We start from the raw sequence: 56915 nt of genomic DNA, 5'->3' as shown, positions 1-56915 counted from the left end.
CTTTCACGCTGGCCGGACAGGAAATCAGCGTCACGGTGAGTGTCGGTGTGACCCTCTTTCCCGATGATGGCGACGACGAGCAGACCCTGATGAAGAGCGCCGACGTGGCGATGTATCACGCCAAGGAGCAGGGCAAGAACAACTTCCGGTTCTTCTCCCAGGCGCTGAGTACCGACTCGCTGGAGCGCCTCACGCTGGAAGCCAGTCTGCGCAACGCCCTGGAGCGCGGCGAATTCCGGCTCTGCTATCAGGCCAGACGCAGCATGAGCGACGGCAGGATCACGGGCATGGAGGCTCTGGTGCACTGGCAGCATCCTGAACTCGGCCTGCTGCCACCGTGCAAATTCGTGCCGCTGGCGGAGGAACTCGGCTTGATCCTCGCGCTCGGGCGCTGGGCGCTCACCAGCGCGTGCCGACAGAACGTGGCCTGGCAGCGGGAAGGATTTCCCCCGCTGGGGATGGCCGTGAAACTGTCCGAGCGACAGTTCATTGATGAAAGCCTGGTCAAGAACATGGCCAGCGCCCTCAACGACAGCGGCATGGACCCGCAGCTGCTTGAAGTGGAGATCACCGAAGGTGTCGTCATACGCGACATCCAGCAGACCATCCGGACCCTGACAGACCTGAAACGGTTGGGGGTACGGGTGGCGATCAATGATTTCGGCGCCGGCTATTCGTCTCTGTCCAACCTGCAGCAGTATCCGATCGACATGATCAGGATCCATCGCTCCTTCATTCGTGATCGGGGGCGCAACCCGGACCCTTCGGGGCTGGCGGCTGCGCTCATCAAGCTGGGCCGCAGCTTGAGCCTCACGGTGATCGCCGAGGTGGAGCCCGAGGCGCAGGCCGACTTTCTGCGTACACAGCTCCGCGATGAGTTCCAGGGCTACTACACCCATCAGCCGATGTCGGCGGAGGATTTCGCGCAGCTGATGCGTCAGCAGTTGGCCGCAGAAGACCGCCCGCGAACGGATTGAACGGGTTTGCCCGGACTGTCGCCGCGCCGGGTCAGCGCGGCTGGCGCAGGCCGGGCCCTTGATCCCTGCGTGTGGCGATACCAGATCGGTGCGCTGGCGAGCATATGCCGGCGGGTCGATTGCCGCAGTCGGCGCGGTGTCGCGCGACGGCTGCCGTCAGGCCTGCTCGGCGTCACTGGCGTTGTGCCGGTTCGCCGGCAGCCACCGCAGCGCCGCCAGGCCCGCGGCTGCGGACGCCACCGACGCCATGAAAATGCCCAGCTTGGCACTGTTGATCAGCTCGCCCGTGAAGGCCTGATCGGCGATGAACAGCGCCATGGTGAAGCCGATCCCGGCGAGCAGCCCGCCACCGAGCACAAATCCCCAGCCCAGCTCGGCCGGACGGATTGCGATGCCGCTGCGCACCGCCAGCCAGGCGAATGCGACGACGCCGATCGGCTTGCCCAAGGCGAACCCTGCGAACACTGCCCAGGTGACGGAATGCCCGAGGTCGCTCCACGACAGCGGCAGCCCGGCGTTGGCGAACGCGAACAGCGGCATGATGGCAAAGCCGACCCATGGGTGCAGCCCGATCTCCAGGCGTTCCACCGGGGACAGGTTTTCGCGCGTCGCGACTTCGGCAGTCTGCAAGGTCTTCCGATCCGGGGTGTCGCCGCTTCCGCCCTCGCCGGTAGTGGGATGCGCGACGACCCGGTCGAGAATGGCATACAGGCGCCTGTCGCTGACCCAGCGGCGTGCCGGGGTCATCAAGCCGAGAATCACACCGGTGACGGTGGCATGGATGCCGGACGCATCAACGGCGATCCAGATCAGGCCGCCGACCAGAAAGTAGCTCGGAAAGCCACGGATGCCGATCAGCGCCATGCCGCGCACGACCGCAACGCCCAGCGCGGCCAGACCCAACGCGCGCCAGTCGAGCGACTCGCTGTAGCCGATCGCGACGACGAGGATGGCGCCGAGGTCGTCGACGATCGCCAGCGATAGCATGAACACGCGCAGACTCGGCGGGATGCGTGATCCCAGCAGGGCCAGGCAGCCGACGACAAACGCCGTGTCGGTGGCCATCACCGTGCCCCAGCCATGCCCGCCGGGCTGGCCTGACAGCAGCGCGAGATACAAACCGGCAGGCAGCAACATGCCACCGATCGCCGCCGCGATCGACAGCGCGGCCATCCGCGGATTGCTCAGCTCGCCCAGCACCAGCTCGCGCTTGAGCTCCAGGGCGACCAGGAAGAAGAACAGCGTCATCAGACCGTCGTTGATCCAGTCCCTCAACGAGCGGCCGAAATCCATGGAGCCGAACTGCAGTGCGATCCGCGTTTCCCAGAAGTCCAGGAACTGATGCGACCAGGGCGAGTTGGACAGCGTGAGTGCGGCGATCGTGAAGGCCAGCAGGATGGTGCCGCCGGCTGTCTCGATCCGCAGGAATCGCGCGAATGGCTGGGTCCAGCGGTCGGCTGGTTCGCGCGGCAGCCGGCCGAGTTCGGCCCCGGCGGACCGGCGCCTAATCATGGCGATGTTGCGCCGGCGACGGCATCGTCGCCGCGCTCAGCGGCGCCAAACTGCGGTGAGCGACAAGGTGGCGACTACGTCTTCCTCGGCACCACCAGCAGGACCATGCCCAGAACGAGTACGCCGACGCCGATCCAGATCGGTACATTGACGCGCTGCTTCTCGTCGACCGACATGTGCAAGGGGCCCAGATCGGCCTTGTGAGTCTGCTTGGTGTAGCTGAAGCCGCCATATGCGAGCCCCATCGCGCCAGCGACAATCAACAGGATTGCCACCATTCTTTGTGCGTTCATCGTATTTGCTCCTGGCGGGATGTGGCTGGGGGCTTCACATTCCTCGGCCTCTGAGTATGCGGAGCAGCACCACCACGATCGCCACGACCAGCAGGATGTGGATCAATCCGCCCATGGTGTAAGACGACACCAGCCCCAGCACCCACAGGATCAACAAGACGACGGCGATGGTTTCGAGCATGGCTGTGCCTCGGTGTTCGGTGGCCGGATGTGAACTGCGTGGCGACACAGTGCGCGCTGCGGGCGACCGCTTCCGTGCGGTGGCGTACAGATGCTTTTGTGTCGAGCGTACGCCGGCTTCCTGCATCGTCGACACTACGCTTGGATGGGTCGTCAACGCGACTGCGAACGGGAAGTGGCCGCGATGTCCTATCCGCCAGCGATGCCGGCGCCGTAGTTGAATCGCCTTCTGGCTGCTTTGCCGGCAGATGTATTGGGACGTCTGGTACCTCATCTGGAATCGGTGGATTCACCGATCGGCAAGGTGCTTTACGAACCTGGAGACACCCTGCGACACGTCTATTTTCCAACCGATGCGATCGTCTCTCTGCTGTATGTCATGGAAAGCGGCGCGTCGGCGGAGATCGCGGTGGTTGGCAACGACGGTCTGATTGGCGTTTCCCTGTTCATGGGCGGCCAGAGAACGCCGAGACGGGCGATCGTGCAGAGTGCGGGTTCCGCCTTGCGGCTTCCAGGGCGGAGGTTGGTCGATGAGTTCAACCGCCACGGCGATCTGTTGGTGCTGCTGCTGCGTTACACCCAGTCGTTGATCACACAGATGGCACAGACGGCGGTATGCAATCGGCATCACTCGGTAGATCAGCAGTTGTGCTGGTGGTTGCTGCTGTCCATGGACCGACTGTCGGGCGGCCACTTGGCGATGACCCAGGAGCTGATTGCCAACATGCTGGGTGTGCGTCGCGAGGGTGTCACTGAAGCTGCGGCACGCCCGGCGCCCGGACTCCGCTGTCCGGAAAAGACCTGGCAGGTGCGACCTCGTGCCGCTCCGCTTCGCGAACTGACCGCACCGCTGCGGGGTTCTCGCCGATGAGCGCCTCTGGCTACGGATACAAAAAAACCCACGCTGGGTGGGTTCATTGTGTGGCGCTCCCACGGGGACTCGAACCCCGGTTTTCGCCGTGAGAGGGCGACGTCCTAGGCCACTAGACGATGGGAGCAAACACAATCAGCTGGCTACCTGCCGGGCTGAAGGCCGCGTATTATACGCAGCCAATGAACTGGCTCAAGGCGTTTCGTTCCAAAAAACGGTCAAAGAAAGTCGAACCCCAACGCATTCCACGTGCCGAACACATTGTTTCGCGCACCCAGTTCACGCAGGGCACCTTACGCACGCTCTACGGTCTGAAGGATGCAGGTTTCGAGGCTTATGTCGTCGGTGGCGGTGTCCGTGACCTGCTTGCAGGGGGCACCCCGAAAGATTTCGACATTGCGACCAATGCCCACCCCGACGAAATTCGGCAGGTGTTCCGTAACTGCCGCCTGGTCGGTCGTCGCTTCATGATCGCGCACGTGCGCTGGGGGCGCGAGATCCTGGAGGTCACGACCTTCCGCGGTGCGATCACCGACTCGCATGAACGCGACGATACCGGGCGCATCCTGTCGGACAACGAATACGGCACGCTGGAGACCGACGCGTTCCGGCGCGATTTCACGGTCAATGCGCTGTATTACGACATTCGCGACTTCTCGATCGTCGACTACGTCGGCGGCCTGGAAGACATGCAGAAGAAGGTCATCCGGCTGATTGGTGATCCGGAACTGCGTTATCGCGAAGACCCGGTGCGGATGCTGCGGGCCGTGCGCATCGCCAGCAAGCTGGGTTTTTCGATCGAAGCCAAGACGGCGGCGCCGATTCCGGTGCTGGCGTCGCTGCTGCGGGAAATTCCGCCCGCGCGCCTGTTCGACGAGATCGTCAAACTGTTGCAGTCGCGTGATGGCCTGGCCAATCTGGAAGGGCTGCGCCATTACGGATTGCTCAAGCATCTGCTGCCGATGACCGATCGCGCGATGGCTGACGCGCGTTCGATGGAGTTCATCCGCCTGGCGCTGACCAATACCGCGGATCGCCTGGGTAACGAGCAGACGGTCAGCCCGGCCTTTTTGTACGCCGCGTTGCTGTGGCCGGCAGTTGACCAGGGCTATCGCAAGCTTTCTGCACGTGAGGGGCATCATCCGAACGTCGCGTTGAATCAGGCGGCTGAGGCGGTGCTGGCGCAGGCGCTGGCGCATGTTTCGATTCCCAAGCGCTTCTCGCTGCCGATGCGTGAGATCTGGCAGTTGCAACCGCGTTTCGAGCAGCGCAGCGGCGCGCGTGCGAAGCGGCTGATGACGCATCCCCGGTTTCGTGCAGCCTATGACTTCCTGTTGCTGCGTGCCTCGGTGGGTGAAGTGCCGCAGGCATTGGCCGATTGGTGGACCAAGGCGCAGGACGGAGTGACGTTGCCGCCGGTGACGGCGCTGGATGTGGAGATCGAAGCGACTGATGGAGAGTCGCTGCCGGCTGCACCGAAAAAGAAGCGTCGCCGCAGGGGTGGCCGGCGCCGCGGCGCCGGCAGCGCGCCTGCCGGTGGTCCGTCTTCTGGCGAATGAATCGCGCCCACATCGGGCTCGGAGCCAATCTTGGCGATCCGCCCGCGCAGATACGTGTGGCGTTGACCGCGCTTGGCGCCTTGGGACGCGTGCTGGCGGTCTCGCCGTTTTATCGCACGCCGCCCATGGGGCCGGCCGATCAGCCCGATTTCTGCAATGCAGTGGCCATCGTGCAGTCCGAGCTGTCCCCGCAAGCGCTGATGCAGGCCTTGCTGGACATCGAGCGCGCCGCCGGGCGTGTGCGTGGTGCCAAATGGGGGCCGCGCGTGCTGGATCTGGACTTGCTGCATGTTGACGGTGTTGAGCTGATGACGCCGGAATTGACCCTGCCGCATCCGGGCATTGCCGATCGGAGTTTTGTGCTCAAACCCTGGGCCGACATCGCGCCGACCGCAGTGGTTCCGGGGGTTGGGTGTATCGGTGATCTTGCGTCGAAATTGGGTGCGGTGGACATCACCCTCTGGTGAGCGTGAGCCGCGTAGCCGCTGATTGAATTGACCCTCGCGGCAAATGGGCTAGACTCGCATCGACCCGGTGAATGCATCACTGACGAGGGCGTATGTCTTAGTGGGCCGCCCCCTTATTCAACACCTGATTCTGCGTTGTGCGTATGTCTTGGTGGGCCGCCGACGCTTCCTGATCCGACAATGACAGCTGCGGCAGGCGAGAGCCGGTCGGCAGTGCATTGCGGGAGGTTCCCATGACACAAGACAAGACTGTCCCCAGTGCTCCGGTCAACATTGCCGGTCTGCGCCGCATGCGCGAAGCGGGCGAGAAAATCGCCTGCCTGACCGCCTATGACGCCAGCTTTGCGATGATCGAGGACCGCGCAGGCGTCGACGTCATCCTGATCGGTGATTCACTCGGCATGGTCCTGCACGGTGGCACCACGACTACCCCGGTCACCGTTGACGACATCGTTTACCACTGCAAGTGCGTTGCCCCGCATGTTTCGCGCAGCTTCGTGATGGCCGATTTGCCGTTTCTGTCTTACGCCACGCTGGATCGTGCGCTTGATGCGTCGCAGCGCGTGATGCAGGAAGGTGGGGCCAAGATGGTCAAGCTCGAAGGAGGGCGCGAGCAGGCAGCGATCGTTGAATACCTGGCGGTACGGGGTGTGCCGGTGTGCGCACATCTCGGACTGCAGCCGCAGTTCGTTCACAAGATGGGGGCGTTCAAGGTGCAGGGCCGCGACGAGGCAGCGGCGGAAGCGATGCTGCACGATGCGCATGTGCTGGCCGAGGCCGGCGCCGATCTGCTGTTGCTGGAATGCATTCCAGCGGCACTGGGTCAGCGTATTACCGAAGCGTCGCCGGTGCCGGTGATCGGCATTGGTGCGGGCCACGAGGTTGACGGCCAGATTTTGGTGTTGCACGACATATTGAACATTTCGCCGATGGTGACGCTGGGGCGGCGGCCTCGCTTCGTCAAGAATTACATGGTGGACGGCCGGGATATCGAATCTGCCGTGGGTGCCTATGTCGCCGAGGTCAAGTCGGGCGTGTACCCGGCGTCGGAACACTGTTTCGCAGCATGATGCGGACCGTTCATACGATCGCCGAGCTGCGCGAGCAGATCGGACAATGGCGGCGCGCTGGCGAGCGCATCGCGCTGGTGCCGACGATGGGCAATCTGCATCGCGGGCATCTGCGTCTGGTCGAACACGCGCGCCAGCAGGCGCAGCGGGTTGTTGCCAGCGTGTTCGTCAACCCGCTGCAGTTCGGTCCGAACGAGGATTTCGGGCGCTATCCACGCACGCTGGCGCAGGATCAGGCACAGCTGACCGCCGCGGGATGCGATCTATTGTTTGCGCCAGACGAACGTGAGGTCTATCCGCGCGGCCGCGACGCGCTGTGCTCGGTGGTGGTGCCGGCGTCGCTCGACATCCTTGAGGGAGAGTGTCGTCCGGGGCACTTCAATGGCGTGGCAACGGTGGTCAGTATCCTCTTTCACCTTACCCAGCCGGATGTCGCGCTGTTCGGGCAAAAGGACTATCAGCAGCTGCTGGTGATTCGCCGGATGGTGGCGGATCTGCATTTGCCCATCGAGATTGTCGGGGTTGCAACTGAGCGTGAGGCCGATGGTCTGGCGATGTCGTCACGCAATCAGTACCTGACGACAGAGCAGCGCACGCGCGCCGCAAGTTTGCATGCTGCCTTGAGTTTGGTTGCTGCTGGGTTGCGGAGTGGCCGACGCGATTTTGAAAAAATAGCAGAAGATGGCGTCAAGATGCTGGTAGATAGCGAGTTCAAGCCGCAGTATCTGGAAATTCGACGTCCCGATCTGGCGCAGCCCACCGCAACCGACGGGCAGTTTGTCGTGCTCGCCGCCGCGGTGCTGGGGCAGACCCGTCTGATCGACAATTTGTCAGTCGAGTGTGTCGATTCGGCCAATGTGACGGGAGTTTGATGCACTGCGGAATTCTGGCTACACTCCGCCTCCGCTTTGTGACTTCGGTCTCGGGCGTGTACGGGCGTATGTCTTAGTGGGCCGCCCGCCGTTTTGACGACCCGTAGGGATTCGGTGCATGTCTTAGTGGGCCACCGAGTTTCCAAGACCCCAGAGAGGCCTCCGCCATGCAACTGCACATGCTGAAATGCAAGCTGCACCGCGCCTGTGTGACCCACGCCGAACTCGACTACGACGGCTCCTGCGCGATTGATTCGAAGCTGCTTGAACTCGCGGGAATCCTCGAGTTTGAACAGATCGACATTTACGACATCACCAATGGCGAACGCTTTACCACCTACGCAATCAAGGCCGAGCCGGGTTCGGGCATCATTTCGGTCAATGGCGCTGCGGCACATCGTGCCCACGTTGGCGATCGCGTGATCATTTGCGCTTACGGCACGATGGATGCCGGCGCTGCGCGGACCCACCAGCCGCGGCTGGTTTATCTGGACGAACAGAACCGTGTTGTGCGCACCGCCAACACCATCCCGGTCCAGGCCGCTTCCAACGCGTGACCGCAGTCAAGGCGTGGTTTCCCACGCTGATCTATAGCGACCGCCTGCAAGCCAAGGGCGGGCAGGCGTTTGTACGCGAGCTGTTCGACGATTGCGTCCGCATCCGCGAGCACGATGCTCCTGGTCGCAACTGGTCGGCGTCGAACTATCCGCTGGGCTACACCAGTTACGGCTCGCTGGATCAGCTGCATCGTTTTTCGTCCTCATTCGATCAGTTACGGGCGCGAATTGATACGCATGTCGAGCGCTATGCGCGCGCATTGAACTGGGATCTGCGCGGTGGCCGTCTTTTGATGACGGACTGCTGGGTCAATATGATGCCGCGTGGCTGCGCTCACAGCTTCCACCTGCACCCGCAGGCAGTCATCAGCGGAACGTTCTATGTCCGTACGCCGCGTGGCTGCAGTGGCCTGAAATTCGAAGATCCTCGACTGAGCAGCCTGATGGCGGCGCCGCCTCGGCGTGCGCGGGGTGCCGAGGCCCAACGTGCGCACATCACCTACGCAGCCCGGGCTGGTGATGTGATCCTGTTTGAGAGTTGGTTGCGCCATGAGGTGCCCGCCAATCCATCCGACGAGGAGCGCGTGAGCATCAGTTTCAACTATCACTGGTGCTGAATAGGCGCGTTCTGGCGCGTTGCATGTCGGAAACACTCGATCGTTGTGGCGATGGGAGTTTTCGCGGGCAGGACATTGGAGGTAGGCTGGGAGGGTATCCAATTGTTGCTGCCGTAAATGCCCTCGATTACTGATTCCCGCGCCTGGACCGATTTGCAGGCGCATGCAGCAGTCATGCGCGAAGTGCGCACGCTCAATCTGTTCGATGCCGATGCAACGCGTGCAACCCGTCTGAGTTGCGACGCAGCCGGGCTCTATCTCGATTACTCAAAGCAGCGGGTTGACGACACCGCGTTGCAGCTATTGTTTGCCTTGGCTCGGCAGCAGGATCTGCAGGGCTGGATCGAACGACTTTTTGCCGGTGCGCATGTCAATGTCACCGAAGATCGCGCGGCACTGCACATGGCGCTGCGCGCTGATGCCAGGGATGTGTTCAACGACAGGGGTGTCAATGTCGTGCCGCAGGTGCACGCCGTGCTTGAGCGCATGGCGGTTTTTGCGGATTCGCTGCGCTACGGGCAGTGGCGTGGAGCGACGGGCAAGCCGATCGGTGACATTGTGAACATCGGGATTGGCGGTTCGGATTTCGGGCCGCGCATGGTCTGCGGTGCGCTGGCTCCGATGATCGATGGTCCGCGGCCACATTTTGTTTCCAATATCGATGGCTCTGAGCTGCACGCACTGCTGCAGCGATTGAATCCTGAAACGACGCTGTTCGTCGTGGCCAGCAAGACCTTTACGACCCAGGAAACGCTGTCCAACGCAATGCATGCACGGGCGTGGCTGGTTTCCTCGCTGGGCGAGGAGGCTGTGCCGCGTCATTTCGCTGCGGTTTCGAGCCATGTTGAACGTGCGGGCAAGTTCGGAATTCCGGCATACAACGTGTTTGAGTTCTGGGACTGGGTTGGCGGCCGCTATTCGTTGTGGAGTGCCGTGGGTTTGCCGATCATGGTGTCCTTGGGGCCGATCCGTTTCGCCGAATTGATGCACGGTGCGCGGGTGATGGATCAGCATTTCCGGACGGCGTCGCCGGAGCAGAACATGCCCGTGCTGATGGGATTGCTGTCGGTCTGGAATCGGAACTTTCTTGGCTGCGAGAGTCAGGTGCTGGCGCCGTATTCGCAGCGACTGGCGCTGCTGACGGGTTGGGCGCAGCAGCTCGAAATGGAGTCCAACGGCAAGGGAGTGACGCGTGCAGGCGAGTCGCTGGATGTGGCAACGACCCCGGTACTCTGGGGCAGTGTCGGTACCAACGCTCAGCATGCGTATTTCCAGATGCTGCATCAGGGCACGGCAATGCATGCGGTGGATTTCATCCTGCCGGTGGTTGGTGACCATCCGTACCACGACATGCACCGCAAGCTGATGGCGAACTGTTTTGCGCAGAGCTCGGCGTTGCTACGCGGCAAGACCGCTGACGAAGTGCGTGCTGAGCTGATCGAGAAAGGTCTCAGTGGCGACGCGCTGGAAGCCGCGATTCCGCATCGCGTGTTTCCAGGCAATCGACCCAGCAATACCTTGTTGTTCCCGCGCATCGATCCGTTCCATCTGGGTGCGCTGCTGGCCCTGTACGAGCACCGCACTTTTGTTGAAAGCGTGATGTGGCAGATCAATCCCTTTGATCAATGGGGTGTTGAGCTGGGCAAGCAGCTGGCGCATCAGATTCTCGATCCTGACCACCCCGTGCCTGTGGATCCCTCGACAGCGGAGCTGATGCGTCGCTCCTTCATGCATCGTAACGACTAGGCGCCGTGCTGTTGCAGTGCCCAGGCGACATGTTCCTGCACGATCGGGTCCGGGTGGTCGGCGCGAGTGCGCAAAGAGGTGATGACCGCATCCGAACTTGGCGCATTGCCTAGCGCCACTGCCAGATTGCGCAACCAGCGGGCGTAACCGGTGCGGCGCAGTGCCATGCCTTCGGTTCGTTGCAGCCACAGTGATTCGCTCCAGGCGAATAGATCGATCAATCGAGCGGTATCCAGTTCGTGGCGCGGGGCGAAATCGGGTTCCGTGCTCAGGCTGGCATAACGATTCCATGGACACACCAGCTGGCAGTCGTCACATCCGAAGATGCGATTGCCCATCATCGGGCGCAGTTCCAGCGGGATCGAGCCGTGATGTTCGATCGTCAGGTACGAAATGCAGCGGCGCGCATCCAGCTGATGTGGGGCAACGATGGCCTGCGTCGGGCAGACCTTGATGCAGGCGCTGCAGCGGCCGCATTCATCTCTGACGGGGGCGGCCGCTGTCGGCGTCAGCAACAGATCGGTGTAGATTTCTCCAAGGAAAAACCATGAACCGGCATCGCGGTTCAGCAGCAGCGTGTGCTTGCCGATCCAGCCGAGGCCGGCATTACGGGCCAGCGCTTTTTCCAATACCGGAGCACTGTCGCTGAAGACACGATAGCCGTGCGGGCCGACGGCCTGTTCGATACGTTGGCCGAGTTTCTGCAGCCGTCCCCGCATCAGCCGGTGATAGTCGCGACCCAGTGCGTATCGTGAGACGTAGCCCAGATTGCCGTCGCGCAGGATGCTCATTGCGTCAGTGGTCGCGGTCCGATAGTTCATTCGCACGCTGATGACGCTGAGCGTGCCTTCCCGGAGTGCCTCAGGGTGCTGACGCATCTGCGTGTTCCGCGCCATGTAGGCCATTTCGCCATGGCGCCCTTGTGCCAGCCACTGCTGCAGATGCGCGTGGTCCTGGTCCAGTTCGAGCGTCGCGATGGCGGCGGTGTCGAAGCCGAGTTCACGTGCCCAGGCCGGAATCAGCGCGGGCAGGCGGTGGAGGTCGTCAGGAGTCATCGCGGATCGGGCCCATCGCTTCTTATACTGTCGCCATGCCACAGTTCGATTCGCGATTGTATGTTGCCGCCCAGGTTCGTGAACTCGATCGCCGCGCGATCGAGGGTCACGGCATCGAGGGCTATCTCCTGATGCAGCGTGCGGCGGCCGCATGCTGGTCAGTCCTGCGCGAACGATTTGGTCGCCCGCGGCGGATCACGATTGTCTGCGGTGGCGGCAATAACGGGGGGGACGGTTACGAAATTGCGCGGTTGGCTCGTGCCGCCGGGTGCGAACTGCGGGTTCTGCAGGTCGGTGACATGCCGCTGCGCGGCGACGCGCAGCGCGCCGCGGCCGCATGGACCGACGATGGTGGGCTGACCGAGACGTTTGTACAGGACGTGCCCGCTTCCGACTGCGTGGTCGACGCCGTTTTTGGTACCGGACTTTCGCGCGCTCCAACCGATCTTGCCGAACGCGCAATTATGGCGATCAAGGCCGCCCGGCGCGCCGGAGCCAGGGTGCTGGCGGTCGACGTGCCGTCCGGCCTCGATGCCAGCACTGGCGCGATTCCCGGAATCTGCGTCGATGCCGACGTGACGGTCAGTTTCATTGGCAACAAGCTGGGCTTGTGGACCGGGCGTGGACCGGCGGTGGCTGGCGAGCGCTGTTTTGATGATCTGGGGGTGCCGGCGGATGTTCACGATGGCTTGGTGCCGATTGCGCAACTCCAGCAGGCGACAGAAGTGTTGTCGCTGGGGCGGCGTGCGCGCGATGCTCACAAAGGGGCCTCGGGTCATGTCCTGATTATTGGGGGCAATTGCGGCATGGCTGGCGCCGCGCTGCTGGCGGGTCGCGCGGCGCTGCGTGCGGGTGCGGGACTGGTCAGTCTTGCGACCCGTCCCGAGCATGCTGCGGCGCTGACCGCAATGCAGCCGGAGCTGATGGTGCATGGGGTTGCTGAGCCATCGGCGCTGGATCCGTTGCTGCAGCGTACCAGCGTGGTCGCGCTCGGTCCTGGGCTTGGTCAGGACGAATGGGCGCGGGCGCTGTACGCGCATGTTGTTGCAGATGCACGCGCCCTGGTGGTTGATGCTGACGCGCTGAATCTGCTCGCGCGGCTGCCGCGACGCCGCGACGACTGGGTATTGACGCCGCACCCTGGCGAGGCGGCTCGATTGCTTCAGTGCTCGGTGGCGGACGTGCAGCGTGACCGCGTTGCCAGCGTGAAGGCTCTTCAGCAGCGCTACGGCGGTGCTGTGCTGCTGAAGGGCGCGGGAAGTCTGGTATCCGGCGAGTGTCCGGTCGTGTGTCCTTACGGCAATCCGGGCATGGCCGTCGCGGGTATGGGCGATACGTTGACGGGCATTGTCGCTGCGCTACGGGCGCAGGGTCTGGATGCCGCGGCGGCGGCGCGTCTGGGCATGCTGGTCCATGCACGAGCTGGAGATATGGCAGCAGCCGACGGTGAGCGAGGCTTGTTGCCGACGGATTTGCTGCCGGCAATCCGAATGCTGGTGAATCCATGACGGCGGCGGCAGTTCTGCCCATGGCGCTGGCGGATGCCGCTGAGACCGAACGTCTGGGTGCGGTGGTTGCTGCCGCGCTGAGGGCGGCGCCGGTTGGCGTGATTGAACTGAGGGGGCCGCTGGGGGCTGGCAAGACCACCTTTGCGCGCGGATTGCTGCATGCGCTTGGGGTCGAGGGCATCGTTCGCAGTCCGACCTATACCTTGATGGAGCCCTACGTGCTGGCGGCGGGCACCGTGCTGCATATGGATCTGTATCGGCTGGTTGATCCGGAAGAGTGGTGGCAGCTCGGTACCGACAGCTATCCGCCGGAGCAGACCTTGTGGCTGGTCGAGTGGCCTGAGCAGGCGGGCGGACTGCTGCCAGCGGCGCGCCTGAGTATTGAACTGGCCCATCGCGGTGGTGCGCGAGGGGCGGAGCTGCGCGGGGAGCCGGCATTGCTGAAGGCAATCGCTGAAATTGCGGAGCTACCTCTCCAGTTCGTTTAAGAACGTCTCCTATCCCCATGTTTGTTATGGGGAATGCCTCTTGCATTTGATGCGCTGTAGCGCTACTGTTCCGCTCGCAGAAGTCTTTTGGATTGCCGAGGGAGTGCGCAAATGCGGTGGGGTCTGGTCGTTGCAGTGCTGATGATGGCGCCCAGCGTGTGGGCGGCGCAGCTGCGCGACCTGAGATTGTGGGACGGTCCCGAGTCCACCCGTATCGTGTTCGATCTCAGCGACGACGTGCGTTACACCGTTTTCACCTTGGCAAATCCCGACCGCGTGGTTGTCGATCTCGATGGTCTTTCGCCCAAGGAAGTCGCTCGAATCGAGGGGATCGAAGGCAAGGGGCTGGTGCAGCGCCTGCGCAGTGGCCCGCGTGGCGATGGTGTCCGCGTCGTGTTCGATGTTGCCTCCACTGTGTTCGTCAACAATTTCGAGTTGCCGCCGAGCGACGAGTACGGGCATCGCCTGGTCGTCGATCTGGCGCGTCCAGGTCTGCAGCCCGATGTCATGGCGGCCCCGGATTCAACAGCTGTTGCCGCGACCGAAGTGCAGGTGCCTGCACCTGCTCCGGTCGTCGAATCCAAGCCGGACCTCGTGGCTGAAACGGCACAGCCGCCGGCCGTGGTTGCGCGAGTGAAGGACAAGCCGATTATCGTCGCGGTCGATGCGGGCCACGGTGGCGAGGACCCTGGCGCGCGAGGCAAGAGCGGTCTTCAGGAAAAGGATGTCGCTCTGGCGATCGCACGCAATCTTGCCGACATGATCAACAAGACGCCGAACATGCGTGCGGTCCTGACGCGCAAGGGCGATTACTACGTGGGTCTGCGGGAACGCGTCAACATCGCACGCAAGAACCAGGCTGATCTGTTCGTATCGGTGCATTGCAATGCCTTCACGCGGCGTGATCTTGAGGGCACGGCGGTGTATGTGCTTTCAGATCGCGGGGCGACCAGCGAGCATGCACGCTGGCTGGCACACAAGGAGAACGCGGCCGATCTGGTGGGCGGTGTTGAATTGCATGGCAAAGATAACGAACTGGCAGCGGTTCTGATCGATCTGTCGCAGGGTGCCACGATGGAGGCCAGCTTCGACGTTGGCAGCCGCATTCTGAATTCGATGTCCAAGGTCAATCGGTTGCAGAAGTCCGAAATCCAGCAGGCTGGTTTTGCTGTGCTGAAGGCGCCGGACATTCCATCGGTACTGGTGGAAACTGCGTTCATCACCAATCCGCGCGAGGAGAAGCTGCTGGCCTCCAAGGACTATCAGGCCAAGTTTGCGCGTCAGATCTTTGATGGCGTTTCCGGCTATTTCCAGAGCTATCGGCCCAAGCAGCAGATGGTGGAAAACGAGCCGGGTCTGCAATACGTCAGCCTCGCGGACAATCGCGACACTGCAGCGGTTACCCAAGGCGTCTCCCGCTGATTCGGTGGGGAGTGCATTTGGCCCGGGCGAGCCTGCTCTCGTCCGGGCCGATTTCTTTCCGGATTGCAATGCGCCTGATCCACGGCACATGTCCGTGACCTGTCCGCGTCGCCGGTTGCCGGCGCGGGCCTGTAAACTTTCGCGATGATAAGAATTCTTTCTGATCAGCTGATCAATCAGATTGCTGCCGGCGAAGTCGTGGAACGCCCCGCAGCTGTGGTCAAGGAGCTGGTCGAAAACGCGCTGGATGCCGGCGCGCGTCATATCGAGGTTGAACTCGAACGTGGCGGCGTCGGGCTGATCCGCATTCGTGACGATGGGAGCGGAATCGAACCTGATCAGCTGACCCTCGCGTTACAGCGGCACGCGACCAGCAAGATCGCGAGTTTCGAGGATCTGGAACAGGTCGGCAGCCTGGGATTTCGCGGCGAGGCCCTGCCCAGCATTCTGTCCGTATCACGGCTGCGACTGGTGTCGCGCGTGGCCGGAGCCGAGCATGCCTGGGCGGTTGAAGGTGAGGGGCAGCTGGCTTCGGGCGAGCCGATACCAGCGGCCCATCCACTGGGCACGCAGATCGAGGTGCGTGACCTGTTCTTCAATACGCCAGCACGCCGCAAGTTTCTGAAGACCGAAGCCACCGAATATCGTCAGGCGCATCAGGCGATGCAGCGGATTGCGCTATCGCGCTTTGATGTCGGATTTGCGCTGAAGCACAATCAGCGACGGATCTGGGAGTTCGCACCGGCAGCCAGCGCCAGTGGGCGCGAAGCCCGACTTGCCGAGATTTGTGGGCGGGAATTCGTGGATCATGCGGTGCCGCTGGATGAGCAACGCCTCGGCATGCGTCTGCATGGATGGGTGGGATTGCCCAGCTTTGCGCGCTCGCAGGCGGACCTGCAGTTCTTTTATGTCAATGGCCGCCTGGTACGTGATCGTCTGCCGAGCGCGGCTTTGCGCCGTGCATTCGCCGACGTCATGCATTCGACGCATCATCCGGCATATGTGCTGTATCTCGAGCTCGATCCGGCCAGCGTCGATGTCAATGTGCATCCGCAGAAGACCGAAGTTCGATTCCGCGACGGCGGTAGCGTGCACGACATGCTATTCGCCGCAGTACACCAGCTCTTGCGACGAGTGCGTCCCCAGGATGGCGCGACACACGACGTCGCATTGCCTTCGCCCTTGACAGCGGCGCCTGCTGTTCGCTCGGCGTCGTCGACTCCCGCCTGGGCCGCGCGTCCACAACAGCAGGGTTTTCGCTACGGCGCTGCCGCGTCAGGTGCGTGGTCGACGCAGTTGGCTGAATCACGTGCGGAATTCGGTGCAGGGGCTGGGCGGGCGACAGCCGCAGTGGGTGTTGCAGAGTCGGCCTCGGATTCGGTCCGCGAGACGCCCGAGTCAGACGAATTCCCGCTGGGACATGCGCTGGCGCAACTGCAAGGTGTGTATGTATTGGCGCAGAACCGCCATGGCTTGGTTCTGGTCGATGCGCATGCCGCTCACGAACGAATTCTTTATGAGCGGCTGAAGGGCGAGCTGGATCGCGGCGGCATCGCCGCGCAGAGCCTGCTGGTTCCACAGCGTCTGCAGCTGCAGGAAGACGAGATTGAAATACTCGAGGCGCGGCGCGAGGAACTTGCGCGGTACGGCATCGTATTCGACCGCAGCGGGCCCGAGACAGTGTTGCTGCGTGCGGTTCCTCCGCTGCTGACCGAGGCGGCCGTGATCGAGCTGTTGCGGGAGTTGGCGGGCGACGATCAGCGCCGTGAGAGCGCGAGTCACTTTGGTGAGTTGCTGGAAGCGCAGCAACGCATCCTTGCCGATGTCGCATGCAAGGCTGCGATCAAGGCGAACCGCAAGCTGAGCCTGGCGGAGATGGAATCACTGTTGCGCGACATGGAACGTACCGAAATGGCAGGGCAATGTAACCATGGTCGCCCGACCTGGATCCAGGTCGGTATGGGCGAGCTGGACCGATTGTTCCTGCGGGGTCGCTGAGTGATGGATCCGACGGCGCTGCCAGCCGTATTGCTGATGGGGCCTACGGCATCCGGCAAGTCGGGGCTGGCGCTTCGCCTAGCGCAACACTTCCCGATTGAAATCATCAGTGTCGATTCGGCACAAGTCTACCGTGGCATGGACATCGGTACGGCCAAGCCCGACGCTGCGGAGCAGGCGGCGGTACCGCACCACCTGATCGACATACTTGATCCGCTTGAGGCCTATTCCGCTGCACGATTTGTCGGCGACGCGGTGCGGCTGGTCGATGAGATTCGTGGTCGTGGACGCTTGCCGCTGCTGGTCGGCGGAACCATGTTGTACTTCCGCGCGCTGAGATTCGGTCTGAGTGACCTGCCATCGGCGGATCCTGCGGTGCGCGCCAGGATCGAGGCTGAGGCGCGGCGGGACGGCTGGCCGGCGCTACATCGGCGTCTGCAGCGGCTCGACCCGTTGACGGCGCAGCGGCTGCACCCGAACGATCAGCAGCGGATCCAAAGAGCGCTGGAGATCATCGAGCTCAGCGGGGTATCGGCCAGTGCGGCGTTTGCTCAGCCAATATCTGGAGCAGGCAGTCTCAAGCTGCTGCCGCTTGCATTGAGCCCGCCGCTGCGATCGGTGCTGCATGCCCGGATCGAGCGGCGTTTCGAGACGATGATGCGACAGGGTTTTCTGGATGAGGTCCGCGCGTTGTATCGTCGGGGCGATCTGGGGCCGGAACTTCCTTCAATCCGTTCGGTCGGATACCGGCAGCTGTGGGCTCATCTGGCCGGCGAATGCACGCTGGATGAGGCGGTGGCCCGCGCCGTCGCCGCTACCCGGCAGTTCGCCAAACGCCAGTTGACCTGGTTGCGTTCCGACCCCGACGCTGAAGTTTTCGATCCGGAGGCGCCGGATTTGCTGTCGTCGGTGGTGGCCCGTATCGTGCGTGCCGAAAGACAGGCGTGATTTACTGCATGCTACACTCAACAGCCGTCGACTCTTGCCAAGATTCAAAGACGGCTCGCTCGCTGCTGAACATAAAATACAGGGATAATTCGATGTCCAAAGGTCATACTCTACAAGAACCGTTTCTGAACGCCCTGCGCAAGGAGCGTATTCCCGTCTCGATCTATCTGGTCAATGGCATCAAGCTGCAGGGCCAGATCGAATCATTCGACTCATTTGTCGTATTGCTGCGCAACAGCGTCAGCCAGATGGTCTACAAGCACGCGATTTCCACGGTCGTGCCAGCGCGTGCCGTGCGCATTTACGATCCGGAAGCGCCGGGTGCCGAAGGCGCTGATGGAGACGAAGCGACCTCTTGAACGCGGACGCGCTTGACCGTCGCCGCCTCGCGCGGCGATTCAATCTGACGGGGCGCTGATGTTCGAGCGCCCCGAGGCCGGCCAGAAGGCGGTCCTGGTTCATCTGGAGTTCCCCGGCGTCGATTTCGAGTCCGACCGCCAGGAATTCATCGAGCTTGCGCGTTCTGCGGGCGCCGAGGTGCTGGCTGTCATCGGCGGCAGCCGACGGCATCCCGATCCGGGCCTGTTCGTCGGAAGCGGCAAGGCGGACGAGATTGCCGAGGCTGTGGCGAGCACCTGTGCCGAGCTGGTGATCTTCAATCACGAACTCAGCCCCAGCCAGGAACGCAATCTGGAACGTCTGCTCAAGGCGCGGGTGCTGGGGCGTGCTGGATTGATTCTGGATATCTTCGCTGCGCGCGCTCGTTCTCACGAAGGCAAGTTGCAGGTCGAGCTGGCACAGTTGCAGCATCTTGTCACACGGCTGGTGCGCGGCTGGACCCATCTCGAGCGTCAGCGCGGCGGCATCGGCATGCGCGGGCCCGGTGAAAGTCAGCTCGAGACCGATCGGCGATTGATCCGTGATCGCATCGCATCCCTCAAACGACAGCTGGAAACGGTGCGACAGCGCCGCGCGCGCTCGCGCGCTGCGCGCGACAAGCGCGAGGTGCCGACGATTTCTCTGGTGGGGTACACCAATGCGGGAAAGTCGACGCTGTTCAATGCGATGACTGGAAATCAGACGTTTGCATCGAGCCAATTGTTCGCCACGTTGGATACCACGGTGCGACGGCTGGAACTCCCGGGGGGCGATCCGGTGGTCGTGGCAGACACAGTCGGATTCATCCGTGACCTTCCGCATGATCTGATCGCGGCATTCCGGGCCACGCTGGAGGAGGCTCGCGACGCCACGCTGCTGTTGCACGTGGTTGATGCGGCGGACCCCGAGCGCGCGACCCGGATCGAGCAGGTGCGCGCAGTGCTGGAAGAGATCGGCGCGGCAGAGGTTCCGGTCCTGCAGGTATTCAACAAGATCGACCTGCGCGAAGATGAGATCCCGCACATCGAACGTGAAGAGTTTGGTGTGGCCCAGCGGGTATTTGTCTCGGCGCGAACCGGGGATGGCGTCGAATTGTTGAAAGACGCCGTTGCCGAGCGCGTACGAGAATCCGTGCAGCGCTACGAACTGGTCGTGCCGCCCCGGGCTGCGCGACTGCGCTCACAGCTGTTCGAGCGTCACGCCGTGATTGCGGAGTCGCTGGACGAAGAAGGCCGATTTCACCTGTCGGTGTCGATGCCCCTGCGCCAGCTGTGTCGCCTGTGCCGTGAGGCCGGTGTTGCCGAGCCGATCGAAGCGCGCCTGCCGGAGGAATGGGAGCGCACGCCCTAAGCGGCCGCAGGCTGCTAAAATTCAACGCTGCATCCGACAACGGCGTATCGTAGTCACCCGTGTGACACCTCTCGATTCCGATCTGTGGGCCGGACTGGCCCGCATCGCGAGCGGCGAGCGTCACAATCTCAGACGAGCAAATACAGAATTCTCATGAGTGCTGGAGTAATCAATGGCTTGGAATGAGCCCGGCCCCGGTCGCGATCCGTGGAACCAGGGACCGAAGCGTGGTGACGGTCCGCCCGACCTTGACGCCATGCTGAAACGCCTGCGCGCACGCTTCGGTGGGCGCGGTGGCAGCGGTGGGCGCCCCGCCGGCAACCTGCCGGCCGGCATGTTCGGTTTGGTGGCGGCAGCGTTGGTATTGCTGTGGGTCGCCTCGGGGTTCTATGTGGTCGACGAGCAGGAACGTGCGGTGGTCTTGCGTTTCGGCAACTACGTCGGCACCACCGATCCGGGATTGCGTTGGCGCATGCCGTGGCCGATCGAGAAGGAAGAGGTGGTCAACGTGACCGGGGTGCGCGCAACGCGCGACCGCGCGACGATGCTGACGCAGGATGAGAACATCGTCGATCTGGAACTGACGGTGCAGTACCGCGTCTCCAAGGTCGAGGACTACGTCTTCAACGTGGCTGACCCCGATCTGACCATGCGGCAGGCGACCAAGTCGTCGGTGCGCGAGATCGTCGGCCAGTCGAAGATGGACTTCATCCTGACCGATGGCCGTCAGGAGATCGCAGACCGGACCAAGACGCTGCTGCAGGAACGCATGGACGAATACAAGTCCGGACTGTTCGTGACCGAGGTCAATCTTCAGCAGGCGCAGCCGCCGGAGCCGGTTCAAGCGGCATTTGCCGACGCGATCAAGGCGCGTGAGGATCAGCAGCGCCTAAAGAACGAGGCAGAGGCTTACGCCAACGATCGCCTGCCACGAGCCCGCGGTGCCGCCGCGCGTCAGGTCGAGGAAGCCACCGGCTACCGCGATCAGGTTGTCGCCAAGGCCGAGGGTGACGTGGCGCGTTTCAATCAGCTGCTCACCGAGTACCGCAAGGCGCCCAAGATTACGCGTGAGCGCATGTATCTGGACACGATGAATACGGTTTATGGCAATTCCAGCAAGATTCTGATCGACGTCGACAAGGGCGGCCAGATGCTCTACCTGCCGCTGGATCAGATTCTGAAGAATTCGGTGCCGCGCCAGGATTCGGCTGCTGACTACGTCACCGCACCGTCAACGCCACAACGCAGCGGTGCCGTTGCGCCGGGTGGTAACGATACGGCCACTGCGCGTTCGCGCGATCGGGGGCGCTAAATGAAAACCTCCAGTCCAATGATTCTGGCGGCAATTGCAGTCTTTGCCGTGCTTGTGATCAGCAATACCTTCTTTATCGTCGATCAGCGTGAAACGGCGGTGATGTTCCAGGTTGGTCAGCTCAAGCAGGCTGGGTTTGAACCGGGCTTGCATACCAAGATTCCGTTCTACCAGACCGTGCGCAAGTTCGATTCGCGCATCCTGACGCTGGACAATCAGACAGAGAACTTTTTGACGGGTGAGAAGAAGAACGTCGAAGTCGACTTCTTCGTCAAGTGGCGAATTGCCGATCCGGCGTCTTACTACCGTTCGACCGGTGGTCAGGAACTGGTCGCACTGGATCGCCTGTCCGCGATCGTCAACCGCGGTCTGCGTGACGAGTTCGGTTCGCGCACGATTCAGCAGGCAGTTTCCGATGAGCGCGACGTGATCATGCAGGAGCTTGAACGCAAGGTCGCCAATAACGTCAAGGAACTCGGTATCGAGATCGTCGACGTGCGGCTGAAGTCGATCAATCTTCCGCAGTCAGTCAGCGAGTCGGTCTACGATCGCATGCGCGCTGAACGCGCGCGGGTAGCGTCGGATCTGCGCGCGCGTGGTGCCGAAGAGGCGGAGAAGATTCGCGCCGAGGCTGATCGTGAGGCGCAGGTCACGCTGGCGAACGCGTACAAGTCGGCCGAAGAACTGCGTGGCGAAGGTGATGCCAAAGCCGCGGATATCTACGCCAGGGTCTACGGACAGGATACGGAGTTCTACAGCTTCTACCGCTCACTGAATGTCTACCGCAGCAGTTTTGGCGGTGGTCAGGACGTGCTGGTGCTGCAGCCTGACGGCCCGTTCTTCAAGTATTTCCGCGGCAGCGGGCAGTGAATCTGGACTGGTCCGGGCTGCTGCACGCGCTCGGTCTGGTCATGGTGATCGAAGGATTGTTGCCATTCGCCGCACCGTCACAATGGCGTCGCATGCTGTTCACTGTCGCGCAGATGGAAGCGCGTAGTCTGCGTGTCCTGGGATTTCTTAGCATGGCGGCGGGCCTTGCCCTGCTGCACTTTTCGTGACTATGTCTATACGTAAGTGGATGCTGCCCGAAGGGGTGGAAGAGGCGTTGCCGCCGTTGTCGTGGCAGATGGAAGATCTGCGGCGCAAGTTGCTCGACTGCTATCGCAAGCAGAAGTACGAGTTGATCGTGCCGCCGCTGATCGAGCATCTCGATGCTTTGTTGACCGGGACCGCGCAGGGACTGGAACAGCAGACGTTCAAGCTCACCGATCCTGCCAGCGGTCGTCTGCTCGGACTGCGTGCCGACATGACGCCGCAGGCGGCTCGTATCGCAGCGCGACACTATGCCGATCAGCCGGTGGTCCGGCTGTGCTATCTGGGCACGGTGCTGCGTACTGCGGCGGACGCTCTGGGCGGAGCCCGCGCACCGCGCCAGGTCGGCTGCGAGATCTTCGGCATGCCGGGTCTCGACGGGGATCTGGAAGTACTGCAGCTGATGCTCAAGACGCTGAAGCTGGCCGGAGTGCGCAAGCCGCATCTCGATCTTGGTCATGTCGGCATCTATCGCGCACTGGTCGGACGTCTGCGCTTGGGTGCCGATGATGAAGCGGCCCTGTTCGACATCCTGCAGCGCAAGTCGCATCCGGATCTTGATGAATTCGCGTCGCAGCGTGGGCTGAAGCCGAAGACGGTCGCGGCGGTCGCAGAGTTGATGGATCTCAATGGAGATCCGTCCGTGCTGGCGCGGGCGCGTTCGGCGCTGGCCCAGGGTGGGACGGCGGTCGAGGCGGCTTTGGCGGATCTGGAGCGCGTCGTCGTCGAGCTGCAGAAAGTTTCTCCGCGGTTGCCGATCCATATCGATCTGGCTGAACTGCGCGGCTATCGCTATCACACCGGCATGGTCTACGCCGTATTCGTTCCGGGGTACGGTCGCGAGATCGCTCGGGGCGGGCGCTACGACGGTGTCGGTGCCGAATTTGGCGCGGCGCGGCCGGCAACCGGATTTTCAGCTGACCTGAATGATCTGCTGCGTCTGGGTGAGGAGGCGCGCACATGATCAGGCAAATTTTCAGTGGACCTGCTCGTCAGGAACAGCGCAGCGCGTGGCAGTGCCCCAATGGGCGCCAGGAGCATCAGCATGGGTAAGAGCGTCGTCATTATTGGCGCCCAATGGGGCGACGAAGGCAAGGGCAAGATCGTCGATCTGCTGACGGATCGGGTGCACGCCGTGGTGCGGTTCCAGGGTGGCCACAATGCCGGTCACACGCTGGTGATCAATGGTGTCAAAACGGCGCTGAATCTGATTCCGTCGGGCATCATGCGTCCGGGTGTGCAGTGCCTGATCGGCAATGGCGTCGTGCTGTCGTTGCCCGCGTTGATTGCCGAAATCGAAAAAGTTGAAGCCACCGGCGCGTCGGTGCGCGATCGTCTGCACATTTCCGAAGCGGCGCCGCTGGTGCTGCCGGTGCACGCGCAGCTGGATCAGGCGCGTGAGCGTGCTCGCGGCGATGCCAAGATTGGCACAACGGGCAAGGGCATCGGTCCGGCCTATGAGGACAAGGTGGCGCGCCGCGCAGTGCGCGTCGGCGATCTGTTCCATCGCGAGCAGCTGGCGGCCAAGCTGGGCGAATTGCTTGGCTATCACAACTTTGTGCTGCAGAACTACTACAAGGAAGATCCGGTCGACTTCCAGCAGACGCTGGACGCGCTGCTGGGCTACGCCGAAGTGATCCGGCCGATGGTTGCGGACGTGACCGAGCTGCTACGGCTGCATTTGCGCCGGGGCGACAATGTGCTGTTCGAGGGCGCCCAAGGCGCCTTGCTCGACGTTGATCACGGCACCTATCCGTTCGTGACGTCCAGCAACACGACCGCGGGCGGTGCCGCGACGGGTACCGGCGTGGGGCCGCGCGAGCTCGACTACGTGCTGGGCATTGTCAAGGCCTACGCCACACGGGTGGGTTCAGGGCCATTCCCGACCGAGCAGGAAAACGAAACCGGGCAGCACATCCGCGACAAGGGGGCCGAGTACGGCACCGTGACGCAGCGGCCGCGCCGCTGTGGCTGGTTCGATGCGGTTGCGGCGCGTCGCTCGATTTTCAATAACAGCGTGACCGGGCTGTGCGTCACCAAGCTCGACGTGCTCGACGAACTCGACACGATTCGCCTGTGCGTGGGCTACAAGGTCAATGGCGAGCCGGTCGAGGTGCCGCCGATCGGTGCCGAGGGCTATGCCAGGATCGAACCGATCTACGAAGAAATGCCAGGCTGGAAGTCGAACACCTTTGGCGTTACCCGCTACGAAGAATTACCAGAAAATGCGCGGCTTTACCTCAAGCGCATCGAGGAAGTGACGGCAGCGGAAGTGGCCGTGATTTCCACCGGGCCGGATCGCGATCACACGATCGTATTGCGCAATCCGTTTGATTGAGTCCACTGCGCTGCAGGGCTCGCCCCCGCGTTCGCCAGTAGGCGTCGCGGCTCGGGCGAGCCTGCGCGACAGCGCTGAGGTCTCAGCGCTATGCTTGGACTTTGTGATACCCACAAAAAACCCGGCCAGGGCCGGGCTTTTTGTTCATTTGGTGCCGAGGAGAGGACTCGAACCTCCACGGTGTTACCCGCCAGTACCTGAAACTGGTGCGTCTACCAATTCCGCCACCTCGGCTGAGGGCGCGCATTTTGGCGACGCATTGGACCTTTGTCAATGAAAAAGAAAACAACTACAGAACACACACGAAAGAAGCCTTCAAAGGCTTCCAAGCCGACCGGCTGGCAGCAGCAGGATCCTGACTACAAACAGCAGCTTTCAAATTACGACGAGCCGGTGCCCAGCCGGCAGTTGATCACCGAAGTCCTGGTTGCCGAAGGTGGCCCGATGACGCTCGATGATCTGATCGGTCATTTCGAGCTGACGAAGCTGTCCGAACAAGAAGCCTTTGGCAGACGTCTGCAGGCGATGGTTCGCGATGGTCAGCTGGCGCAGAACCGCCGCGGCGCTTACGGCCCGGTGACCCAGATGAATCTGATCGCCGGCAGTATCCAGGCGCATCGGGATGGTTTCGGCTTTCTGATTCCGGAAGCGGGTGGCAAGGACATCTTCCTGCCGCCACGGCAGATGCGCTCGCTGATGAATGGCGATCGCGCGCTGGTCCGCGTTGTCGGGACCGATTTCAAGGGGCGGCCGGAGGGCGTGCTGGTTGACGTGATCGAGCGGGTCAGCCGCAGCATTGTCGGACGCCTGCACGTCGATCAGGGCGTCAGCTACGTGATTCCCGATAACCCGCGGGTGCAGCAGGATCTGCTGATTCCGCCCGAGCACATGGGCGGCGCCCGCCACGGCCAGATGGTGGTCGCGGAAATCGTCACGCCGCCGGGCAGTCGCACCTTGCCGGTCGGCAAGGTTGCGGAGATTCTCGGTGAACATCTGGCGCCGGGGATGGAGATCGAGGCGGCGATTCGTGCGCACAGCCTGCCGAATACCTGGCCGGTCGAAGTCGAGCGTGAAGTCGGGGTGCTGGAAGACACCGTCATGCCGCATCAGATCGTCGGCCGGGAGGATCTGCGTGAGCTGCCGCTGGTGACGATCGATGGTGCCGACGCGCGCGATTTCGATGATGCCGTGCATGCGCGTGCCGAGCGCAAGGGCTGGACCCTGTGGGTCGCCATTGCCGACGTCTCGTCGTACGTCGTGGTGGATTCTCCGCTGGACAAGGAGGCGTTCCGCCGCGCGACCTCGGTCTATTTTCCGCAGCAGGTGATTCCGATGCTGCCGGAGAAGCTGTCGAACGGACTCTGCTCGCTCAATCCTGACGTCGATCGCCTGTGCATGGTCTGCGAGATGCGGGTGATGCCGGACGGCGAAGTGGCCAAGTCGCGCTTCTACGAGGCGGTGATGCGGTCGAAAGCGCGGCTGATCTACGACGATGTCGCCGCCATGCTGGCCGAGCCGCAGGGGGAGGCGGCGAAGAAGCGTCCGGGCCTGCTCAAGCACCTGCAGACACTCAACGACGTCTTCGACGCGCTGTTCGCCGCGCGTTCCAAACGGGGAGCGATCGAGTTCGAGTCGACCGAGACCCGGATCGTGTTTTCCGACACTCGCAAGATCGAGCGCATCGTCCCGGTTCAGCGCAATCTGGCCCACCGTCTGATCGAGGAATGCATGGTGGCCGCCAATGTCGAGGCGGCCAAGTTCGTCGACAAGCAGAAGGTGCCGAACCTGTACCGCGTGCATGAGTCGCCGGATCTGCTCAAGCTCAGCGCAGTGCGCGAGTTTCTGGCGCTGCGCGGCCTGCGCCTGGGCGGCGGTGACAAGCCGACCGCCAAGGATTACAGCAAGACACTTGACGCCGCGCGCGCGCGCCCGGATGCGGGTCTGATCCAGACGGTGATGCTGCGTTCGATGATGCAGGCGCGGTACAGCCCGGACAACATCGGGCATTTCGGCCTGGCTTTGACGCATTACGCGCATTTCACCTCGCCGATCCGGCGCTACCCAGATCTGATGCTGCATCGCGGAATCAAGCATGCGCTGGCCAAGCGCAAGCCCAAAACCTTTGTCTACGACCACGAAAAGCTTGTCACGCTTGGCGCACATTGCTCGATGGCCGAGCGCCGCGCGGACGAGGCGACGCGCGATGTCACGACCTGGCTCAAGTGCGAGTTCATGAGCGACCGCGTCGGGGAAGAGTTTGACGGAACAATCAGTGCCGTTGTGCCGTTCGGCCTGTTTGTGGAGCTCGACGGACTGTTCATCGAAGGATTGGCGCACGTTTCGTCATTGCGCAACGACTATTACGAGCACGATGCCCGCTCGCACCGTCTGGTCGGCAGCCGCAGCAAGACGGTCTATTCGCTGGGCGACCGAGTTCGCATTCGACTTGTCCGGGTCAATCTGGACGAGCGTAAAATCGATCTCGAGCTGGTGCAGGTCACCGCGCATTCATCGACAATTCAGCGCAAGCCGTCAGAATCCAGACGTAATCGAAACCGGAACAAGGGGAAACGAACATGAAGGCATTTCGCGTGGCAGTGTGTGCGGCGGTGATTGGCGGACTCAGCGCCTGTGCTACCGATGACCCGAACCAGCGCGCCAAGACCGGCGCGGTGATCGGCGCCATCGCCGGCGGTGTACTGGGCAATCAGGTCAGTCATGCCAAGGGCGCGCCGATCGTCGGGGCCGTGGTCGGCGCGATCGCCGGTGGCGCGGTTGGCAATTACATGGACAAGCAGAAGGCTGAACTCAATCAGCAGCTGGCTGCCGAAGCGGCACGCAACGAGCTGCAGATCACGCAGATCGCGGGTGACGCGCTGAAGATCGGCATCGCTAGCGACGTCAGCTTCGACGTCGACAGCGCGCAGATCCGTCCGGAGGCGATGAATACCTATGCCAAGATCGCCAACGTGCTCAAGACCTACGACAAGACCGTGATTCACGTCGTCGGCCACACCGATACCACTGGCAGCGACGCGCACAACCAGAGCTTGTCCGAGCGCCGCGCGGCATCGGTTGCCAGCTACATGAGCTCCCAGGGCTTGCCAGGCACGCGTATCCGCCAGGAAGGCCGTGGCGAGCGCGAATTGCTGGTGCGGACCGGTGACGGCGTTGCCGAATCCCGCAACCGTCGCGTCGACATCATCATCAAACCGGTGATTGAAGGTCAGGAACAGCAGGCCTGGGCGCCGCCGCCGTATCTGGGCTCATAAGCGCCTGAATTGCGCCCATCTGTGATCAGTCGCCCCCGCCAGCGCGGGGGCGAACTTTTTGTGAGCCGCCGAAAGCGGCACAATCGGCGCCCCATCCGGAGTAGTCAGCAGTGGCAAAAACCACGGTCATTGGCGGTTTTCATGCGGTACAGGCAGCGCTGGAAGACGCGCATGACAAGCCCTTCGAAATCCTGCTGGCGGATACCCGCCAGGATGAGCGCAGCCGCACGATCCAGCGACTGGCGAAGGCGCTATCGGTGCATGTGCGTGTGGTGCCGCGCTCGGAGCTGGATCTGAAGGCGCCAGGCCTGCGGCATCAGGGCGTGCTCGCCTATGTGCCTGAGAAAGCATTCGACAGCGAGGATGTGCTGTATCGGCAGGCTGAACCGCATCACCTGCTGCTGGCGCTGGATGGGGTGCAGGATCCGCACAACCTCGGCGCCTGTCTGCGCACCGCGGAGGCGGTGGGAGTCACCGCGGTGTTGTTGCCGAAGGATCGCAGCGCCGGTCTCACCGCGGTTGCGCGCAAGGCGGCGGCCGGTGCTGCCGAACGGGTGCCGATGATTGCGGTCACCAATCTGTCCCGCTCGCTCGAACGACTGAAGGAATTGGGCTACTGGATCACCGGGCTGGCCGGAGAAGCCGATTCGACCCTGTATCAGGTCGATCTGACCGGTCCGACAGTATTGGTGATGGGAGCCGAAGGTGAGGGGCTGCGACGCCTGACCCGCGAAACCTGCGACCGCCTGGTCAAGATCCCGATGCACGGCAAAGCCGAAAGCCTCAATGTTTCGGTAGCGGCCGCTGTGTGCCTTTACGAGGCGTTTCGCCAGCGCAGTGTTGCCGCAGGGGCGCACGCAGAAGCTAGCGCCTTAGGCCGCGCATGATGGGTAAGTCCACTGCACTGCTTTTGCGTTGTGGCGGGGTGTAGTGGGGGAATACACTCAGACGATGTCGGACAGCGCAGCCATGAGTGCCGGATCACCCCCGGATCGCAGTCGGCGGGATACGCGAGAGGCGATTCTGGCCTGTGCCGATGATTTGCTGCGGCGGCGCGGCTATGGCGGCTTCGCCTATCAGCACATTGCGGTTCAGCTGGGCATCCGCAATGCTGCGATTCACTATCATTTTCCGAGCAAGGAAGACTTAGGGGTCGCGCTGGTGCAGCGTTATCGCACCCAGTTCCACGAATGGATCCGTTCGTTGCCGGTTGAGCTGGATGACTGGGGAAAGCTGCGTGCGTATTTCGCGCGGTATAGCGCGCAGCTCGAGACGGGAGACTGCAGCTTGTGCCCGGGTGGCGTGCTCGCTGCGGAGTTCGCCGTACTGCCGCAAGCCATGCAGCACGAGGCGCGATTGCTGATGCGCGATACACAGCGCTGGCTGGCCGATGTGCTGGAGCAGGGCCGACGTGACGGCGTACTGCGCTTCCGTGGTGATGCCATCGACAAGGCGGTCGAAGTCGGCGCTTCGCTGCAGGGGGGCTTGCAGATTGCACGCCTGAATGGCTCGCCGTGTTTTGCGCAGCTGTTGACTCAGCTGTCGCTGGATCTGATCGGACTCGGTGACGCGGCAGCCCGCGAATGCCTGCCCTGATCGCCGGCGTCAGCGGCTGCGCAGCAGCACGTACACGGCTCCGGTTCCGCCATCGACCGGGCGTGCGCTGCAAAATGCCAGCACGTCATTGCGGCGCCGCAGCCAGCGATCCAGCAGAGTTTTCAGTATCGGGCCGCTGTTGGGTGAGCGATTACCCTTACCGTGAATGATGCGCACGCAGTGCGCGCGCTCGGCACGGCATTCGTCGAGGAACTGGTGCACACAGCTCAGTGCCTGGGTGCGGTTGAGACCGTGCAGATCCAATTCCCGGGTCACGCGGTAGTGCCCTCGACGCAGACTGCGCAGAACGCTCTCGGCCAGCCCTTCGGCTCGATACAGCAGCGTTTCGCCATGCTCCAGCCACTCTGGATCCGGCTCAGCCAGCATCTCCTGCAAAACCCGGCGGTCGTCGGCGTGCCGCTGTTGCGGAGTTGGCACCGGGGATTGTGTGCGTGGGCTGATCCGCGGCGACGCCTTGAGCTCGCGCACGCCGGTCATGGCGCGGCGGAACAGGTTGGCGTCGTCTTCCTCGTCCATCGACACAAATCCAAGCGGTCTTTGCCAGCCCATGATAGCCGGCAAAGCCGGTAAACTTCGCCGACTAACATTGGACCGCATGAAGATCCTTCTTTCCAACGATGATGGCTGCATGGCCCCGGGCCTGCTCTGCCTGCGCGAGCATCTGAGCCGCCAGCACCAGGTTGCTGTGGTGGCGCCGGACCGCAACCGCAGCGGTGCGAGCAACTCGCTGACCCTGCTGCGCCCGCTGCGCGTGCAAGCGCATGCCGACGGCACCCTGTGCGTGGATGGCACGCCGACCGACTGCGTGCATCTGGCGCTGACCGGCCTGCTGGATGAGCCGCAGGACATGGTGGTGTCCGGCATCAATGCTGGTGCCAATCTCGGCGACGACACGCTGTATTCCGGCACTGTTGCTGCCGCGATGGAAGGCCGCCATCTGGGGCGGCCTGCGATCGCCGTTTCCTGCGTATCAGTCAATCCGCAGCATTACGACACCGCTGCTCGGGTGACGTTGCGCCTGATCGAACGCCTGCAGGACGAACCGCTGCCGGGCGATACGATTCTGAACGTCAATGTGCCGGACCTGCCATGGGAAGCCCTGCAGGGCTTCGAGGTGACGCGCCTGGGGCATCGTCACCGTGCCGACACCACGCAGCGTTCCAGCGATCCGCGCGGGCGCACGATCTACTGGATCGGTGTCGCGGGGGGGGAGGCAGACTGTGGCCCAGGCACCGATTTTCATGCAGTGGCCCAGGGCAAGGTGGCGATCACGCCATTGCTGGTGGATCTGACCCGACATGCTGCGATGGAGCGGCTGGCGCAGTGGGTGCAGCTGCTATGAGTATGCTGCGGTCCCATCGCGGTGCAGCTGCGCCGGCGACAAGCAGTGCGCAACAGCGGCTGGTCGAAGCGCTGAGACAGCAGGGTGTCAGCAACGAGCGTGTGCTCGCCGCGCTGGGCAAGGTGCCTCGACATCAGTTCGTCGATGACGCCTTGAAGAATCGCGCCTACGAAAACAATGCCTTGCCGATCGGTCACGCGCAGACGATCTCGCAGCCGCTGGTGGTGGCGATGATGACGCAGGCCCTGCTGACCGGACGGCGACCGCAGCGCGTGCTCGAAGTCGGCACTGGCAGCGGGTATCAGACCGCGGTGCTGGCTGAGCTGGTCACAACCGTTTTCACCGTCGAGCGGATCAAGCCGCTTTCTGAAGCGGCGCGCCGGCGCTTGGCCGGGCTCAATTATCGCAATATCCATTTCGGCTACGCGGACGGCATCAATGGCTGGCCGCCGTATGCGCCGTACGACGGCATTATCGTGACGGCCGGCGCGGCCGCGGTACCCGAAGCGCTGATCCAGCAACTGTCGCCGAGTGGTCGCCTGATCATTCCGGTGGGGCCGCAAGGGGCGCAGAGCTTGCGCGTGATCGACCGACGTGGCGCCGGCATCCGCGAGCAGGACATGGGCGCCGTCAGTTTCGTGCCACTACTGGCAGGCAAGGTCTGATGCGGCTGTTCGGACGCATGTACGACGCCACGCTGCGCGCTGCGCAGCATCGCCACGCGCAATGGTATCTGGCGGTGAACAGCGTGGCCGAGGCGACGTTTTTTCCGATCCCGCCGGATGTGATGCTGATTCCGATGACCCTGGCGCAACCGGATAAATGGTGGCGCCTGGCGGCGTTGACCACGGTGACTTCGGTATTCGGAGGCTTTCTCGGCTATCTGATCGGCTACTACCTGCTGGATGTCGCGCTGCCGATCATCGATGACTGGGGCTATCGAGGGGCTTACGACACCGCTGTCGGCTGGTTCGAGCACTACGGGTTCTGGGCCATCCTCGCGGCCGGTTTCACTCCGATCCCGTTCAAGGTCTTCACGATCTCCGCGGGTGCGGCGCAGATGCAACTGCTGCCATTCGTGGTCGGCGCGGTAATTGGGCGTGGTGGACGTTTCTTTCTGGTTGCCGCTGCGATGCGCTGGTTCGGTCCGCGCTTTGAGCCGCAGTTGAAACGCTACGTCGACGTTCTGGGGTGGGCCACCCTGGGGGCCATCGTCATCGGCGTTGGAATCTGGAAGGCATGAGGGCGGCCTGATGTCAGCGACCCGTGCCGGTCTGCTCGCTTCGGTCGTCCTGCTTGGCGGCTGCGCCGGCTGGTCGTCGTGGGAGGACGGCCGTGGCAGTCGCGGCAACGAACCGCAGCGCCCCCTCACTGCCGGCCAGTATCGCGTGGTGCGCGGCGACACCATGTACTCGATCGCGTTTCGCAATGGCCTGGACTATCGAGAACTGGCCCGGTGGAACGGCATCGGCTCCGATTACCTGATCATGCCGGGTCAGATCCTGACGCTGAGGCCGCCTGGCGATGGCCGGACCGCGGTTGCCGCGGTCCCCGCCGTTTCGCGTCCTGCAACGGTTGCAACGCTGCCGTCAGGCGTCACGACGGCTCCTGTCACGACACAACGGCCTGCAACCGCGCTGCCGTCAGGACCGATCAGCTGGATCTGGCCGACACAGGGCCAAGTGGTGCGTGGATTCGGCGATCAGGGTAGCAAGGGCCTGGATTTCACCGGCAACGAAGGTCAGCCGGTGTTCGCTGCAGCGCCCGGCCGGGTGGTCTACAGCGGCAACGCGCTGAAGGGCTATGGTGAGCTGATCATCATCAAGCACGACGACGAATATCTGTCCGCCTACGGCTACAACCAGTCGCGGCACGTCAATGAGGGCGATCTGGTCACTGCCGGTCAGCCGATCGGGCGCATGGGACGCGGGCCGGAAAACAAGCCCTTGCTGCACTTTGAAATCCGTCGTGGCGGTCGACCGATCGACCCACGCGAATCATTGCCGCGCCAGCCGTCCTGACACCTGCCGCGACCGGTGTTTGTAAACGAATGCGGCGCGGATCAATAATACGCGCCCTTTTTTCAAGCCTTTCGGGGCTTTAATCGCCGTCGGAACTCCCGTGAATACTGTCTTTCCGCGCATTCAGCGCCTGCCGCCTTACGTCTTCAACATCGTTGGTGATCTGAAGAAGGCCGCACGAGCCCGTGGCGATGACGTGATTGACTTCAGCATGGGCAATCCCGATCAGCCGACGCCCAGACACATCGTCGACAAGCTGGTCGAGGCCGCAGTGCGCGGTACTGACTCGGATTACGTCAAGCCCGAGCACCACGACGAGGACGGCACCCATACACACCGCTACTCGGTGTCAAAGGGCGTGCCGCGCCTGCGTCGAGCCATGGCCAACTGGTACAAGCGTCGTTTCGACGTCGATCTCGATCCCGAGACCGAGGTGATCGCCACCATCGGCTCCAAGGAAGGCCTGGCGCATCTGGCATTTGCGACGCTGTCAGCCGGCGACGTCGTGCTGGTGCCGAATCCGGCGTATCCGATCCATCCATACGGTGTGGTGCTCGCCGGCGCCGATGTGCGTCACGTGCGCATAACACCGGAAGTCGATTTCTTCGAGGAGCTGGAGCGCGCGATCAAGGAAACCTGGCCGGCGCCGAAGATGCTGATCCTGAACTTCCCGGGTAATCCGACCACGCAGTGCGTCGACCTGGCGTTCTTCGAAAAGGCTGTGGCGCTGTGCAAGGAACATCAGATCTGGCTGGTGCACGACCTTGCCTACGCGGACATCGTGTTCGACGGCTATGTCGCGCCCTCGGTGTTGCAGGTGCCGGGTGCCAAGGATGTCGCGGTCGAGTTCTTCACGCTGTCGAAGTCCTACAACATGCCAGGCTGGCGCGTGGGTTTCATGGCGGGCAATCCGACCCTGGTTGGCGCGCTGGCGCGGATCAAGTCGTATCTGGACTACGGCATGTTCACGCCGATCCAGGTCGCGGCGATCGCGGCGCTGGACGGTCCGCAGGACTGCGTCAGTGAAATCTGCGAGATGTACCGTTCTCGTCGCGACGTGCTCTGCGACGGTCTGAACGCTGCCGGCTGGAAGGTCGAGAAGCCCAAGGCGACCATGTTCGTCTGGGCTGAAATTCCGGAGCCATTCAAGGCGATGGGTTCGCTGGAATTCTGCAAGCGCCTGATTGACGAGGCCAAGGTGGCGGTATCGCCGGGCATCGGATTCGGCGAATACGGCGATACCCATGTGCGCTTTGCGCTGATCGAGAACGAACATCGCACGCGTCAGGCGATTCGAGGCATCAAACGCATGCTCAAGGAGGCGCGCGTATGAGCGTGCAAGCGGTACGGGTTGGGGTCGTTGGCCTGGGCACGGTCGGGCAGGGTGTGCTGCGCCTGCTGAAGAACAACGCCGACGAGATCAGCCGCCGCGTCGGCCAGCCGGTCGTCGTCACCGACGCGGTGGCGCGTGATGCCTCGCGTCAGCGCGACTGCGATCTGTCGGGCGTGACGCTGTGGAGCGATGCGTTGTCGTTGGCGCGCGAGGCTGATGTCGACATCGTCGTCGAGCTGATCGGCGGTCTCGGGGTCGCACGCGACGTGGTGCTGGCCGCAGTCGCGCGCGGCAAGCCCGTGGTCACCGCCAATAAGGCGCTGATCGCCGAAGCCGGCAACGAGATTTTCGAGGCCGCGCGCCAGAACAATGCCGTGGTGGCGTTCGAAGCGGCGGTCGCCGGCGGCATTCCGATCATCAAGGCGATTCGCGAAGGGCTGGCCGGCAACGTGATCCATGCCGTCGCCGGCATTATCAACGGCACCTGCAATTACATTCTGACGCAGATGACGGAGAAGGGTGAAACCTTCGCCGATGCGCTGGCGGTGGCCCAGAAGCTGGGTTATGCCGAGGCGGATCCGACCTTCGATATCGAAGGTGTCGATGCTGCGCACAAGCTGGCGATTCTGGCGTCAATCGCGTTTGGTATCCCGCTGTCATTCCCGCAGATTTCGATCGAAGGCATCAGCAGCGTCAGCCCCGCCGATATCAAGATCGCTCAGGTCTTTGGCTATCGCGTGAAGCTGCTGGGTATTGCCAAGCGCCACGACAACGGCATCGAGCTGCGCGTGCACCCGACGCTGGTGCCGGACGATGCGCTGCTGGCCAAGGTGGACGGCGTGCTCAACGCCGTCGTCGTGCAGGGCAATGCGGTCGGGCAGGTTGGCTTCTACGGCCGCGGCGCCGGTGGCGATGCCACGGCTTCGGCGGTCGTTGCGGACATCCTCGATCTGGCCCGTGCGCTGACGGCGGACCCGCGGCACGTGGTGCCGGCGCTGGCATTCCAGCCCGACGCCGTGCGGCCGCTGCCAGTGCTGCCGGTGCGTGATGCCGCGAGCGCGTTCTATCTGCGCCTTACCGTCGCGGACGAAGCGGGCGTGCTGTCGCAGATCACCGCAATCCTGGCCGCGCACGACATCAGCGTCGAAGCGATCCTGCAGCGCGAACCGCGCGGCGGCGACGATGCCAGCGTGGCGCTGATCACCTCGGTGATCCCGCAGCATCGCTTCGAAGCGGCGCTGGACGAGATGCAGAAGCTTCCGTTTGTGCGTGCCGGCGCCGCACGCTTCCGTGTCGAGAAGTTCGACTAGTTAAATTCACAACATCGGGCGCCGCGATGGCGCCTTGCTGAGACTGCAAATGAACCGCTACACCGGATTGATCGAACACTACCGCAAGCGCCTGCCGCTGGCGCCGGAAGCCCGCGCTGTTTCGCTGGGAGAAGGTCGCACGCCGTTGATCCGCTTGCACAACATTCCGCGCCAGATCGGATTTGAAGGTGAGCTTTACGTCAAGTTTGAGGGGCTGAATCCAACCGGATCATTCAAGGATCGCGGCATGACCGTGGCGGTCACGCAGGCCGTGCACGAAGGCTCGCGAGCCATTATCTGTGCGTCGACCGGAAACACATCGGCGGCGGCGGCGGCGTATGCGGCCCGCGCCGGGATCACCGCGTTCGTGCTGATTCCCGAAGGCAAGATCGCTTTGGGCAAGCTGGCCCAGGCGGTGGTGCATGGCGCCGTCGTGGTGCAGATCCAGGGCAACTTCGACGACGGTATGCGTCTTGTCAAGGAAGTGGCCGAGACGGCACCGGTGGCGATCGTGAACTCGATCAATCCGTATCGTCTGCAGGGTCAGAAGACCGCGGCGTTCGAGATCGTCGAGGAACTCGGCCGCGCCCCTGACTATCACTGCCTGCCCGTCGGCAATGCCGGCAACATCTCGGCCTACTGGATGGGCTACTCGGAGATGGTCGGTCTGAGCACGGCGGCTTCCGCGCCGTTCGACGGCGGAGCCGGGTATGACAAGACCGCAGTGACTGACCGGCGTCCGGTCATGGCCGGCTATCAGGCAGCGGGTGCCGCACCGTTCCTGCGCGGGGCGCCGGTCGAGCATCCGGAAACAGTGGCGACAGCAATCCGCATCGGCAATCCGCAGTCCTGGGATCTGGCCTGGGCGGCGCAGAAGGATTCCAACGGCTGGTTCGATGAATTCAGCGACGAGGAAATCCTCGCTACGCAGAAGCTGCTGGCGCGTGAGGAAGGCGTGTTCTGTGAGCCGGCGTCAGCAACTTCGCTGTGCGGTGCACTGGCAGATATCAAAACCGGCAAGATCAAGCCGGGTTCGACCGTCGTCTGTACGCTGACCGGAAACGGGCTGAAGGATCCGGACATCGTCATGAAGGACGGGCTGAAGGATCTGATCCGCGTGCCTGCCGAGCGCGGTGCGGTTGAGCAGGCGCTGCTGCAGCGACTGGCTTGATCTACATTTCCAGGGCCCGGCATCTGACCGTCGATAATCTGCGGTTGCGGTTCGGGAGCTGAGCCTGTGACCGCTATCCAGCGTCGCAACCCGGGTGACACCAGGGTGTTGCCGGCGACGCTGCATCCGGTGCTGCGCCGGGTTTACGCCGCACGCGATGTCGGTGCCGAGCAGTTGTCGCTGGAGCTCACGCATCTGCTGCCTCCTGACGGCCTGCTCGGGATCAACGTTGCGGCATCCCTGCTGGCGGATGCGATCGCGGCCGGTGATTCCATCGTCATTGCCGGAGACTACGACGCCGATGGTGCCACGGGCACGGCGGTTGGCGTTCTCGGTCTTCGTGCCCTCGGTGCTTCGGCAGTGCACTACGTGGTGCCGGATCGCTTCGTGATGGGCTATGGCCTGTCGCCGGCGCTGGCGGAGCAGGCGGCGGCGACAGGCGCCAGTGTGCTGGTGACAGTCGACAACGGGATTGCCAGCATTGCCGGTGTCGAACGCGCGCGTGCGCTGGGCCTGCGCGTGATCGTGACCGATCATCATCTTCCGGGTGAGGTGTTGCCGGCTGCGCACGCGATTGTCAATCCGAACCAGCCAGGCTGTCCCTTCGCCTCCAAGGCGCTGGCCGGCGTCGGCGTCATGTTTTATCTGCTGCTGGCGCTGCGCGCGGAGCTGCGACGACGCGGCGCGTTCGGTGACGACAGCGGTCCGAATCTGGCCAGCCTGCTGGATCTGGTCGCTGTGGGCACGGTAGCCGACCTGGTGCGCCTCGACCACAACAACCGCATTCTGGTGGAGCAGGGCTTGCGTCGCATCCGCGCCGGGCGCACGCGTCCTGGGGTGCTGTCATTGCTGGCCTGTGCCGGACGTGACCCTGCGCGTACCAGCGCCGCCGACATCGGCTTTGGCCTGGCGCCACGCATTAACGCGGCAGGTCGCCTTGAAGATATGTGTTGCGGTATTGAGTGCCTGCTCACCGACGACCTCACCCAGGCGCGTGAACTGGCCATGCGATTGGACGGAATCAACCGCGAGCGGCGCAGCATTCAGGACCAGATGCAGTTCGATGCACAGGAGCTGGCGCAGGACAACACCGCGACCGGTGTCTGTCTGTTCCATCCGGAGTGGCATGAAGGTGTGGTCGGCCTGGTCGCCAGCAAGCTCAAGGAATCGCTGCATCGACCGGTCATCGCCTTTGCCCAGGCGCACAACGCCGACGAGCTCAAGGGTTCAGGGCGTTCGATTGCCGGATTGCATCTGCGCGACGTGCTGGCGCGGATCGATGCCGAGCGGCCCGGTCTGATTGCGCGCTTCGGTGGCCATGCGATGGCGGCGGGATTGTCGTTGCGACGGGATCAGCTCGAGGTTTTTGCCGAGGCGTTCGATCGTGTCTGCCTTGAGCAGCTGGCGCCGACGGATCTTCAGCGCGTGATCCTGACCGATGGCGAATTGGCGGATGACGAGTTGAATCTGGAGACCGCGCTGGCCCTGGAAGATGGTGGGCCTTGGGGACAGGGATTTGCCGAGCCTTTGTTCGAGGGACGCTTTGACGTTGAGCTGGCGCGGCCGGTGGGGTCCGATGCGGCGCACATCAAGTATCGGCTGCGCAGCCCCGCCGGTGTCATCGATGCCATCGATTTCAACGGCGCCGAACGCATGCAGTCGCGGGGGAGGGTGCAAGTGGTGTATGCGCTGGCAGTGAATCGTTTCCGCGGCGCCGAAACCGTGGATCTGCGCATTGCCGAGCTGCGGCCAGGGTAGGCCGGCAACGCTTAATGCTTGGCTTCGGTGACGTCGAAGACCATCGGTGTCGACCGGGCAATATCGGTACCCTGCAGATAGTCCGCGCCGAGTCGTGTCCAGACGGCGCGCTGCCAGGGGGAATCGACGTTATTAACGATGACCTGACGGCGCAGATCCCGTGCGAGCTTGATCCGGGCGCCGGCAACGGTCTGTTCGATGGCGTCGCTCTGCAACTGCAGAAACTCTGAAGCGTCGATCCGTACACAGTCTGCGGGAATTCGTCGCAGCAGCGACAGATCGGCCAGTCGGCTCGCCTGGAAGTGGCCGACACACAGCTTGCAACCGATGGCGCGTGCCGCCTCCGAAAAGGCGATCGCGGCCTGCGCATGTTCGGTCATCGTGCGTTCGTCGATTTCGAAGCACAGCAGCGGCGGAGGAACCTCGGGCTGTTTCGAGAACAGATCGACCAGGTGATCCAGCAGCTGGCGATCGGTCAGGCTGGACGCCGACAGGTGCACGACGATGCCGTCGCACTGTTGCACCCGGTCGGGATACTGCCCCAGGCATTTGAACAGCGCCTTGAGCATCCAGCGGTCTATCTTTGCGATCAGATGATGGCGCTCTGCTGCGCCGCGATAGGCGTCGGTCTCGTTCCAGAAACCTTCCTCATCCTCCAGCGTCAGCAGCAGCTCGAACAATGCGCCACCGCCGTGGGCAGGCGGCGTGGTCGGGTGCAGATACTGGGTGGCCAGATGGAACAGGTCGCGTTCGAGGCCGTCGTGTATCCGGCGCACCCAGACGGCGTCGGTGGCGGCGGCTGGTTGTACCACCATCGCGGCATCGTGCAATACGGTGCGATTGCGTCCGTCGGACTTCGCGCGCATGCATGCGGCTTCCGCTCGACGGATGACGTCCACCGGTGTATCGATCGGATCGCTGAACAGGGTTACGCCGATACTGGCGGTAGCGATGAATTCCTCATCCTCGATCTGGATTGCATGGGCCGCAATCGCTTGGCGTAATTCATCGGCGTAGCGGCAGGCATCCTCGCTGTTGATGTTTTCCACCACCACAGCAAACTGGTCACTGCCAGTGTGGTAAAGGCTGCCAATGCGTTGGGTCTCCGACGTCAGGCGTTCGCCGATGTGAATCAGGACGTCATCTCCGGCGGAGCGACCACTGCGTTCGTTGAGGTCCTTGAGTCGGTCGACGTCGATCAGCAGCAAGGCATGTGAGCGGTGGGCAACCGTCGCGGTGTCCAGCAGGCTGCGCAATTGCCGTTCGAGGGCCGTACGGCCCGGCAGACCCGTCAGGCGTGCGACGTTGCTGCTGCCCTGCGCGGGCGCCTCAAGTGTTGCCACGCGCGGTTCAATGACAAGAATCGCACCATCGAGTTGGTGGTTGTCTGAAGTTACCGGAACCAGTCGCAAATGGATCGGAACCGGGCCATGATCGGTCATCGCTTCCATCCCGTCGCGGTAATCCAGCGCACGGGCCTGACCCGCCAGCCGTCCGATCAGCTCCGTCACCGGATCGCCGAAAATTCTCAGCAGCAGGACGTCATCGAGAGAGCGGCCCAGTGCCTGCCTGGCGTTGCACTGGAGCAGCGGCGAGGCCGCGTCGTTGATCAATTCCACCGTGCCGTCGGCGTTGCAGACAATGGTGGGTTTGTCGCTGGCCTCGATCATAGCGCTGAGGCGGGCTGTCTGGATGCTGGCGGTCCGGCGCATCACTCGCTGTTCGGTGCTGTCGCCCGCGTTGGCGTTATTGCCGCCGCTGCGTTGACTGCCCGCGCTGCGTGCGCTGAGTTCGCGGAGCTGTCGTGAGCGCTCGTTGTAGTGGTGGGCGAGTGCGCCAAATTCGTCGCGTCTGGATTCGTCCAGCGTCAGCAGCAGCGCTTCCTCAAGGGCATGCGTGCCGCGGCTGACCTCGCTGTTGATCCTGCGCAGGGGTCTGACCACGACGAATCTCAGCGCGCCATAGGTCAGCAGTAGTGCGAGCAGCAGCGTGGCGGCGATGATTGCCGTGCCGCGCGCGAAGGCGCGTTCAATCGAATTGACGCCTTGCGCGGCGGACTCGATTCGCAGTAGCCGCCACGCAGTCCCCGGAACCGACAGCAGCGTGATTTCTGCGCGGCCGCCGATGATCGGATCCGAATCCAGCGTCATCCAGTGGCCAGCATCAGTCTCGGCTCCGGGGAGTTGTGGCAGCCAGAGCTGCGCCAGGATCGACTCACTCTCGGCGCGTGCCAGCGCCCGCGTGCCGGACTCGAGACGATCAATTGCATCGCTGCTGTACAGCGACGATGCGCGCAGATTCTCCAGCCAGGTCTCGCGCTGACGATGCATCGCCAGGGCCAGCGGGTTGTAGCGGTCGTCGCGCTGCGCCAGCGCGGCAAGATTGCGGATTTCGCCTTTCGATGAGCTGATGCCGCCAAAAGTGGCATCCGCAGCCAGGATCTGGTTGTCTGCGGACAGCAGCACCGCATAGGCGCCGCTATCGGCAGGGCCCAGGGGTTGGGCCAGTGCGGTGAGTGGCAGGTCAATGGTCACGACGCCCACCAGATGGTCCTGAGCGTATATGGCCATGGCGCAGCTGACGACTTCACGTTGCGCCAGCGGATGCCGGTAGGCTTCGGTCCAGGCGCAATGTCCGCGCTGCGCATACGGAGCGGGTGTATACCAGCGCTCATGGTCGTAGGGAGCGACGCGGCGATCGTTATAGTCATGCCGAAGCTGGATCTCGCCGGATGCGGGCACGATCCAGTAGGCACTGCGACGAGCTGCGTCGGCTGAGCGTGGTTGGGGCCAGATGCCCACGCCTGCGTACTGCCTGTCACCGATGATCGAAAGCAGTTCTCCAGGGTTTGGGGAGCTGGCTGCCGGATCGTTCTGTGAAAACGCGCTGGCACCGATCAGCGCGGCAACAGTTTCAGTATGCCGGAGCTGTGCGACCAGCTGCTGTCGGATGCGCAGTGCGGCTTCCTGCTGGAATTGCCGCTGGCTGCCCGCCAGCGGCTGCTGGACCAGCAGGCGATAGCCGACGACGATCGCCGCTGCTGCAGCGACTGCGACCACCAGCAAGATCCCCGCGATCTTCAGATGCAGGGTATTGCGGTAGCCGGGACGGTATAGGGCCGCCGGTGACACGTCAGTGGTGCGGGGGCCGCTCATGGGCAGACTGCGCGGAACAACGCCGGTACGGATGTCTGGTCATCATCGCATACCCTACCGGCGTGCTCACCTGCGTTCGTCGGCCCCGCGCTTACGCAAACAGACGATTGACCATGTGCAGTGCGTCGACCAGCTGGTCGACGTCGTCCTTGCCGTTGTACAGCGCGAGCGAAGCGCGTGCCGTGGCCGGCAGGCCATAGCGCTTCATCAGCGGCATCGTGCAGTGATGGCCGGTGCGGATCGCGACCCCGGCCTGATCCAGAATGCTGCCGATGTCATGCGGATGCGCGCAGTCCATCACAAAGGACAGGATGCCGGCCTTCTGCCGGGCCGTCCCGACCAGTCTCAGGCCCGGAACGCCGCTCATTTTTTCTGTCGCATAGGCCAGCACCGCGTGCTCGTGATCTGCGGCGGCCTGCAGGCCGACGCCGGCGAGATAGTCCAGCGCCGCGGCGGCACCGATCGCACCGGCGATGTCCGGCGTGCCGGCCTCGAACTTGTACGGGATCTCGTTCCAGGTGCTGCCGTCAAAGGCGACTGTGTCGATCATGTCACCGCCGCCGTCGCGCGGCTGCATCGCTTCGAGATGTTCGCGCTTGGCATAGAGCACGCCGAAGCCGGTCGGGCCGTAGAACTTGTGCGACGAGCAGGCATAGAAGTCGACGTCCAGCTCCCGCACGTCCACCGCGATATGCGCCGCAGACTGGGCGCCGTCGACCAGGACCGGAATCCCGCGCGCATGCGCTTCGGCGATCAGCGTGGCGATCGGATTGATCGTGCCGAGCGAGTTCGAGCAGTGCACGACGGCAACCAGCTTGGTGCGCGGATTGAGCATTGCGCGCCAGGCGTCGACGTCCAGTTCGCCGGCGTCATTGATCGGCGCGGCGACGGTCTTCGCGCCGGCGAGCTGCCACGGCACGATGTTGGAGTGGTGCTCCATCGTTGTCACCAGCACTTCGTCACCGGGCGCGATGCGCGGTTGCAGGAAGCTGCGCGCGACCAGGTTGATCGCATCGGTGGTGCCGCGGGTGAACACGATTTCCTCGCGCGCGGCGTTGAACCACGCGGCGATGGTGTCGCGTGCGGATTCGTAGCCGCGGGTCGCGCGGGCGGCCAGCTCATGCACTGCACGGTGGACGTTGGCGTTGGCGTGACGGTAGTAGCCGTCCAGTGCCAGCAGCACGGCTTCTGGCTTTTGGGTGGTGGCGCCGTTATCCAGGTACGCCAGCCGCTTGCCGTGAATGACTTCGCGCAGGATCGGAAAATCGGCGCGGACGCGGTCCAGGTCGAAGTCGCTCACAGCAGTTCTCCGGCGTCCAGATCGCCGCCCATGCGCGCCAGGAAGCGGCGGGTGACGAATTCGCGCAGTGATGGCCAACTGATGCGCTGCAGCGCATCAGCCGCAAAGCTGAAGGTCAGCAGGCTCAATGCGGTGGCTTCCGGGACGCCGCGCGTGCGCAGGTAGAACAGCGCCGACGTATCGAGCTGGCCGAACGTCGCGCCGTGCGCGCACTTGACGTCATCGGCATGGATTTCGAGTTCCGGCTTGGCGTTGATCTCGGCGCCCTTGCCGATCACAAGATTGGCGATGCGCTGCTCGGAGTCGGTCTTCTGCGCACCGGGCTGTACCACGATGCGGCCATTGAACACGGCATGCGCCTTGTCCCAGGCGAGTCCACGAAAGAACTCGCGGCTGACGCAGTGCGGAGCCTGATGCTCGATCACCGTGTGATTGTCGACATGCGTACCGCCTGCCGGAGCGAACAGGCCATGCAGGCCGCACTCCGCGCCTTCGCCCTGCAGCAACAGGCGCAGGTCGTTGCGGATGCGCGCGCCGCCGAAATCGAACTGCAGCAGTTGAATGGACGCGTCGCGCTGGATGCGCGCGGTGGCCTGGAACCAGCCGCTGGTGGCGGCGGATTCATCCTGGATGCGGATCAGTTGTAGCCGGGCGTTGGCGGCGAGATCGATCTCGAGCGTCTGCGTGATCCAGCGCTCGGCGTCGCCGAGGCCGATATCGTGCAACACCACGGTGGCCGACGCGCCGGCTTCGAGTCGGATGCGATGGCGCAGATGGATCATCTTTGCCGGCGTATCCAGTACGCTGAGGTTCAGCACATGCAGCGGCTGCTCCAGGGCCACGTTGCGTTCCAGCTGCAGTTGCAGGCCGGGCGTCGCGAATGCGGCATTGAGCGCGGCCAGTCCGGCATGCGCCGGTTCGCTGATGGGGCCATCGAGCGCAGCTGTTGGCGTAGCCGCATGACCGTTGATTAGCAGCTGCTGCGTACAGTCCGGCAGGGTCCAGGCGTCCAGCGACGGCGAGGGTGCCTTCAGCGCGAGCGCGAAGGCACCTTCGGCCAGCGCGGTGAAGTCGCTGTACTTGAAGGTTTCGATCGAGCGGTTGGGCAGCCCTGCGCTGAAGAAGCGCTGCAGCTGCGCACTGCGCGTATCGCGTTCGCTGCCGGACAGGCTCGGCAGCAGCGCCTCGAAGGCGCGGGTATAGGCGTCCTGGTTCAACATCAGGCCGCCTGCTGCAGCCAGCCGTAGCCCTTTTCTTCGAGCTCGCGTGCCAGTTCAGGTCCGCCGGACTTGACGATGCGGCCAGCCGCGAGCACGTGCACGAAGTCCGGTTGCACATGGTCGAGCAGACGCTGGTAATGCGTGACCAGCAAGGTCGAGCGCTCGGGGGAGCGCAGCGCGTTGATGCCGTCGGCGACCACCTTGAGGGCGTCGATGTCGAGGCCGGAATCGGTCTCGTCGAGCACCATCAGGCGGGGTTCGAGTACCAGCATCTGCAGAATCTCGTTGCGCTTCTTCTCGCCACCGGAGAATCCTTCGTTGACGCCGCGATGGAGCATCTGCGGGTCCATCTGCATCTGCTTGACCCGGTGACGGACCCAGGCGAGGAAGTCGCCCGCGCTGAGCTCGGCTTCGCCGCGGATCTTGCGCTGGGCGTTGAACGCCGCTTTCAGGAAGACCATGTTGCTGACGCCGGGAATCTCGACCGGATACTGGAAGCCGAGAAAGATGCCAGCGGCCGCACGTTCTTCGGGCGCCAGCTCGAGCAGGTCCTTGCCGTCGAGGCGCACGCTGCCTTCGGTGACCACATAGTCTTCGCTGCCGGCCAGAAGCTTCGACAGCGTGGATTTGCCTGCGCCATTCGGGCCCATGATGGCGTGCACTTCTCCGGGCTGGATCGTCAGATCCAGCCCCTTGAGGATTTCGGTGCCGTTGACGGTGGCGTGCAGATTCTTGATTTCAAGCATGAGGAGATTCAGTCCGGATATTTGTCGGCGAGCAGCTGTCCGCCGACCGCCCAGTTCTCTTTCGGGATGTCGTCGATGACGACGTAGATGGCCTCGGCGCGACCGCCGCAGATGCGGACGTACTCGCGGGTCAGCGCTTCGCTGAGCTCGCGCTTCTGTTCACGCGAGCGGCCTTCGAGCATTTCAATGCGGATGATCGGCATGGCTCAGGCTCCAACTCCGGGTTGTGCGGGGGAGGGGTTCGAGTGCGTTGGCTTGTGACGGTCCACACGGAAGCATCCCGGCCCGCGCGGGACGCGCGGGCGTTCGCCACTGCAAAAGCCACCTTGTGTGGCTTTTGCTTGCCTGGGGCAACCGCGGCTCACCCCACCGCTCCTTCCAGTGACACCTGCAGCAGCTTCTGCGCCTCGACGGCGAATTCCATCGGCAGCTCCTTGAACACGGCCTTGCAGAAGCCGTTGACGATCATCGAGACCGCGTCTTCCTCGCCGATGCCGCGGGTGCGGGCATAGAACAGCTGGTCGTCGCTGATCTTCGACGTCGTCGCTTCGTGTTCGAGGATCGCGCTGGGGTTGCGGATCTCGGTGTAGGGGAAGGTATGGGCGCCGCACTGGTCGCCGATCAGCAGCGAATCACACTGCGTGTAGTTGCGCGCGCCTTCCGCGCTCGGCAGCACGCGGACCAGTCCGCGGTAGGACTGCTGGCCGTGGCCGGCGGAAATGCCCTTGGAGACGATGGTCGAGCGCGTGTTCCTGCCGATGTGGATCATCTTGGTGCCGGTGTCGGCTTGCTGACGGTGATGCGTCAGTGCCACCGAGTAGAACTCGCCGACTGAATCGTCGCCGCGCAGGATGCAGCTTGGATACTTCCAGGTGATCGCCGAACCGGTTTCGACCTGGGTCCAGGAAATCTTGCTGCGCGGGCCGCGGCAGTCGCCGCGCTTGGTCACGAAGTTATAGATGCCGCCGACACCGTTCTCGTCGCCCGGGTACCAGTTCTGCACGGTCGAGTACTTGATCTCGGCGTCGTCCAGCGCGACCAGCTCGACCACGGCGGCATGCAGCTGGTTTTCGTCACGCTGCGGCGCGGTGCAGCCTTCCAGATACGACACGTGGCTGGCTTCCTCGGCCACGATCAGCGTGCGCTCGAACTGGCCGGTGTTGCGCTCGTTGATGCGGAAGTAGGTCGACAGTTCCATCGGGCAGCGCACGCCCTTGGGGATGAACACGAAGGAGCCGTCGGTGAACACTGCCGAATTCAATGCGGCGTAGAAGTTGTCGCCGAAGGGCACGACACTGCCGAGGTACTTGCGCACCAGCTCCGGATGCTCGTGCACGGCTTCGGAGATCGAGCAGAAGATCACGCCGGCTTCGGACAGCTTTTTCTTGAACGTGGTGCCGACCGAAACCGAGTCGAACACCATGTCGACGGCGACGCCGGCGAGCATGGCCTGCTCCTGGACCGGGATGCCGAGCTTGGTGTAGGTCTCCAGCAGCTTGGGGTCGACCTCGTCGAGTGACTTCGGGGCGTTCGCCATCGACTTGGGCGCCGAGTAGTACGAGATCGACTGGTAGTCGATCGGCGGGTACTGCACGTTCGCCCACAGGGGCTCGGTCATCTTCTGCCAGCGGCGGAACGCCTTCAGGCGGAATTCGAGCAGCCATTCCGGTTCGTTCTTGCGCAGCGAGATGGCGCGAACGACGTCTTCGTCCAGTCCCGGGGGCAGGGTTTCGGAGTCGACATCAGTGACGAAACCGGCCGCATAGGTCCGGTTGCGCATCAGGTTGCGGGCATCCAGCGGATCGGACGAATCCGGTGTCTGGGTGTCGTTGAAGGTGGCATTGGCTGGCATGGGGCTGGGCCGGTGCGTGCTAGATCGGTGATGCCGATCGCGGATGAAAGGTCAGCGGCACTTCCTGTGGCGCCATGCGGGACGTGTTGCCCGCCATCTGTGCCAGGGTCACCGCTTCCAGTGCGTGATGAATCGCCAGATTGATCAGGCGCCAGTTGGCGCGTGCGCTGCAATCCGATTCCAGCGTGCAATCACTATGATGGCCGAGGCATTCAGTGACTGCGATGGGGCCTTCGAGAGCGGCGATGATGTCGGCTACGCTGATCCGCTCGGGATCACGCGCAAGCCGGTAACCCCCGTGGGCGCCACGCGAAGATTGCAGCAGACCACCCTGCAGCAGCTTTTTCAGCAGCTTGGCGACGGTCGGGGCGGGGATGCCGCTGCGCTCGGACAGCTCCTGGCCGCTGTACAGCCGCTCCGATGCCTGAGCCATCATGGCCATCAGGACGGTTGCGTAATCGGCAAGTTTGCTGAGCTTGAGCATCAAAACAGACTAAATTGGTACGGTATGAATTCTACGCAGGCGTCAGCGGCCCTGCAATGCGCTGGCGATACCGGTGATGGCGCCGTAACCTTGCAGGCTCCTGTAACTGAGGGTGATGCGGTGACTGAATCGCTGCTGGAAGTTCCTGCCATCGAATGGGACGTCGAGGCCCCTTATGTCGAGGCGGTCAGCGTACAGTCGCAACACCTGGACCGCTTCGGGCATACCAACAACGTGGTCTATCTGTCATGGCTGGAGCAGGTGGCCTGGGGCCACTCGGTCAGTCTGGGGCTCGATTTCGAGGCTTACGAGCGCATCGGCGCGGGTTGCGTGGCGCGGCGCCACGAACTGGACTACCTCGCGGCGACCTATGCCGGCGACCGCCTATGGCTGGCCACCTGGGTTCACGAGAACGATTTCCGGCTGAGCATGTGGCGTCGCTATCAGATCGTCCGCGAGAGTGATCGCAAGACTGTACTGCGGGGCCAAACCCATTGGGTGTGCGTTGACATGAAGAGTGGTCGGCCGCGGCGGATGCCACCTGAATTCAAGGCCTATACCCCTTGGCCGCGGCGCGCAGCGGAACTCGGCTCGGCATAACCGCTGGGGGCGGCCGGTGTCGGGTGCTGAATTGGTCTTTTTTACTTTAAGTAAGTCATATAACTAAATGATTTACTTAATTAATCAAGTTAAATTTTGAAATCGACTGCGAGCAGGTGTGGCGCATCTCCCAATCGGCCGAAGACCACGGCGTTCTGCTGGTAGCGCACAGCCAAACCCAGAATCTGCTCGGGTTCCTGATCAAGAATGCAGAAGCCGGGTTCGATCCAGTCGGAACTTGAAATCCCGGTGGCGGGGTAATTCACGGCGTCGAGAAAGTGCCAGGCGGCCGTCAAAAGGTCCGCTCGCATTATGAGTAAACGCCTGCGATTCTCTGCGGCATCAAGGGCAACTGAATGCGGATTGCACGGGGTGACGATGCTCCAGCTACGTTGGCAGCCGCATTGCCCCAGCACGGCATCCGCTTGCGCGTCGATCCGGTCGATTTGGCGCCTGATCAAGCGGCCATCGCCACAGTCGATTTCGTAGACCGCGCTGCGGTAGACCTGTTCCAGGGCGGGATCCAGTCCCGGTGTCGGCGCGATCACGGTTGCTCAGATAGCCGCTGCAGCAGGTGATCGAACAGCATTGCAACCGTTGGCAGGCATTCGACCAGCGTATGGCCGGCATCCAGCAGGTGCAGTTCGGAACGATGCAGTTGGGCGAAGCGCAGTCCGCGTTCCACCGGAACGATGTCATCGCGCCAGCCATGGATGACACTGCTCAGCGCCGGGATGCCCTGGGGTTCGTCGTCCCAACCGGGGAAGTACAGCGCAGGTGCCATCAGAAACAGTGCCTGCGGGCGCAATTCGGCACAGGCCATGGCCGAGACGTAGCCGCCCATGCTGGAACCGACCAGAACCAGCTGCCGCGCGGTGGGGTTGAGCCGCAGCAAGTACTGGACGCGCGTTGCCGGGTCGTGGGTGTGACTATAATCCGGACTGATCACCTGGAAGCCGCGATCGCGTGCGATTTCGGCCAAACGTGTGATTTTGTGCCCCCAGGGTCCGCTTTCTTTGCCGTGGGCGAAGCACACCAGCTTTTCGGGTCGCGCGTTGGCCGTCATGGATCAAGTCTCGGATCGGAGTGCGCATGATAAAGAAGACCGACGATCACGCATCGAACGACGCGCCTGCCGGGAAGCGGCGCTCGCGCAAGCGTGAAGCGCGCTTGCGCAAGGGTGATCCGCTGCAAGTCGAACTGACGGTCAGTTTCAAGTTCGGGGACGAACCCGGAGATGTCAAAACGCCGATCCGTGAACGCCAGGTGCCGATGGTCGACAGCGTGTTCAAGAGTCGCGACCGGATCATCAAGACGTTCGTCGGCTTGCTGGTGAAGACCGGCCTGTCGACGCCCAAGGTCGCGGCGCAGATCTGGCCGATTGCGCGGATCCGGCGCGGCTCGAGTGATTGATCAGGCACTCACGAACGGACGCGCCACCGCAAATTCAAGGTTCAAGAATCAGCTCCATGAAATATCTGCACTACTTCAACGCCGTTGCCCTGGCTTTGGCGCTTACGTTTGCGCTGACCCTTGGTGTGGTCAGCCTGATGTATCTGGCAAATCTGGATGCATCACCGCGGATGCGAATCGAGTGGCCGTCGGTGCGCAATGTCACTGTGGTGTTTGCGGTGCTTTCGGTATTGGCAGGGGCTGCTTTCTGGGGGCAATTCCGGCATCTGCGCTGGCGCTGGGGTGCACAGGCAATTCTATGTGTAGGGCTGGTGGTCGGCGCCCTGCTGATTCGCGCGATGGTGAGTAACTGATGTCCGGCGCGGAGGTGCCCGAATCACTGCCTGCAACAGCGCCGCGCAGCTGGGAGCCGCTATCGTTGTTGCCGATCGCGGTCGGCCTCTACTGGCTGCTGGCCGATCAGGGCATCGGCTGGCTGCTGCTGTCGGCGCTTCCGGGTTGCGTGCTGCTGGCTGCGGGCATGGTGCTGCTGCTGGTGCCGGGCGATCCAAGGGTGCCGGCTCTGATGGCCCTCGGGGCCGTACTGGGTGTGCTGCTGACGCCGCTGGTGTGGCTGGTCAGTGATTTCGAAACGCTGTTCTATACCGTGCTGGGTTCGCTTGCCTGCGTGGTCGTAGCAGGGCGCATCGGTTTGCAGGCTGCGCGGCGCTACGCTGACGCCCCGGAGCCGGATACGTCCACCGAGATGAATCTCAAGGCCGCCCTGGATGAGGCGATGCTGGGATTTTTTGTGGTGTCTGCGCGGATGCCCAGCGGCACGGTTGCCGAGCGCATGCTTGAGGACGTTCAGACCCTTGAGCAGGCGATCACTGACAACGGCTGGTTTGATGATCCGTCACTGATGCACGCCGCGCCTCCGGCTCCGGAACACACGCAGATTGAGCGAGCGCGGTTGTGGGGGAGTGACTACGAGGTTCTGCGTTACGACAGCGATTTTGTCGCTCCGCCGGGACTGCCGCGGGCCAGCTGGTTGCAGGCGCAGACCAACAGTGGTTGCCATGTGCGCATCCTTCGTCACCCCGGCGCGGCGCGCCCGTGGATGCTGTGTCTGCACGGCTACCGGATGGGCATGCCGTGGATGGACCTCGGGCTGTTTCCGCCGGCGTGGCTGCACGAGAAGCTGGGTCTCAATGTGATCCAGCCGGTTCTGCCGCTGCATGGGCCACGGCGCGTCGGCAGTTTGTCCGGTGGCCGTTATCTTGATGGCGATCTGCTGGATCTCGTGTTGGCGCAGGCCCAGGCTCTGTGGGATATCCGCCGCAGTCTGGCGTGGCTGCGCGCGCACGAGCCCGACGCCCGGGTCGGCGTGTACGGCATTTCGCTCGGTGGGTTCAATGCCGCACTGTTGTCGGCGTATGAGGCAGGGCTGGATTTTGTCGTTGCCGGGATTCCGGTGATCGATCTGGCGTCTGCGCTGTGGGGCTTCCTGCCGCCGGCCCATCTGGATTACTTCACCGCGGGCGGTATTGACGAGGCGCGCTACAGGCGGCTGCTGTCGGTGGTGTCACCACTGTCGCGTCCGCCACTGCCGTCGCGCGAGCGCCTGCACATCTTCGCCGGCGCCGGCGACTTGATCGTTTCGCCGCGACATCCATTGGAATTATCTCGGCACTGGCAGGTCCCAGTCAGCTGGTATCAGGGCTCGCATCTGAGTATCCGCAGTGAACGGATCAGCCGGCAGGTTGTGGCCGGCGCAATTCGCGAGGCCGGCTGGCCCTAGGTACACTCCGAATCCTTTCCTGAATTTGTTCGCACCCGCTCCCCATTCTCTATGAAACCAGTCGCCATTAGCGGCACAGGCCTGTATACGCCGCCCCTTTCGATTTCCAACGACGAGCTGGTTGAGTGCTACAACCGCTACGTCGAACGTTACAACTCAGAACATGCTGACGGCATCGCGGCCGGAAGCGTCGCTGCGCTGGCACCGTCCAGTTCCGAATTCATCGTCAAGGCGTCCGGCATTCGCTCACGCCATGTCGTCGACCGCGAGGGCGTGCTCGACGTCGACATCATGCGTCCGCGCATCCGCATGCGCGGTGACGAAGAGCCTTCGCTGATGTGTGAAATGGGGCTGGCCGCCGCGCATGAGGCACTGGAACGCGCAGGACGCACACCGGCCGATATCGACTGCGTGATTGTCGCCTGTTCCAACATGCAGCGGGGTTATCCCGCAATGGCGGTCGAGATTCAGCAGGCTCTGGGTTGCACCGGCTATGCCTACGACATGAACGTTGCCTGTGCGTCGGCAGCGTTCGGAATTCAGGCTGCCGCCGACACCGTGCGCAGCGGCAGCGCGCGTGCCGCGCTGGTGATCAGCCCGGAGATTTGCAGCGGCCACCTGAACTGGCGCAATCGCGATTGTCATTTCATCTTTGGCGACGCAGCCACGGCGGTACTGATCGAGCCGATGGAAACGGCCACCTCGGCGAATCGTTTCGAGATTCTGGGGACGCGCCTGCTGACCCAGTTCTCCAACAATATCCGCAACAACTTTGGCTTTCTCAACGAATGTGAAGTGCCGCAGCGCCGCTGGGACGACGTACTGTTCCATCAGGAAGGCCGCAAGGTGTTCAAGGAAGTGGTGCCGATGGTGTCCGAGCTGATGCTGGCGCACCTGGGCGATCTGGGTGTCGATCCGCAGGCGGTGCGCCGGTTCTGGCTGCATCAGGCCAATCTGGGAATGAACAATCTCATCGCCAAGCGGGTCCTGGGGCGCGAACCCGACGAAATCGAAGCGCCGGTGATCCTGGACGAGTATGCCAACACCAGCTCGGCAGGTTCGGTCATCGCGTTCCACAAATATCACGCTGATCTGACTGCGGGTGACATCGCCGTGCTGTGCGCTTTTGGCGCAGGCTATTCGGCGGGCTCCGTGGTCATGCGGCGCTACTGAGGCAGCGGCGGCCCCGTCATGGCAGCAGACTCCGGTAAATCAATGATCCGTCGCATGTTCGATTTCCTGTGGGGATTGATCGTTACGGTCTATCGCATAGTGGTCATCATTGCGATCCTCGCTGCAATGGCGCTGGTGTGGATGGCAATGCGCGGGGGTACCCCGGTCACGGTCGAGAACAACGTCGCTCTGGTGCTAGCACCAAGTGGAGCCTTGGTTGATCAGGTTGACGAAGACCCCAGCCGCCGGTTTCTTGAAAGCTTCGGCGGTGAACAGCCTTCGCAGTCCGGCTTGCGGGATCTGATTGACGCTCTGGATGCGGCCAAGGATGACGATCGGATCACCTTTGCTGTACTCAAACTGGATGGCATGTGGGGCGCCGGACTGGCGCAGCTGGATGAGCTGCGGACCGCGATGGCGGCATTTCAATCGGCAGGAAAGAAGATCGTTGCCTGGAGCCCGTGGTACGACCAGATGCAGTACTACGCGGCTGCCAAAGCCGACGAAATCGTGCTTGATCCCTATGGCAGCGTGTTTGTTGACGGCTTCAGCAGCTACAACAACTATTTTGCCGATGCGCTCGAAAAGATCGGTGTCAATGTCCACGTTTTTCGTGTGGGCGAATACAAGTCTGCGGTTGAGCCGTTCATTCGCAACGACATGTCCGCCGCAGCGCGGCAGGCCAATCTGGAATGGCTGGGGGACCTCTGGCACAGCTACGGGCAGGCGGTGTCCGAAGGGCGCGGTCTGGCGCCCAGCATTGCTGATGACTATGCCAATGGCATGGCCGACGGGCTCAGTGCCAACGGTGGCGATGCTGCGGCCTATGCACGTGATCAGGGTCTGGTGACACAGCTCGAAACGCTGACCGCATTCCGCAAGCGCATGAGCGATATCGTCGGCACCGATGAGGATCACGGCAGTTTCCGTCAGATTCACTATCTGGACTATCTCAGTGCTGTGGACCATGAGCAGCGCCGTGTGGCCGTTGCGTCGACGGCGAAAAAAGTGGCGCTGGTTGTCGTTCAGGGTGAAATCGTCGATGGCATCGGTGACATTGGCCAGGCTGGCGGGGATACGCTCTCTGATCTGCTGGATGATGTCCGGCGCGATGACGATGTCGCTGCGGTTGTGCTGCGGATCAATTCGCCCGGCGGCAGCGTATGGGCAGCCGAGCAGATACGGCGCGCGGTGCGCAACTTGCGGGATGCCGGAAAGCCGGTGGTCGCTTCAATGTCGACCATGGCTGCGAGCGGTGGCTACTGGGTGGCGATGGATACTGCCGAGATCTGGGCGCACGACACCACCATCACCGGTTCGATTGGCGTCTTTGGCATGATCCCGACGATCGATCAGACCCTGCAGAAGCTGGGCGTCTATACCGATGGTGTGGGTACCACGCCGCTGGCGGGTGCGTTCCGGATCGATCGACCGCTGACGCCGGCAGTCGAAACGATCATCCAGTCGGGCATCGAAAAGATCTACCGTGACTTCATAGAGGGCGTTGCCGCTGCACGCAAGTTGCCGGTCGGCGAAGTCGACCGTATTGCCCGTGGTCGGGTCTGGAGCGGTGCCGATGCGAAGGAGATCGGTTTGGTCGACAAGATTGGCGATCTCCAGCAGGCGGCGGATGCCGCAGCCCAGCTGGCGGGTTTGGACCCGGACGAGTACACGCTGGATGAACGCGTTCCGGATCGTGGCTTCGCCAATCAACTGCTGTCGCAGTTCTACGGCAAGATTCATATCGATCTGCTGCCTTCGGGTTTGTCGCGTTGGGCCGAGACGGTGACTGAGCGCAGCGATGTCGGCGCACTGCTGTCGTCATTCAATGATCCCTCTGGCTACTACGCGTACTGCTTCTGCAGCGTCTCCGATTCGCGCGGGCACTAGACGTACTGGCATTGGGTTGGAACCGATGCGCGCCAAGTCTGCGTTGACGGGCCGGTGGAGTGCGATTTCGCAACTCAATGGTGCTTGCACATTCACGGTGCCGGCATGAGCGCCTTCATTCAGGTTGATGACCTGCGGGTCCACTACCGGGATGAAGGCGCTGGGCCAGTGCTGGTGTTGCTGCATGGGCTTGGCGGCAGTATCAACGACTGGGAGTTCCAGATTCCGGTGTTTGCCGAGCACTATCGGGTGATTGCGCCCGACCTGCGCGGTTTTGGTGACACGACGCGCGGCCGGCGACGCAGCAGCGTGCCGCGCTTCGCGGCAGATATACATGGCTTTCTGCAGGCCCTCGGGATTGCCGAGTGCCTGTTGATCGGTCACTCGATGGGCGGCGCTGTCGCCTTGCAGTACACGCTGGAGCATCCGTCCAGCGTGCATCGTCTGGTGATCGCCAACAGCGTGCCGAGTTTTCAGCCGCGATCCTGGCAGCACTACGTGGAATTTTCCTACCGCCTGGCGGTGATGAGCTTGCTGGGGCCCGCAAGACTCTCTGCGATTTCGGCGCATCGCATGTTTCCGAATGATGCCGCTGAACGCGCAAAAGTCATCGAGCGCGGGAGTCGTAATTCCCGGCGCAGCTACCTGACCGCGCTGACTTCGCTGGCGCGCTGGTCGGTTATCGACAGGCTGGGAGAGTTGACGATGCCGGTGCTGGTGGTTGCTTCCGAGCACGACTATTTCGGACACGACGAAACGGTGATGTTCGCGCATGCCTTGCCGCGTGCGCGCCTGCATCATTTCGATGGCGCCCATCACGGTCTGCCATCGGAGTTTCCGGACGCATTCAATGCCGTGGTGATGCGGTTTCTGCAGGGCCCGGTTCCACGTTTGCGCAAGCGTTCATCCGGGGCGGCATGACGGTGGCTCCGATCGGCGTGATGGATTCCGGCGTGGGCGGCATTTCGGTGCTGCGAGAGCTGCAGCGCCTGTTGCCGAACGAGGATTTCATCTATTACGCCGATCACGCGCATTGTCCGTATGGCGGCAAGTCTCGGCAGGCCATCGTTGATCGCACGGTGGCCATCACCGAAGAGCTGCTGGCGCGTGGAGCCAAGCTGATCGTGGTGGCATGCAATACCGCCACGATTGCCGCCGTGGAATATCTGCGTGCGAGCTACCCGGTGCCGTTTGTTGGCATGGAGCCGGCGATCAAGCCGGCCGTGGCGCAGACCCGCACGGGCATTGTCGGTGTACTGGCGACTGGCGCGGCGTTGGCAGGCGAGAAATTTCATGCCCTGGTGGCTCAGCACGCGGGGGGGGTGCGCATCATCACGCAGCCATGTCCTGGGCTGGTCGAACAGGTCGAGCGTGGCGACTTGAATGGGCCTCAGACGCGTGCTTTGGTCGAACAGTACACGCGGCCGCTGCTGGCAGCCGGCGCCGATGTGATGGTTCTGGGGTGTACCCACTATCCGTTTCTGAAACCGCTGATTGCCGAGGTGGTCGGTCCCGAAGTCGTCCTGCTGGATACCGGTGCGGCGGTCGCACGTCAGGTCGAGCGGGTGCTGCAGCGTGAGAGCCTGCTTGCAGTGGATGGGCGTGGCGGGGTCGAGTGGCTGTGCAGCGGTGATCCGCAGGAATTCGCAGCCATTCGTGCTCGCCTGACCGAATTTTCCGCCTGATGCGCCAGCCGCCGCTGCGGCACGCGCCTCAGGCGAAGCGCATCGACAGGTCGACCGCGCTCAGGTGCTTGGTGATTGCGCCGATCGAGACGCGATCGACGCCGGTTTCGGCGATCGAGCGCACGTTGTCGAGCGTAGTGTTGCCTGAGTACTCGATGACGGTGCGGCCGCCGCTGGCTCGATGGCTGCGGGTCAGCGTAACGGCTTCGCGCAACTGATCGAGCGGGAAGTCGTCGACCAGCAGAAGGTCGACGTCAGCGCCCAGTGCGGCGCGTGCTTCGTCCAGCGTTTCCGCTTCGGTCATCAGTGGCACGCCGGCGTCGAGGGCACGGGCGGCGGCAATCGCCGCGGCGATGCCGCCGGCTGCGGCAATGTGATTTTCTTTGATCAGGATGCCGTCGTAGAGCCCGATCCGGTGATTGACCCCGCCGCCGCAGCGCACAGCATATTTCTGGGCATTGCGCAGGCCGGGCAGGGTTTTTCGCGTATCGACGATCGAGCAGCCGGTGCCGGCCACTGCGTCAACGTAACGCGCCACTGCGGTGGCGGTGCCGGACAGGGTCTGAAGAAAGTTCAGCGCCGTGCGTTCAGCGGTCAGCAGCGCGCGCGCGGGACCGTGGACGCGAAACAGCAGCTGGTCGGAGTGGACGCGGTCGCCGTCACTGACCGACCAGTCGACGGCGACGGCGGGATCGACCTGCTGAAAGACCGCATCCACCCAGGCGCGGCCACAGACGATGGCGTCTTCCCGCGCGATGACTCGCGCGGTGCCCAGCTGGTTCGCCGGCACCAGTCGCGCAGTGACGTCGCCGCTGCCGATGTCCTCGGCCAGCGCATGGTCGACACTGGTCTGCAGATCGTTAACGTAGTCCGGCAGCATCGGTGCAGCGGGGGTCGTGATCATTTGAGCAGGAATTCGACCAGCGCCATCTGCGCCCACAGGCGATTTTCGGCTTCGTCGTAGATCACCGATTGCGGACCGTCGATGACGTCGGTGCTGACTTCCTCGCCGCGATGCGCGGGAAGGCAATGCATGAAGATGGCGTCCGGTTTGGCGCGCGCCATCATGGCCGCATCGACCTGGAAGCCGGCAAAGTCGGCCAGACGCTTCTTGGTTTCCGCTTCCTGGCCCATGCTGGTCCAGGTGTCCGTCACAATCAGATCGGCGCCGGTTGCTGCGACG

At 63.1% G+C, this 56915-nt stretch carries 57 protein-coding genes and 2 tRNA genes (2 of these 59 cut by a window edge); 41 read left to right on the top strand and 18 right to left on the bottom strand.

Annotated elements, in window-relative coordinates; all coding sequences use genetic code 11:
- Positions 1–977: the 3' end of a putative bifunctional diguanylate cyclase/phosphodiesterase gene (locus tag E4T66_RS09835; protein WP_211242848.1), read on the top strand. The gene continues 1276 nt to the left of window position 1, outside the view; 977 of the gene's 2253 nt are visible here — the last part of the coding sequence; the start codon falls outside the window, past its left edge; its stop codon occupies positions 975–977.
- A gap of 156 nt (positions 978–1133) precedes the next feature.
- Here E4T66_RS09835 and nhaA read toward each other — a convergent pair whose 3' ends face one another.
- The 3 genes from nhaA to E4T66_RS09820 all read right to left on the bottom strand — a co-directional run bounded on the left by nhaA (position 1134) and on the right by E4T66_RS09820 (position 2963).
- Entirely contained in the window at positions 1134–2489 is a 1356-nt protein-coding gene (gene nhaA, locus E4T66_RS09830; RefSeq protein WP_136848857.1) for a Na+/H+ antiporter NhaA, read from the bottom strand.
- Between the two features lie 74 nt (positions 2490–2563).
- Entirely contained in the window at positions 2564–2782 is a 219-nt protein-coding gene (locus tag E4T66_RS09825; RefSeq protein WP_136848856.1) for a hypothetical protein, read from the bottom strand.
- Positions 2783–2816: 34 nt separating this feature from the next.
- Entirely contained in the window at positions 2817–2963 is a 147-nt protein-coding gene (locus tag E4T66_RS09820; protein ID WP_136848855.1) for a lmo0937 family membrane protein, read from the bottom strand.
- A gap of 216 nt (positions 2964–3179) precedes the next feature.
- Between E4T66_RS09820 and E4T66_RS09815 the strand changes: the two genes are divergently transcribed.
- A complete protein-coding gene (locus tag E4T66_RS09815) occupies positions 3180–3833 on the top strand; it encodes a Crp/Fnr family transcriptional regulator (RefSeq protein ID WP_211242847.1) in 654 nt (217 codons plus the stop codon).
- Between the two features lie 51 nt (positions 3834–3884).
- Here the strand turns inward: E4T66_RS09815 and E4T66_RS09810 are convergent.
- Positions 3885–3960 (bottom strand) — tRNA-Glu (locus tag E4T66_RS09810).
- Between the two features lie 55 nt (positions 3961–4015).
- Between E4T66_RS09810 and pcnB the strand changes: the two genes are divergently transcribed.
- The 7 genes from pcnB (at position 4016) to pgi (ending at position 10721) form a co-directional block, all read left to right on the top strand.
- Positions 4016–5392: a polynucleotide adenylyltransferase PcnB gene (gene pcnB / locus E4T66_RS09805; RefSeq protein WP_136848854.1), complete on the top strand. Its 1377-nt coding sequence runs from the start codon at positions 4016–4018 to the stop codon at positions 5390–5392.
- Positions 5389–5859: a 2-amino-4-hydroxy-6-hydroxymethyldihydropteridine diphosphokinase gene (gene folK, locus E4T66_RS09800; RefSeq protein ID WP_136848853.1), complete on the top strand. Its 471-nt coding sequence runs from the start codon at positions 5389–5391 to the stop codon at positions 5857–5859. Before pcnB ends, folK begins: the two co-directional genes overlap by 4 nt.
- 233 nt (positions 5860–6092) lie before the next feature.
- Entirely contained in the window at positions 6093–6929 is an 837-nt protein-coding gene (panB, locus tag E4T66_RS09795; protein ID WP_136848852.1) for a 3-methyl-2-oxobutanoate hydroxymethyltransferase, read from the top strand.
- Complete coding sequence (gene panC / locus E4T66_RS09790) at positions 6929–7801, top strand: pantoate--beta-alanine ligase (protein WP_136849083.1); 873 nt, start codon at positions 6929–6931, stop codon at positions 7799–7801. The genes panB and panC overlap by 1 nt, the downstream gene beginning before the upstream one ends.
- 167 nt (positions 7802–7968) lie before the next feature.
- Positions 7969–8358: an aspartate 1-decarboxylase gene (gene panD, locus E4T66_RS09785; protein ID WP_136848851.1), complete on the top strand. Its 390-nt coding sequence runs from the start codon at positions 7969–7971 to the stop codon at positions 8356–8358.
- Complete coding sequence (locus tag E4T66_RS09780; RefSeq protein WP_136848850.1) at positions 8355–8975, top strand: TIGR02466 family protein; 621 nt, start codon at positions 8355–8357, stop codon at positions 8973–8975. Before panD ends, E4T66_RS09780 begins: the two co-directional genes overlap by 4 nt.
- Positions 8976–9092: 117 nt before the next feature.
- Complete coding sequence (gene pgi / locus E4T66_RS09775) at positions 9093–10721, top strand: glucose-6-phosphate isomerase (protein ID WP_136848849.1); 1629 nt, start codon at positions 9093–9095, stop codon at positions 10719–10721.
- Here pgi and queG read toward each other — a convergent pair.
- Positions 10718–11776 carry a tRNA epoxyqueuosine(34) reductase QueG gene (queG, locus tag E4T66_RS09770; protein WP_136848848.1) on the bottom strand — a complete coding sequence of 353 codons (1059 nt, stop codon included), beginning with the start codon at positions 11774–11776 and terminating at the stop codon, positions 10718–10720. The two genes, pgi and queG, sit on opposite strands and share 4 nt — an antisense overlap.
- A gap of 35 nt (positions 11777–11811) precedes the next feature.
- Here queG and E4T66_RS09765 point away from each other — a divergent pair, with 35 nt between their 5' ends.
- The 12 genes from E4T66_RS09765 to E4T66_RS09710 all read left to right on the top strand — a co-directional run bounded on the left by E4T66_RS09765 (position 11812) and on the right by E4T66_RS09710 (position 24610).
- On the top strand, positions 11812–13284 hold the full coding sequence (locus E4T66_RS09765) for an NAD(P)H-hydrate dehydratase (protein WP_136848847.1): 1473 nt from the start codon (positions 11812–11814) through the stop codon (positions 13282–13284).
- Entirely contained in the window at positions 13281–13772 is a 492-nt protein-coding gene (tsaE, locus tag E4T66_RS09760; RefSeq protein ID WP_136848846.1) for a tRNA (adenosine(37)-N6)-threonylcarbamoyltransferase complex ATPase subunit type 1 TsaE, read from the top strand. The genes E4T66_RS09765 and tsaE overlap by 4 nt, the downstream gene beginning before the upstream one ends.
- Before the next feature lie 111 nt (positions 13773–13883).
- Positions 13884–15194, top strand: coding sequence for an N-acetylmuramoyl-L-alanine amidase (locus E4T66_RS09755; RefSeq protein WP_136848845.1), 1311 nt, complete (start codon positions 13884–13886; stop codon positions 15192–15194).
- 144 nt (positions 15195–15338) lie between these two features.
- The gene (mutL, locus tag E4T66_RS09750; protein WP_136848844.1) at positions 15339–17192 is read left to right on the top strand and encodes a DNA mismatch repair endonuclease MutL; all 1854 of its coding nucleotides are present in this window, start codon (positions 15339–15341) and stop codon (positions 17190–17192) included.
- Positions 17193–17195: 3 nt separating this feature from the next.
- The gene (gene miaA / locus E4T66_RS09745; RefSeq protein WP_136848843.1) at positions 17196–18140 is read left to right on the top strand and encodes a tRNA (adenosine(37)-N6)-dimethylallyltransferase MiaA; all 945 of its coding nucleotides are present in this window, start codon (positions 17196–17198) and stop codon (positions 18138–18140) included.
- A 92-nt stretch (positions 18141–18232) separates the two neighbouring features.
- Positions 18233–18499, top strand: a complete 267-nt coding sequence (gene hfq / locus E4T66_RS09740) for an RNA chaperone Hfq (protein ID WP_136848842.1) — start codon at positions 18233–18235, stop codon at positions 18497–18499.
- Between the two features lie 58 nt (positions 18500–18557).
- The gene (gene hflX, locus E4T66_RS09735; protein WP_136848841.1) at positions 18558–19868 is read left to right on the top strand and encodes a ribosome rescue GTPase HflX; all 1311 of its coding nucleotides are present in this window, start codon (positions 18558–18560) and stop codon (positions 19866–19868) included.
- Positions 19869–20040: 172 nt separating this feature from the next.
- Positions 20041–21180, top strand: a complete 1140-nt coding sequence (gene hflK / locus E4T66_RS09730) for an FtsH protease activity modulator HflK (RefSeq protein WP_136848840.1) — start codon at positions 20041–20043, stop codon at positions 21178–21180.
- Positions 21181–22050 carry a protease modulator HflC gene (gene hflC / locus E4T66_RS09725; protein WP_136848839.1) on the top strand — a complete coding sequence of 290 codons (870 nt, stop codon included), beginning with the start codon at positions 21181–21183 and terminating at the stop codon, positions 22048–22050. It abuts the gene before it with no gap.
- On the top strand, positions 22047–22238 hold the full coding sequence (locus tag E4T66_RS09720; protein WP_136848838.1) for a DUF2065 domain-containing protein: 192 nt from the start codon (positions 22047–22049) through the stop codon (positions 22236–22238). The genes hflC and E4T66_RS09720 overlap by 4 nt, the downstream gene beginning before the upstream one ends.
- Before the next feature lie 2 nt (positions 22239–22240).
- Positions 22241–23236, top strand: coding sequence for an ATP phosphoribosyltransferase regulatory subunit (locus E4T66_RS09715; RefSeq protein ID WP_136848837.1), 996 nt, complete (start codon positions 22241–22243; stop codon positions 23234–23236).
- A gap of 81 nt (positions 23237–23317) precedes the next feature.
- On the top strand, positions 23318–24610 hold the full coding sequence (locus E4T66_RS09710; protein WP_136848836.1) for an adenylosuccinate synthase: 1293 nt from the start codon (positions 23318–23320) through the stop codon (positions 24608–24610).
- A 149-nt stretch (positions 24611–24759) separates the two neighbouring features.
- Here the strand turns inward: E4T66_RS09710 and E4T66_RS09705 are convergent.
- Positions 24760–24844, bottom strand: a tRNA-Leu gene (locus E4T66_RS09705).
- A gap of 39 nt (positions 24845–24883) precedes the next feature.
- Here E4T66_RS09705 and rnr point away from each other — a divergent pair.
- The 4 genes from rnr to E4T66_RS09685 all read left to right on the top strand — a co-directional run bounded on the left by rnr (position 24884) and on the right by E4T66_RS09685 (position 29478).
- Positions 24884–27190, top strand: a complete 2307-nt coding sequence (gene rnr / locus E4T66_RS09700) for a ribonuclease R (protein ID WP_136848835.1) — start codon at positions 24884–24886, stop codon at positions 27188–27190.
- Positions 27187–27882 (top strand): YiaD family glycine zipper/OmpA-like lipoprotein, encoded by a 696-nt coding sequence (locus tag E4T66_RS09695; protein ID WP_136848834.1) that lies wholly within the window; start codon positions 27187–27189, stop codon positions 27880–27882. Before rnr ends, E4T66_RS09695 begins: the two co-directional genes overlap by 4 nt.
- Positions 27883–27992: 110 nt before the next feature.
- Positions 27993–28769 (top strand): 23S rRNA (guanosine(2251)-2'-O)-methyltransferase RlmB, encoded by a 777-nt coding sequence (gene rlmB / locus E4T66_RS09690; RefSeq protein ID WP_136848833.1) that lies wholly within the window; start codon positions 27993–27995, stop codon positions 28767–28769.
- Between the two features lie 82 nt (positions 28770–28851).
- Entirely contained in the window at positions 28852–29478 is a 627-nt protein-coding gene (locus E4T66_RS09685; protein ID WP_136848832.1) for a TetR/AcrR family transcriptional regulator, read from the top strand.
- A gap of 9 nt (positions 29479–29487) precedes the next feature.
- On the opposite strand, the gene E4T66_RS09680 is transcribed toward E4T66_RS09685, so the two are convergent.
- Positions 29488–30015, bottom strand: coding sequence for a Smr/MutS family protein (locus tag E4T66_RS09680; RefSeq protein WP_136848831.1), 528 nt, complete (start codon positions 30013–30015; stop codon positions 29488–29490).
- Between the two features lie 79 nt (positions 30016–30094).
- Between E4T66_RS09680 and surE the strand changes: the two genes are divergently transcribed.
- From surE to recJ, 8 genes are all read left to right on the top strand, one after another.
- Entirely contained in the window at positions 30095–30841 is a 747-nt protein-coding gene (gene surE, locus E4T66_RS09675; RefSeq protein WP_136848830.1) for a 5'/3'-nucleotidase SurE, read from the top strand.
- Positions 30838–31506: a protein-L-isoaspartate(D-aspartate) O-methyltransferase gene (locus tag E4T66_RS09670; RefSeq protein ID WP_136848829.1), complete on the top strand. Its 669-nt coding sequence runs from the start codon at positions 30838–30840 to the stop codon at positions 31504–31506. The genes surE and E4T66_RS09670 overlap by 4 nt, the downstream gene beginning before the upstream one ends.
- Positions 31506–32084 (top strand): YqaA family protein, encoded by a 579-nt coding sequence (locus E4T66_RS09665; protein ID WP_136848828.1) that lies wholly within the window; start codon positions 31506–31508, stop codon positions 32082–32084. Before E4T66_RS09670 ends, E4T66_RS09665 begins: the two co-directional genes overlap by 1 nt.
- Before the next feature lie 10 nt (positions 32085–32094).
- Entirely contained in the window at positions 32095–32862 is a 768-nt protein-coding gene (locus E4T66_RS09660) for a peptidoglycan DD-metalloendopeptidase family protein (RefSeq protein WP_136848827.1), read from the top strand.
- 100 nt (positions 32863–32962) lie between these two features.
- Positions 32963–34195, top strand: coding sequence for an alanine transaminase (alaC, locus tag E4T66_RS09655; RefSeq protein ID WP_136848826.1), 1233 nt, complete (start codon positions 32963–32965; stop codon positions 34193–34195).
- Positions 34196–34197: 2 nt separating this feature from the next.
- Complete coding sequence (locus E4T66_RS09650) at positions 34198–35505, top strand: homoserine dehydrogenase (RefSeq protein ID WP_136849082.1); 1308 nt, start codon at positions 34198–34200, stop codon at positions 35503–35505.
- A 49-nt stretch (positions 35506–35554) separates the two neighbouring features.
- A complete protein-coding gene (gene thrC, locus E4T66_RS09645) occupies positions 35555–36676 on the top strand; it encodes a threonine synthase (protein ID WP_136848825.1) in 1122 nt (373 codons plus the stop codon).
- A 66-nt stretch (positions 36677–36742) separates the two neighbouring features.
- Positions 36743–38434, top strand: a complete 1692-nt coding sequence (gene recJ / locus E4T66_RS09640) for a single-stranded-DNA-specific exonuclease RecJ (RefSeq protein ID WP_136848824.1) — start codon at positions 36743–36745, stop codon at positions 38432–38434.
- Between the two features lie 11 nt (positions 38435–38445).
- Here recJ and E4T66_RS09635 read toward each other — a convergent pair whose 3' ends face one another.
- From E4T66_RS09635 to E4T66_RS09605, 7 genes are all read right to left on the bottom strand, one after another.
- A complete protein-coding gene (locus tag E4T66_RS09635) occupies positions 38446–41589 on the bottom strand; it encodes an EAL domain-containing protein (protein WP_136848823.1) in 3144 nt (1047 codons plus the stop codon).
- A 91-nt stretch (positions 41590–41680) separates the two neighbouring features.
- Positions 41681–42889 (bottom strand): aminotransferase class V-fold PLP-dependent enzyme, encoded by a 1209-nt coding sequence (locus E4T66_RS09630; protein WP_136848822.1) that lies wholly within the window; start codon positions 42887–42889, stop codon positions 41681–41683.
- Positions 42886–44109, bottom strand: a complete 1224-nt coding sequence (gene sufD, locus E4T66_RS09625; protein WP_136848821.1) for a Fe-S cluster assembly protein SufD — start codon at positions 44107–44109, stop codon at positions 42886–42888. Before sufD ends, E4T66_RS09630 begins: the two co-directional genes overlap by 4 nt.
- Positions 44109–44855, bottom strand: a complete 747-nt coding sequence (gene sufC / locus E4T66_RS09620) for a Fe-S cluster assembly ATPase SufC (protein WP_136848820.1) — start codon at positions 44853–44855, stop codon at positions 44109–44111. The genes sufD and sufC overlap by 1 nt, the downstream gene beginning before the upstream one ends.
- A gap of 8 nt (positions 44856–44863) precedes the next feature.
- A complete protein-coding gene (locus E4T66_RS09615) occupies positions 44864–45058 on the bottom strand; it encodes a 2-hydroxymuconate tautomerase (RefSeq protein ID WP_136848819.1) in 195 nt (64 codons plus the stop codon).
- 158 nt (positions 45059–45216) lie between these two features.
- Complete coding sequence (gene sufB / locus E4T66_RS09610) at positions 45217–46635, bottom strand: Fe-S cluster assembly protein SufB (RefSeq protein ID WP_441347700.1); 1419 nt, start codon at positions 46633–46635, stop codon at positions 45217–45219.
- Between the two features lie 91 nt (positions 46636–46726).
- The gene (locus E4T66_RS09605; protein ID WP_136848817.1) at positions 46727–47191 is read right to left on the bottom strand and encodes an SUF system Fe-S cluster assembly regulator; all 465 of its coding nucleotides are present in this window, start codon (positions 47189–47191) and stop codon (positions 46727–46729) included.
- 120 nt (positions 47192–47311) lie between these two features.
- On the opposite strand from E4T66_RS09605, the gene E4T66_RS09600 reads away from it, so the two are divergent.
- The gene (locus tag E4T66_RS09600) at positions 47312–47791 is read left to right on the top strand and encodes an acyl-CoA thioesterase (RefSeq protein ID WP_248679597.1); all 480 of its coding nucleotides are present in this window, start codon (positions 47312–47314) and stop codon (positions 47789–47791) included.
- 89 nt (positions 47792–47880) lie between these two features.
- On the opposite strand, the gene E4T66_RS09595 is transcribed toward E4T66_RS09600, so the two are convergent.
- Both E4T66_RS09595 and E4T66_RS09590 read right to left on the bottom strand, forming a co-directional pair.
- Positions 47881–48339 carry a DUF3293 domain-containing protein gene (locus E4T66_RS09595; protein WP_136848815.1) on the bottom strand — a complete coding sequence of 153 codons (459 nt, stop codon included), beginning with the start codon at positions 48337–48339 and terminating at the stop codon, positions 47881–47883.
- Positions 48336–48857: an alpha/beta fold hydrolase gene (locus tag E4T66_RS09590; RefSeq protein ID WP_136848814.1), complete on the bottom strand. Its 522-nt coding sequence runs from the start codon at positions 48855–48857 to the stop codon at positions 48336–48338. Before E4T66_RS09590 ends, E4T66_RS09595 begins: the two co-directional genes overlap by 4 nt.
- 26 nt (positions 48858–48883) lie before the next feature.
- Between E4T66_RS09590 and E4T66_RS09585 the strand changes: the two genes are divergently transcribed.
- From E4T66_RS09585 to murI, 7 genes are all read left to right on the top strand, one after another.
- The gene (locus tag E4T66_RS09585) at positions 48884–49204 is read left to right on the top strand and encodes a hypothetical protein (RefSeq protein WP_136848813.1); all 321 of its coding nucleotides are present in this window, start codon (positions 48884–48886) and stop codon (positions 49202–49204) included.
- Between the two features lie 56 nt (positions 49205–49260).
- Complete coding sequence (locus E4T66_RS09580) at positions 49261–49557, top strand: hypothetical protein (RefSeq protein WP_136848812.1); 297 nt, start codon at positions 49261–49263, stop codon at positions 49555–49557.
- Positions 49557–50984 carry an alpha/beta hydrolase family protein gene (locus E4T66_RS09575; RefSeq protein WP_136848811.1) on the top strand — a complete coding sequence of 476 codons (1428 nt, stop codon included), beginning with the start codon at positions 49557–49559 and terminating at the stop codon, positions 50982–50984. Before E4T66_RS09580 ends, E4T66_RS09575 begins: the two co-directional genes overlap by 1 nt.
- Before the next feature lie 51 nt (positions 50985–51035).
- Positions 51036–52157 carry a beta-ketoacyl-ACP synthase III gene (locus E4T66_RS09570; protein WP_136848810.1) on the top strand — a complete coding sequence of 374 codons (1122 nt, stop codon included), beginning with the start codon at positions 51036–51038 and terminating at the stop codon, positions 52155–52157.
- Between the two features lie 54 nt (positions 52158–52211).
- Positions 52212–54047, top strand: coding sequence for a signal peptide peptidase SppA (sppA, locus tag E4T66_RS09565; protein ID WP_248679595.1), 1836 nt, complete (start codon positions 52212–52214; stop codon positions 54045–54047).
- Positions 54048–54152: 105 nt separating this feature from the next.
- Entirely contained in the window at positions 54153–54968 is an 816-nt protein-coding gene (locus E4T66_RS09560; RefSeq protein WP_136848808.1) for an alpha/beta fold hydrolase, read from the top strand.
- A complete protein-coding gene (gene murI, locus E4T66_RS09555; RefSeq protein ID WP_136848807.1) occupies positions 54965–55732 on the top strand; it encodes a glutamate racemase in 768 nt (255 codons plus the stop codon). The genes E4T66_RS09560 and murI overlap by 4 nt, the downstream gene beginning before the upstream one ends.
- Before the next feature lie 28 nt (positions 55733–55760).
- Here the strand turns inward: murI and nadC are convergent, their stop codons facing one another.
- Complete coding sequence (gene nadC / locus E4T66_RS09550; protein WP_248679593.1) at positions 55761–56636, bottom strand: carboxylating nicotinate-nucleotide diphosphorylase; 876 nt, start codon at positions 56634–56636, stop codon at positions 55761–55763.
- Positions 56633–56915, bottom strand: partial view of an ornithine carbamoyltransferase gene (gene argF / locus E4T66_RS09545; protein WP_136848806.1) — the end only. The gene runs 608 nt beyond the window's last position; the window shows 283 of its 891 coding nt (coding positions 609–891); its start codon lies beyond the right edge, outside the window; its stop codon occupies positions 56633–56635. Before argF ends, nadC begins: the two co-directional genes overlap by 4 nt.

Origin of the sequence: Sinimarinibacterium arenosum, from assembly GCF_005047655.1 — a bacterium.
Classification (GTDB): Bacteria; Pseudomonadota; Gammaproteobacteria; order Nevskiales; family Nevskiaceae; genus Solimonas.
The sequence above is the reverse complement of the archived record's forward strand: the minus strand, read 5'-3'. Positions and strand labels throughout refer to the sequence as shown.

Coding starts and splice junctions, on each gene's coding strand:
- E4T66_RS09820 (WP_136848855.1), bottom strand. CDS start 2,963: ATGCTCGAAACCATCGCCGTCGTCTTGTTGATCCTGTGGGTGCTGGGG.
- E4T66_RS09670 (WP_136848829.1), top strand. CDS start 30,838: ATGAGTATGCTGCGGTCCCATCGCGGTGCAGCTGCGCCGGCGACAAGC.
- sufC (WP_136848820.1), bottom strand. CDS start 44,855: ATGCTTGAAATCAAGAATCTGCACGCCACCGTCAACGGCACCGAAATC.
- hflK (WP_136848840.1), top strand. CDS start 20,041: ATGGCTTGGAATGAGCCCGGCCCCGGTCGCGATCCGTGGAACCAGGGA.
- nadC (WP_248679593.1), bottom strand. CDS start 56,636: ATGATCACGACCCCCGCTGCACCGATGCTGCCGGACTACGTTAACGAT.
- E4T66_RS09825 (WP_136848856.1), bottom strand. CDS start 2,782: ATGAACGCACAAAGAATGGTGGCAATCCTGTTGATTGTCGCTGGCGCG.
- E4T66_RS09585 (WP_136848813.1), top strand. CDS start 48,884: ATGATAAAGAAGACCGACGATCACGCATCGAACGACGCGCCTGCCGGG.
- E4T66_RS09715 (WP_136848837.1), top strand. CDS start 22,241: ATGTCTATACGTAAGTGGATGCTGCCCGAAGGGGTGGAAGAGGCGTTG.
- mutL (WP_136848844.1), top strand. CDS start 15,339: ATGATAAGAATTCTTTCTGATCAGCTGATCAATCAGATTGCTGCCGGC.
- panB (WP_136848852.1), top strand. CDS start 6,093: ATGACACAAGACAAGACTGTCCCCAGTGCTCCGGTCAACATTGCCGGT.
- E4T66_RS09635 (WP_136848823.1), bottom strand. CDS start 41,589: ATGAGCGGCCCCCGCACCACTGACGTGTCACCGGCGGCCCTATACCGT.
- E4T66_RS09560 (WP_136848808.1), top strand. CDS start 54,153: ATGAGCGCCTTCATTCAGGTTGATGACCTGCGGGTCCACTACCGGGAT.
- miaA (WP_136848843.1), top strand. CDS start 17,196: ATGGATCCGACGGCGCTGCCAGCCGTATTGCTGATGGGGCCTACGGCA.
- E4T66_RS09765 (WP_136848847.1), top strand. CDS start 11,812: ATGCCACAGTTCGATTCGCGATTGTATGTTGCCGCCCAGGTTCGTGAA.
- E4T66_RS09575 (WP_136848811.1), top strand. CDS start 49,557: ATGTCCGGCGCGGAGGTGCCCGAATCACTGCCTGCAACAGCGCCGCGC.
- E4T66_RS09605 (WP_136848817.1), bottom strand. CDS start 47,191: ATGCTCAAGCTCAGCAAACTTGCCGATTACGCAACCGTCCTGATGGCC.
- panD (WP_136848851.1), top strand. CDS start 7,969: ATGCAACTGCACATGCTGAAATGCAAGCTGCACCGCGCCTGTGTGACC.
- surE (WP_136848830.1), top strand. CDS start 30,095: ATGAAGATCCTTCTTTCCAACGATGATGGCTGCATGGCCCCGGGCCTG.
- E4T66_RS09615 (WP_136848819.1), bottom strand. CDS start 45,058: ATGCCGATCATCCGCATTGAAATGCTCGAAGGCCGCTCGCGTGAACAG.
- E4T66_RS09660 (WP_136848827.1), top strand. CDS start 32,095: ATGTCAGCGACCCGTGCCGGTCTGCTCGCTTCGGTCGTCCTGCTTGGC.
- sufD (WP_136848821.1), bottom strand. CDS start 44,109: ATGTTGAACCAGGACGCCTATACCCGCGCCTTCGAGGCGCTGCTGCCG.
- pgi (WP_136848849.1), top strand. CDS start 9,093: ATGCCCTCGATTACTGATTCCCGCGCCTGGACCGATTTGCAGGCGCAT.
- rnr (WP_136848835.1), top strand. CDS start 24,884: ATGAAAAAGAAAACAACTACAGAACACACACGAAAGAAGCCTTCAAAG.
- murI (WP_136848807.1), top strand. CDS start 54,965: ATGACGGTGGCTCCGATCGGCGTGATGGATTCCGGCGTGGGCGGCATT.
- tsaE (WP_136848846.1), top strand. CDS start 13,281: ATGACGGCGGCGGCAGTTCTGCCCATGGCGCTGGCGGATGCCGCTGAG.
- hfq (WP_136848842.1), top strand. CDS start 18,233: ATGTCCAAAGGTCATACTCTACAAGAACCGTTTCTGAACGCCCTGCGC.
- queG (WP_136848848.1), bottom strand. CDS start 11,776: ATGACTCCTGACGACCTCCACCGCCTGCCCGCGCTGATTCCGGCCTGG.
- E4T66_RS09710 (WP_136848836.1), top strand. CDS start 23,318: ATGGGTAAGAGCGTCGTCATTATTGGCGCCCAATGGGGCGACGAAGGC.
- E4T66_RS09685 (WP_136848832.1), top strand. CDS start 28,852: ATGAGTGCCGGATCACCCCCGGATCGCAGTCGGCGGGATACGCGAGAG.
- E4T66_RS09590 (WP_136848814.1), bottom strand. CDS start 48,857: ATGACGGCCAACGCGCGACCCGAAAAGCTGGTGTGCTTCGCCCACGGC.
- hflX (WP_136848841.1), top strand. CDS start 18,558: ATGTTCGAGCGCCCCGAGGCCGGCCAGAAGGCGGTCCTGGTTCATCTG.
- E4T66_RS09680 (WP_136848831.1), bottom strand. CDS start 30,015: ATGGACGAGGAAGACGACGCCAACCTGTTCCGCCGCGCCATGACCGGC.
- sppA (WP_248679595.1), top strand. CDS start 52,212: ATGTTCGATTTCCTGTGGGGATTGATCGTTACGGTCTATCGCATAGTG.
- sufB (WP_441347700.1), bottom strand. CDS start 46,635: ATGCGCAACCGGACCTATGCGGCCGGTTTCGTCACTGATGTCGACTCC.
- panC (WP_136849083.1), top strand. CDS start 6,929: ATGCGGACCGTTCATACGATCGCCGAGCTGCGCGAGCAGATCGGACAA.
- nhaA (WP_136848857.1), bottom strand. CDS start 2,489: ATGATTAGGCGCCGGTCCGCCGGGGCCGAACTCGGCCGGCTGCCGCGC.
- E4T66_RS09580 (WP_136848812.1), top strand. CDS start 49,261: ATGAAATATCTGCACTACTTCAACGCCGTTGCCCTGGCTTTGGCGCTT.
- hflC (WP_136848839.1), top strand. CDS start 21,181: ATGAAAACCTCCAGTCCAATGATTCTGGCGGCAATTGCAGTCTTTGCC.
- thrC (WP_136848825.1), top strand. CDS start 35,555: ATGAACCGCTACACCGGATTGATCGAACACTACCGCAAGCGCCTGCCG.
- E4T66_RS09570 (WP_136848810.1), top strand. CDS start 51,036: ATGAAACCAGTCGCCATTAGCGGCACAGGCCTGTATACGCCGCCCCTT.
- E4T66_RS09755 (WP_136848845.1), top strand. CDS start 13,884: ATGCGGTGGGGTCTGGTCGTTGCAGTGCTGATGATGGCGCCCAGCGTG.
- E4T66_RS09665 (WP_136848828.1), top strand. CDS start 31,506: ATGCGGCTGTTCGGACGCATGTACGACGCCACGCTGCGCGCTGCGCAG.
- E4T66_RS09695 (WP_136848834.1), top strand. CDS start 27,187: ATGAAGGCATTTCGCGTGGCAGTGTGTGCGGCGGTGATTGGCGGACTC.
- pcnB (WP_136848854.1), top strand. CDS start 4,016: ATGAACTGGCTCAAGGCGTTTCGTTCCAAAAAACGGTCAAAGAAAGTC.
- folK (WP_136848853.1), top strand. CDS start 5,389: ATGAATCGCGCCCACATCGGGCTCGGAGCCAATCTTGGCGATCCGCCC.